Origin of the sequence: Cognatundibacterium crateris, assembly GCF_010078235.1 — a bacterium.
In the GTDB taxonomy this organism is placed as follows: Bacteria; Pseudomonadota; Gammaproteobacteria; order Burkholderiales; family Burkholderiaceae_D; genus Undibacterium; species Undibacterium crateris.
In genome coordinates, this window is the sequence record NZ_JAABOS010000012.1 from 1 (window position 1) to 57671 (window position 57671).

General features: G+C 51.9%; 46 protein-coding genes, 1 pseudogene and 1 riboswitch (1 of these 48 running past the window's edge). Of the genes and pseudogenes, 28 read left to right on the forward strand and 19 right to left on the reverse strand.

Features of this window, described 5'->3' with window-relative positions:
- The 9 genes and pseudogenes from EYB48_RS17455 to EYB48_RS17495 all read left to right on the forward strand — a co-directional run.
- A pseudogene (locus tag EYB48_RS17455) lies at window positions 1-532 on the forward strand (IS6 family transposase); the annotation flags it as partial.
- A gap of 250 nt (window positions 533-782) precedes the next feature.
- Window positions 783-2069, forward strand: coding sequence for a Glu/Leu/Phe/Val family dehydrogenase (locus EYB48_RS17460; protein WP_162021673.1), 1287 nt, complete (start codon window positions 783-785; stop codon window positions 2067-2069).
- A gap of 383 nt (window positions 2070-2452) precedes the next feature.
- Window positions 2453-3346, forward strand: a complete 894-nt coding sequence (locus EYB48_RS17465) for an amino acid ABC transporter substrate-binding protein (RefSeq protein ID WP_202927825.1) — start codon at window positions 2453-2455, stop codon at window positions 3344-3346.
- A gap of 158 nt (window positions 3347-3504) precedes the next feature.
- Window positions 3505-4455 carry a transporter substrate-binding domain-containing protein gene (locus tag EYB48_RS17470; protein WP_162021674.1) on the forward strand — a complete coding sequence of 317 codons (951 nt, stop codon included), beginning with the start codon at window positions 3505-3507 and terminating at the stop codon, window positions 4453-4455.
- A gap of 146 nt (window positions 4456-4601) precedes the next feature.
- Window positions 4602-5342: an amino acid ABC transporter permease gene (locus EYB48_RS17475; RefSeq protein ID WP_162021675.1), complete on the forward strand. Its 741-nt coding sequence runs from the start codon at window positions 4602-4604 to the stop codon at window positions 5340-5342.
- A 14-nt stretch (window positions 5343-5356) separates the two neighbouring features.
- Entirely contained in the window at window positions 5357-6046 is a 690-nt protein-coding gene (locus EYB48_RS17480) for an amino acid ABC transporter permease (RefSeq protein WP_162021676.1), read from the forward strand.
- Between the two features lie 90 nt (window positions 6047-6136).
- Window positions 6137-6865 (forward strand): amino acid ABC transporter ATP-binding protein, encoded by a 729-nt coding sequence (locus EYB48_RS17485; protein WP_162021677.1) that lies wholly within the window; start codon window positions 6137-6139, stop codon window positions 6863-6865.
- Between the two features lie 135 nt (window positions 6866-7000).
- Window positions 7001-8050 (forward strand): dihydroorotase, encoded by a 1050-nt coding sequence (gene pyrC, locus EYB48_RS17490; protein WP_162021678.1) that lies wholly within the window; start codon window positions 7001-7003, stop codon window positions 8048-8050.
- Window positions 8050-8859, forward strand: coding sequence for a DUF3025 domain-containing protein (locus EYB48_RS17495; RefSeq protein WP_162021679.1), 810 nt, complete (start codon window positions 8050-8052; stop codon window positions 8857-8859). The genes pyrC and EYB48_RS17495 overlap by 1 nt, the downstream gene beginning before the upstream one ends.
- An 85-nt stretch (window positions 8860-8944) precedes the next feature.
- Here the strand turns inward: EYB48_RS17495 and EYB48_RS17500 are convergent, their stop codons facing one another.
- From EYB48_RS17500 to EYB48_RS17520, 5 genes are all read right to left on the reverse strand, one after another.
- Window positions 8945-10624 (reverse strand): methyl-accepting chemotaxis protein, encoded by a 1680-nt coding sequence (locus EYB48_RS17500; protein ID WP_162021680.1) that lies wholly within the window; start codon window positions 10622-10624, stop codon window positions 8945-8947.
- A 213-nt stretch (window positions 10625-10837) separates the two neighbouring features.
- Window positions 10838-11083: a YdcH family protein gene (locus EYB48_RS17505; protein ID WP_162021681.1), complete on the reverse strand. Its 246-nt coding sequence runs from the start codon at window positions 11081-11083 to the stop codon at window positions 10838-10840.
- A 180-nt stretch (window positions 11084-11263) separates the two neighbouring features.
- Entirely contained in the window at window positions 11264-12817 is a 1554-nt protein-coding gene (locus EYB48_RS19465; protein WP_162021682.1) for a methyl-accepting chemotaxis protein, read from the reverse strand.
- 332 nt (window positions 12818-13149) lie between these two features.
- Window positions 13150-13593, reverse strand: coding sequence for a DUF2147 domain-containing protein (locus EYB48_RS17515; protein ID WP_162021683.1), 444 nt, complete (start codon window positions 13591-13593; stop codon window positions 13150-13152).
- Window positions 13594-13895: 302 nt separating this feature from the next.
- Entirely contained in the window at window positions 13896-16721 is a 2826-nt protein-coding gene (locus EYB48_RS17520; protein ID WP_162021684.1) for a valine--tRNA ligase, read from the reverse strand.
- Window positions 16722-17153: 432 nt separating this feature from the next.
- On the opposite strand from EYB48_RS17520, the gene EYB48_RS17525 reads away from it, so the two are divergent.
- The 6 genes from EYB48_RS17525 (at window position 17154) to thiE (ending at window position 24812) form a co-directional block, all read left to right on the forward strand.
- Complete coding sequence (locus EYB48_RS17525; protein ID WP_162021685.1) at window positions 17154-19271, forward strand: tetratricopeptide repeat-containing diguanylate cyclase; 2118 nt, start codon at window positions 17154-17156, stop codon at window positions 19269-19271.
- 32 nt (window positions 19272-19303) lie between these two features.
- A riboswitch (TPP riboswitch) is annotated at window positions 19304-19415 on the forward strand.
- Window positions 19416-19496: 81 nt separating this feature from the next.
- Entirely contained in the window at window positions 19497-21410 is a 1914-nt protein-coding gene (gene thiC / locus EYB48_RS17530) for a phosphomethylpyrimidine synthase ThiC (protein ID WP_162021686.1), read from the forward strand.
- 11 nt (window positions 21411-21421) lie between these two features.
- Window positions 21422-21622, forward strand: coding sequence for a sulfur carrier protein ThiS (gene thiS, locus EYB48_RS17535; RefSeq protein ID WP_162021687.1), 201 nt, complete (start codon window positions 21422-21424; stop codon window positions 21620-21622).
- A 954-nt stretch (window positions 21623-22576) separates the two neighbouring features.
- Window positions 22577-23371, forward strand: a complete 795-nt coding sequence (locus tag EYB48_RS17540) for a thiazole synthase (RefSeq protein ID WP_162021688.1) — start codon at window positions 22577-22579, stop codon at window positions 23369-23371.
- Window positions 23371-24171, forward strand: coding sequence for a bifunctional hydroxymethylpyrimidine kinase/phosphomethylpyrimidine kinase (gene thiD, locus EYB48_RS17545; protein WP_162021689.1), 801 nt, complete (start codon window positions 23371-23373; stop codon window positions 24169-24171). Before EYB48_RS17540 ends, thiD begins: the two co-directional genes overlap by 1 nt.
- A gap of 11 nt (window positions 24172-24182) precedes the next feature.
- Window positions 24183-24812, forward strand: coding sequence for a thiamine phosphate synthase (gene thiE, locus EYB48_RS17550; protein WP_162021690.1), 630 nt, complete (start codon window positions 24183-24185; stop codon window positions 24810-24812).
- A 29-nt stretch (window positions 24813-24841) separates the two neighbouring features.
- On the opposite strand, the gene EYB48_RS17555 is transcribed toward thiE, so the two are convergent.
- Window positions 24842-25531: a hypothetical protein gene (locus EYB48_RS17555; RefSeq protein WP_235935244.1), complete on the reverse strand. Its 690-nt coding sequence runs from the start codon at window positions 25529-25531 to the stop codon at window positions 24842-24844.
- A gap of 210 nt (window positions 25532-25741) precedes the next feature.
- On the opposite strand from EYB48_RS17555, the gene EYB48_RS17560 reads away from it, so the two are divergent.
- A complete protein-coding gene (locus EYB48_RS17560) occupies window positions 25742-28027 on the forward strand; it encodes a UvrD-helicase domain-containing protein (protein ID WP_162021692.1) in 2286 nt (761 codons plus the stop codon).
- A gap of 53 nt (window positions 28028-28080) precedes the next feature.
- Window positions 28081-29358 carry a putative Na+/H+ antiporter gene (locus tag EYB48_RS17565; protein ID WP_162021693.1) on the forward strand — a complete coding sequence of 426 codons (1278 nt, stop codon included), beginning with the start codon at window positions 28081-28083 and terminating at the stop codon, window positions 29356-29358.
- Here EYB48_RS17565 and EYB48_RS17570 read toward each other — a convergent pair.
- Window positions 29327-30982, reverse strand: coding sequence for a methyl-accepting chemotaxis protein (locus EYB48_RS17570; RefSeq protein WP_162021694.1), 1656 nt, complete (start codon window positions 30980-30982; stop codon window positions 29327-29329). The two genes, EYB48_RS17565 and EYB48_RS17570, sit on opposite strands and share 32 nt — an antisense overlap.
- 477 nt (window positions 30983-31459) lie before the next feature.
- Window positions 31460-32092: a 2-polyprenyl-3-methyl-6-methoxy-1,4-benzoquinone monooxygenase gene (gene coq7, locus EYB48_RS17575; protein WP_162021695.1), complete on the reverse strand. Its 633-nt coding sequence runs from the start codon at window positions 32090-32092 to the stop codon at window positions 31460-31462.
- A gap of 376 nt (window positions 32093-32468) precedes the next feature.
- On the opposite strand from coq7, the gene EYB48_RS17580 reads away from it, so the two are divergent.
- Window positions 32469-33617 (forward strand): porin, encoded by a 1149-nt coding sequence (locus tag EYB48_RS17580; protein ID WP_162021696.1) that lies wholly within the window; start codon window positions 32469-32471, stop codon window positions 33615-33617.
- Window positions 33618-33922: 305 nt separating this feature from the next.
- Window positions 33923-34966 carry a porin gene (locus EYB48_RS17585; protein WP_162021697.1) on the forward strand — a complete coding sequence of 348 codons (1044 nt, stop codon included), beginning with the start codon at window positions 33923-33925 and terminating at the stop codon, window positions 34964-34966.
- 257 nt (window positions 34967-35223) lie between these two features.
- On the opposite strand, the gene ruvB is transcribed toward EYB48_RS17585, so the two are convergent.
- From ruvB to dusB, 6 genes are all read right to left on the reverse strand, one after another.
- Window positions 35224-36264, reverse strand: a complete 1041-nt coding sequence (gene ruvB, locus EYB48_RS17590) for a Holliday junction branch migration DNA helicase RuvB (RefSeq protein ID WP_162021698.1) — start codon at window positions 36262-36264, stop codon at window positions 35224-35226.
- 37 nt (window positions 36265-36301) lie between these two features.
- Window positions 36302-36883: a Holliday junction branch migration protein RuvA gene (gene ruvA, locus EYB48_RS17595; protein WP_162021699.1), complete on the reverse strand. Its 582-nt coding sequence runs from the start codon at window positions 36881-36883 to the stop codon at window positions 36302-36304.
- Between the two features lie 243 nt (window positions 36884-37126).
- Entirely contained in the window at window positions 37127-37669 is a 543-nt protein-coding gene (ruvC, locus tag EYB48_RS17600; protein ID WP_162021700.1) for a crossover junction endodeoxyribonuclease RuvC, read from the reverse strand.
- Window positions 37670-37703: 34 nt separating this feature from the next.
- The gene (purH, locus tag EYB48_RS17605) at window positions 37704-39269 is read right to left on the reverse strand and encodes a bifunctional phosphoribosylaminoimidazolecarboxamide formyltransferase/IMP cyclohydrolase (RefSeq protein ID WP_162021701.1); all 1566 of its coding nucleotides are present in this window, start codon (window positions 39267-39269) and stop codon (window positions 37704-37706) included.
- Between the two features lie 47 nt (window positions 39270-39316).
- Entirely contained in the window at window positions 39317-39550 is a 234-nt protein-coding gene (locus EYB48_RS17610; RefSeq protein ID WP_162021702.1) for a helix-turn-helix domain-containing protein, read from the reverse strand.
- A 128-nt stretch (window positions 39551-39678) separates the two neighbouring features.
- Window positions 39679-40689: a tRNA dihydrouridine synthase DusB gene (gene dusB / locus EYB48_RS17615; RefSeq protein ID WP_162021703.1), complete on the reverse strand. Its 1011-nt coding sequence runs from the start codon at window positions 40687-40689 to the stop codon at window positions 39679-39681.
- A gap of 337 nt (window positions 40690-41026) precedes the next feature.
- On the opposite strand from dusB, the gene EYB48_RS17620 reads away from it, so the two are divergent.
- A complete protein-coding gene (locus EYB48_RS17620; RefSeq protein ID WP_162021704.1) occupies window positions 41027-42349 on the forward strand; it encodes an NAD(P)/FAD-dependent oxidoreductase in 1323 nt (440 codons plus the stop codon).
- Between the two features lie 79 nt (window positions 42350-42428).
- On the opposite strand, the gene EYB48_RS17625 is transcribed toward EYB48_RS17620, so the two are convergent.
- Genes EYB48_RS17625 through tyrS form a run of 3 tightly spaced genes read right to left on the reverse strand, consistent with a single transcriptional unit; the run spans window position 42429 to window position 44818 of the window.
- Window positions 42429-43085, reverse strand: a complete 657-nt coding sequence (locus EYB48_RS17625; RefSeq protein ID WP_162021705.1) for a histidine phosphatase family protein — start codon at window positions 43083-43085, stop codon at window positions 42429-42431.
- Window positions 43086-43088: 3 nt separating this feature from the next.
- On the reverse strand, window positions 43089-43559 hold the full coding sequence (gene dtd / locus EYB48_RS17630; RefSeq protein WP_162021706.1) for a D-aminoacyl-tRNA deacylase: 471 nt from the start codon (window positions 43557-43559) through the stop codon (window positions 43089-43091).
- Entirely contained in the window at window positions 43556-44818 is a 1263-nt protein-coding gene (gene tyrS / locus EYB48_RS17635; RefSeq protein ID WP_162021707.1) for a tyrosine--tRNA ligase, read from the reverse strand. The genes dtd and tyrS overlap by 4 nt, the downstream gene beginning before the upstream one ends.
- 244 nt (window positions 44819-45062) lie before the next feature.
- Between tyrS and EYB48_RS17640 the strand changes: the two genes are divergently transcribed.
- The 5 genes from EYB48_RS17640 to EYB48_RS17660 all read left to right on the forward strand — a co-directional run bounded on the left by EYB48_RS17640 (window position 45063) and on the right by EYB48_RS17660 (window position 52126).
- On the forward strand, window positions 45063-46430 hold the full coding sequence (locus tag EYB48_RS17640; RefSeq protein ID WP_162021708.1) for a M23 family metallopeptidase: 1368 nt from the start codon (window positions 45063-45065) through the stop codon (window positions 46428-46430).
- A gap of 129 nt (window positions 46431-46559) precedes the next feature.
- Window positions 46560-47690 carry an anhydro-N-acetylmuramic acid kinase gene (locus EYB48_RS17645; RefSeq protein WP_235935245.1) on the forward strand — a complete coding sequence of 377 codons (1131 nt, stop codon included), beginning with the start codon at window positions 46560-46562 and terminating at the stop codon, window positions 47688-47690.
- 76 nt (window positions 47691-47766) lie between these two features.
- A complete protein-coding gene (locus tag EYB48_RS17650; protein WP_162021709.1) occupies window positions 47767-48429 on the forward strand; it encodes a DsbA family protein in 663 nt (220 codons plus the stop codon).
- Window positions 48426-49340 carry an aldo/keto reductase gene (locus EYB48_RS17655; protein ID WP_162021710.1) on the forward strand — a complete coding sequence of 305 codons (915 nt, stop codon included), beginning with the start codon at window positions 48426-48428 and terminating at the stop codon, window positions 49338-49340. Before EYB48_RS17650 ends, EYB48_RS17655 begins: the two co-directional genes overlap by 4 nt.
- A 392-nt stretch (window positions 49341-49732) precedes the next feature.
- The gene (locus EYB48_RS17660) at window positions 49733-52126 is read left to right on the forward strand and encodes a putative bifunctional diguanylate cyclase/phosphodiesterase (RefSeq protein WP_328823479.1); all 2394 of its coding nucleotides are present in this window, start codon (window positions 49733-49735) and stop codon (window positions 52124-52126) included.
- On the opposite strand, the gene EYB48_RS17665 is transcribed toward EYB48_RS17660, so the two are convergent.
- Window positions 52089-52976: a LysR substrate-binding domain-containing protein gene (locus EYB48_RS17665; RefSeq protein WP_162021712.1), complete on the reverse strand. Its 888-nt coding sequence runs from the start codon at window positions 52974-52976 to the stop codon at window positions 52089-52091. The genes EYB48_RS17660 and EYB48_RS17665 overlap by 38 nt on opposite strands.
- Window positions 52977-53222: 246 nt before the next feature.
- On the opposite strand from EYB48_RS17665, the gene EYB48_RS17670 reads away from it, so the two are divergent.
- Window positions 53223-53774, forward strand: coding sequence for a cob(I)yrinic acid a,c-diamide adenosyltransferase (locus EYB48_RS17670; RefSeq protein ID WP_162021713.1), 552 nt, complete (start codon window positions 53223-53225; stop codon window positions 53772-53774).
- Between the two features lie 55 nt (window positions 53775-53829).
- Here the strand turns inward: EYB48_RS17670 and EYB48_RS17675 are convergent, their stop codons facing one another.
- Window positions 53830-54330 (reverse strand): DciA family protein, encoded by a 501-nt coding sequence (locus EYB48_RS17675; RefSeq protein ID WP_162021714.1) that lies wholly within the window; start codon window positions 54328-54330, stop codon window positions 53830-53832.
- 61 nt (window positions 54331-54391) lie between these two features.
- Between EYB48_RS17675 and EYB48_RS17680 the strand changes: the two genes are divergently transcribed.
- Together EYB48_RS17680 and secA are read left to right on the forward strand one after the other, a co-directional pair.
- Window positions 54392-55348, forward strand: a complete 957-nt coding sequence (locus EYB48_RS17680) for a M23 family metallopeptidase (protein WP_162021715.1) — start codon at window positions 54392-54394, stop codon at window positions 55346-55348.
- Between the two features lie 170 nt (window positions 55349-55518).
- Window positions 55519-57671, forward strand: partial view of a preprotein translocase subunit SecA gene (gene secA, locus EYB48_RS17685; RefSeq protein ID WP_162021716.1) — the 5' portion only. It continues 604 nt past the right edge of the window; 2153 of the gene's 2757 nt are visible here — the first part of the coding sequence; it begins with the start codon at window positions 55519-55521; its stop codon lies beyond the right edge, outside the window.

Here is a 57671-nt window from a genome sequence, read left to right on the forward strand (position 1 = left end):
CAGCCTATGCGCTGAGTTTGCGCAACCTAGAGGAAATGATGGGTGAACGTGGTGTACAGGTTGATCATGCTAGGTGCATCGTTGGGCGCTGAAGATATAGCGGGTTTTGGCCAGAGTGTTTCGCCGTCGCAAGCATCCAGTTGGTCGGAACTGGCGGATGGACGAAACCTACATTCAAGTCGGTGGGCAATGGAAGTACCTGTTCGCGCTGTTGACCGGCTTGCACGACATGCCGGAGAAGATTACCATCGACAAGAGCGGCGCCAATACCGCAGCGGTGCGCAGCATGATCGCCGACAGCGGCCTGGAAATCACGTAACGCCAATCGAAATATTTGAACAATCTTGTGGAACAAGACCACCGAGCCATCAAGCGCCGAACGCGACCCTTGCTGGGATTCAAAAAATTTCATTGTGCCACCAAACTCATCGCCGGCATTGAAACGATGCGCATGATCAAAAAGGGACAGTTCAATTGTCCCGATGGTCAATTTGCATCTGCTGCAGATCAATTCTACTCTTTAGCTCTCTGATTTTTCCACTACGTCGCTGCTTCAACTAGACTTTAGTTCCTTATCGCAACAGAACCAAACTAAGTGCCATCTGGCTGTCCTGAGCAGTCCAATCAAGGGTTATGCATTTCGCGCATAGATTAATGCAAACAAAGCATTGGCTGATCTGCGTGGGATAAGACTACTATGCGTCACCTTTTTGGTGCGAATTCAATATTTTCGCACCAAAACAATACACATAATTAGTCTAACCCTTGCAGGAGGCCTCATCATGTCCAGCCAACACCAGATTCCGTCTTACCTGACTCCGGCCGAAACCGGCCCTTGGTCTGTCTACCTTGAACAAATCGATCGCGTTACCCCTTACCTGGGCAGCTTGTCTCGCTGGGTGGAAACGCTGAAGCGTCCTAAGCGTATTCTGGTGGTTGATGTTCCTATCGAACGTGATGATGGCACGATTGCCCATTTCGAAGGCTATCGCGTACAGCACAACACTTCCCGTGGTCCGGGCAAGGGTGGTGTGCGTTTCCATCAGGATGTGACTTTGTCTGAAGTGATGGCATTGTCTGCCTGGATGACGATCAAAAACTCGGCAGTGAACGTTCCTTACGGTGGCGCTAAAGGCGGTATCCGTGTTGATCCTAAGACCTTGTCCAAAGGCGAACTGATGCGTATGACACGTCGTTATACGTCTGAAATCGGCATCATCATTGGCCCGGACAAAGATATTCCTGCACCAGACGTTAACACTAACGAACAAACCATGGCATGGATGATGGATACCTATTCCATGAACGAAGGCCGTACTTCTACCGGCGTCGTGACTGGCAAGCCTATCACTTTGGGCGGTAGTCTGGGTCGTCGCGAAGCGACTGGCCGTGGCGTCTTCGTGGTTGGTTGTGAAGCTGCTGCAAAACGTGGCCTGCAAATCGCTGGTGCCAAAATTGCGGTACAGGGCTTTGGTAACGTCGGTGGTATCGCTGCACGTCTGTTTGCAGAAGCTGGTTCCAAAGTGGTGGCAGTGCAGGATCACGGCGGCACGATTTTCCACTCTAACGGCCTGAATGTACCTAAGCTGTTAGCTCACGTTGAAAAGCATGGCAGCGTTGCTGGCTTTGAAGATATCGAAGCAGTACTGCCTAACCACGAATTTTGGGAAGTGAACTGCGACATCCTGATTCCGGCTGCATTGGAACAGCAAATCACATTGCTCAACGCCGATAAGATCAAAGCAAAGATCATTCTGGAAGGCGCGAATGGTCCGACCACACCGGAAGCAGATGATATCCTGCGCGAAAAAGGCGTGCTGGTGGTACCGGACGTGATCGCGAATGCAGGTGGTGTGACTGTTTCCTATTTCGAATGGGTACAGGATTTCTCCAGCTACTTCTGGACTGAAGACGAAATCAACAACAAACTGACACGCATTATGAAAGACGCGTTCAATTCAGTCTGGGAAGTGACTGAAGATAAGAATGTTTCCCTGCGTACTGCAGCCTTCATCATTGCATGTACCCGTGTACTGCAGGCGCGTGAAGTGCGTGGCTTGTATCCATAATCCGGCTTTGCCGTATTGTTTCTGATACGGCAGCTTGTTTAAAAGCGCCCATGATCTAAGCTGACATTTTGTCAGTCGGATCATGGGCGCTTTGTTTTTTACTGCCTGCGTTAAGCAAGTGCTTTTCTCGTTTTGCCTCTGTGCACCAGTCTGGAGCTGGCTAAGGTGGTCCGGACACACTTACAGGTAATTTGCTTGGCGTACAAATAAAATGCATTAAAGAAATTATCACAATTTTTGTCGGATAATTACTATTTTGACTTTTTAGTAATGCTTAATTATTAGATTTAGCCAAACAATATTTTGGAAATATCTGCGTTTTTTGTTGGATTTTGTTGCCGTTTGTCATTACCATCCTGAGCAATTCAATATTAGGAGGTGTTATGCGTCAATTCAACATCGGCTGGCAGCGCTGCTTGCTCGCGATATTCGCAGCCTGGGTGGCCTTGCCTGCTGCGGCCAATACGATGGCTCATATTAAGGAAACACAAACAATTACGATCGCTCACAGAGAAAGCTCAGTGCCATTTTCCTTCGTCAATGAAGGTAAGCCTGTTGGCTATTCCGTGGATTTGTGCATGAAAATCGTCGATGCGATCAAAAAAGAATTAAAGCTGCCTCAGCTTAAAGTGAATACTTTGCTGGTCAATACCAGCACCCGGATTGCTGCCATTGCTGAAGGCAAGGCAGATCTGGAATGCGGCTCCACCACCAATAATGCTGAGCGCAGAAAACAAGTCGCTTTCACCATCCCTCACTTTTTTGCGACCACACGTATGGTGGTGCGCAGCGATTCCGGTATCAAAAACTGGACTGACCTGAAAGATAAAAAAGTGGTCACCACCAAGGGAACCACTACGGTCAAACTGCTCAATGACCGCGACAAGGCGCGCAATCTGAACATACGCCTGCTGGAAGGCGCAGACCATGCCGAGTCTTTCAATATGGTGGAGAATTTCCAGGCCGATGCTTTCGCGATGGATGACGTGTTGTTGTATGGATTGCGCGCCAAAGCCAAAGATCCGGAAAAATTCTCGGTGGTTGGTGAAGCCTTATCGACCGAGCCTTACGCCATCATGTTCCGCAAAGATGACCAGGCATTCAAGGAATTTGTCGATAAAGAAGTCTCTAAGCTGATGAATGAAGGTGAAGTCACACGCTTGTATGAAAAATGGTTTAAAAAGCCTATTCCACCCAAGGCCACGAACTTAGCGATGCCGATGGGATTCTTATTACGTGACACTATTCGCTTTCCCACGGATAAAGTAGCGGACTAAGATCGCTTAACTTGTCACTGTTTTACCGGAAGTCGTAAAAATATCGGATAATTTACGTATATTTACGTATGAAATGATGCGACAAACAAGATCAGTTAAGCTTGGCTTTTGTTAAACTCGTTTGTATGAACTTTTTCGGTTTACTTATAGGAGACGGTATGAAATTGTTGAAAGTTTTAGCGGTGATGATCAGCGCTGGTGCAATTGCAGGTGTAGCTCAGGCAGAAGAAACTGGCACACTGAAGAAAATTAAAGATACAGCGACGATCACGCTGGGTGTACGCGACTCTTCGATTCCGTTTTCCTATCTGGATGACAAACAATCGTATCAGGGTTATTCCATCGACCTGTGTATGAAGATCGTCAGTTCCGTACAAAAGCAATTGGGCTTGCCGGAATTGAAGGTCAAGATGAATCCGGTTACATCGGCGACACGTATTCCGCTGATGGCCAACGGCACTATCGATCTGGAATGCGGTTCGACCACAAACAATGTTGAACGCCAGAAGCAAGTATCGTTTGCACCAACCACTTTCGTTACTGCCAATCGTATTCTGTCCAAGAAAACAGCTGGCATCAAAACTCTGGCTGACCTCAAAGGCAAGGCTGTGGTGTCCACTTCCGGTACTGCCAATCTGAAACAACTGACTACATTGAATGCAGATCAGAATCTGGGCATCAATATTCTGCCAGCCAAAGATCATGCTGAGGCTTTCCTGATGGTGGAAACCGGACGTGCTGTGGCATGGGTCATGGACGACATCCTGTTGATTTCTCAGGCGGCTAACTCCAAGTCGCCAGCCGACTACGAAATCAGCAAAGAAGCGCTGTCGGTCGAGCCTTACGGCATCATGCTGCGCAAAGATGACGCAGCGTTCAAGAAAGCTGTCGATACAGCGATCAGCACAGTACTGACTTCGGGTGATATCAATCGCATCTACCATAAATGGTTCCTGCAACCGATTCCACCAAAAGGCATCTCGCTGAACTTGCCTATGTCTGATCAGTTGAAAGCTGTGGTCGCCAAGCCGACTGACTCCGGTGAGCCTTCTGCTTACGCAGCGGTACCGGAAGCACAAAAAGCTGTTCTGAAAAAAGTAAAAAAATAACAGAAGCCGCAAAGTGTTAACAAGCGGGGGGCGAAGCTCGCCTCCCGTTTTATTTGGGATGCGCAATTTGTGCGTCCCAGGCAGCGTGCGGCCTGAATCTACAGGCATCGCAGGTCTGCTGTGGTCGTGTACAGGAGGGATAGACAATGAATTACAACTGGAACTGGAACATCTATTGGGAAGATGCGCCAGATGGGATGGGCACCTACTTTGACTCGCTGATCGCAGGTCTGAAGTGGACACTGGCAACTGCCGGTACGGCCTGGGTATTAGCCTTGGTGATCGGTTTGCTGATCGGTACCCTGCGCACTGCGCCCAATAAATGGGTAGTCAGGGCAGCCAACGCCTATGTCGAGTTATTTCGCAATATCCCGCTGATCGTACAAATGTTTTTGTGGTATTTCGTATTCCCTGAATGTCTGCCGGTAGACATGGGAAATGCGCTTAAGCAGTTGCCGAATGCACCGTTTGTGACCGCAGTCCTGAGTCTGGGATTCTTTACTTCTGCGCGTGTCGCGGTACAGGTTTCCACCGGTATTCAGGCATTGCCGCGCGGTCAGCGTATGGCGGGCGTAGCACTCGGCCTCACGCTGCCGCAGACTTATCGCTATGTGCTGCTGCCTATGGCTTTCCGTATCATTATTCCTTCCCTGACCAATGAAGTTGCCGCGATTATCAAGAACAGTTCCGTAGCTTTATCCATCGGTCTAATCGAGCTGACCGCGAGTGCGCGCTCCATGCAGGAAATGTCCTTCCAGACTTTTGAGGCATTTGGCGCCGCCACGATAATTTATCTGGTGGTGTCGGTGATCGCGATTCTGTTGTCGAATCTGTTGGAAAAAACTTTGCGTGTGCCGGGCTTTATTGCTGCTGGCAGTGCGAAGTAAGCGGGGAGAAAAGAATGGGAAATTTTGATTTTGACGTGATTCAGCGCTCCTGGGTCTATTTGTTCCAGACCGGCATGGTGTTCACGCTCAAGCTGACTTTGCTGGCGATGACAGGTGGTATCGTGTTTGGTACGCTGCTGGCCATGATGCGCTTGTCCAGCAATAAGCTGGTGTATTTGCTGGCCTCCGGTTATGTGAATATCATGCGCTCGATTCCGCTGGTACTGGTGATTTTCTGGTTTTACTTCCTGGTGCCCTATATCGGTGCCTGGATTACAGGCTCGAATGAACCGGTACAGGTGGGCGCATTTGCTTCCTGCCTGATTACCTTTGTCATGTTTGAGGCTGCGTATTACTGCGAAATCATGCGTTCCGGCATACAGTCGATTCCGCGTGGTCAGATCTGGGCCGGTTATGCGATGGGGATGAACTACTGGCAGACTATGGCGCACATCGTGCTGCCTCAGGCCTTCCGCAATATGATACCGGTGTTGCTGACCCAGACTATCGTGCTGTTTCAGGACGTGTCACTGGTATCGATATTGTCGATTGCCGACTTCTTTGGTTCTGCTGCCAAAGTGGCGCAACGCGATGGACGTCTGGTCGAAATGTACAGCTTTGCTGCCGTGGTGTATTTCATCATGTGCCTGAGCTTATCGACCGCAGTCAAGAAGCTGCAACAGAAAGTCGCGATCATCCGCTAAGCTCAATCAGTACACAACGCTATACAGCGGGGTTTTCTCGGCATACGCCTGGCAGGAAACCCGCTTTTCAGAACAGAATTGGAGAATCACATGATTAAGATTAACAATGTCAGCAAATGGTATGGTCAGTTTCAGGTATTGACCGACTGCACGACCGAAGTTAAAAAAGGTGAGGTAGTGGTGGTCTGCGGTCCTTCCGGCTCCGGCAAATCCACGCTGATCAAAACCGTCAATGGTCTGGAGCCTTTCCAGAAAGGCGAAATCACAGTCGACGGCATATCGGTCGGCGATCCGAAAACCAATTTGTCCAAGCTGCGCGCGCGCATAGGCATGGTGTTCCAGAACTTCGAATTATTCCCGCATCTGTCGATACGTCAGAATCTGACGCTGGGTCAGGTCAAGGTACTCGGTCGCTCAGAAGAAGAAGCGACTGAGCGTGGTTTGAAGTATCTGGACCGGGTCGGTCTGCTCGCGCATAAAGACAAATTCCCAGGTCAGTTATCCGGTGGTCAGCAACAGCGCGTCGCGATTGCACGTGCTCTGTCTATGGACCCGATCGCCATGTTATTCGATGAGCCGACTTCGGCGCTTGATCCGGAAATGATTAACGAAGTGCTCGATGTGATGGTAGGCCTGGCACAGGAAGGCATGACCATGATGGTGGTGACGCATGAAATGGGCTTCGCACGTAAAGTCGCCAACCGCATCGTGTTCATGGATAAGGGCCTGATCGTGGAAGATTGCGCCAGAGATGAATTCTTTAATAATGCGCGTTCAGACCGCGCGCGTGATTTCCTGGCAAAGATCATTTCCCACTGATCCCGCTCTGGCAGTTTCAGCATGCCTCATGAACAACCCGTACCACGCTGTGGTGCGGGTTTTTTTATCTTTATCGCCCCGCAAGGTAAAATGCAGCCTGCAACGTATTTGACCTGAATTCAGAAAGCCGACCTCATGACTTCCACGCCATCCTCCCTGACCATTACCCGCCCTGATGACTGGCATTTGCATTTGCGCGATGGCGCTGCATTAGCCAGTGTTTTGCCGCATACCGCCGCACAGTTTGGCCGTGCCATCGTGATGCCTAACCTGAAACCCCCGGTCACCACAACGGCACAGGCGCTGGCCTATCGCGAGCGTATCCTGGCGGCCTTGCCAGCCGGGATGAAGTTTGAGCCGCTGATGACGCTGTACCTGACGGATAACACGGCACCTGATGAAATTCGTCGTGCCAAAGACAGCGGGCTGGTGCATGCAGTCAAGCTGTATCCGGCCGGAGCAACCACCAATTCCGATGCCGGTGTGACCGATTTGAAGAAATGTTATGCAGCGCTGGAAGCCATGCAGGAAGTTGGCATGCCTTTCCTGGTGCATGGTGAGGTGACCAATCCTGAGATAGATTTATTCGATCGTGAAGCGGTGTTTATCGAACGTGTGATGCAACCGCTGCGTAGCGATATGCCTGAGCTGAAAGTGGTGTTTGAACACATCACCACCAGCGATGCGGCTGCCTATGTGGCAGAAGCTTCCGGCCCTATCGCGGCCACCATCACTGCGCATCATTTGCTGTATAACCGAAATGAAATTTTCAAGGGTGGCATACGTCCGCATTACTACTGCCTGCCTGTACTGAAACGCGAAACCCATCGTCAGGCCTTATTGAAAGCCGCGACTTCCGGCAGCCCACGCTTCTTCCTTGGCACCGACTCTGCGCCACATCCTAAAGGCTTGAAAGAACACGCCTGTGGTTGCGCCGGTTGTTATACCGCTTTGCATGCAATGGAACTATACACAGAAGCCTTCGATCAGGCTGGTGCGCTCGATCAGCTGGAGGCGTTTGCCAGCTTCAATGGTCCGGATTTCTATCAACTGCCACGTAATTCAGACAGCATCACGCTGGTGCGTGAGGATTGGACGATACCCGCCGAACTGCCATTCTCAGAAACCGTGATTGTGCCGCTCAACAGTGGGGAAACCATACATTGGAAAATGCAGGCAGCCTAATGTCTGCAGAGCGTTTTTTTGATGGCATAGACTGGTCCTGTGCCTGGTTCTCTTCAGTCAGGCCAGTGGCAGTTGAATTACTGGCCGCAGCTGACTGGCGTAGTTGGCTGAATCAACAGGCACAGCAGCTCGCCTTGCGTAATCATCGCGGTTTGCCCTTGCAATTCATCCCGCAGGAAGACTTGCCGGATGGCGTCGCGTATGAAGCGCATATCAGTGCCAGCGGCTGTGTTCCCACGCGCGAGAATCTGCATGATTTTTTCAACGCCCTGGTCTGGCTGCGTTTCCCGCTGATTAAACGTCAGCTCAATGCGCTTCAGGCAGCGCAAATTGCGCAACTGGGCATAGGCAAGTCACGTGGCCCGGCACGTGATGCAGCGACGATCTTTGATGAAAATGCAGCTTTGCTGGTGGTGGCAGAGGATGCGCGCGGCGATCATCTGACGGAAGCATTACGCCAGCATGAGTGGCAGCAGGCGTTCATCACGCAACGTGAAGCATACGGTCAGTTTGCCGAAGTGTGGAGCTTTGGCCATGCCTTGATGGAAAAGCTGGTTGCCCCGTATAAGGCGATTACCGCGCATAGCTGGGTAGTGCGGGTCAGCCCGGCGTTTTTTACGGCGAACGCCGATGAAAAGTGTCGTTGGCTCGATAGCCAGGTCGCCGCACAACTGGCGCAGCACAGCCTGACTACCGCGGATTACACCCCTTTACCGGTGCTGGGAATACCGGGCTGGTGGCCAGAGCAGGATCTGGCGTTTTACCAGGATACCCAGGTATTCCGTCCGGCCCGGCAAGCCAGGCACTGAGCTGAGTCTGGCGCAGTTGGCGTCGTCCACAGCTGCCATCAAGACCGCTATTGCTAAGCAAGGATAGCGGTTTTATCTTGCACGATCAGGCATCAAAGCGGGAGTTGGCGATTTTTTTGTGTGCTGTAACACTCTGTACAGACATTTCATATTCCGTAGTCTGTGGGACTACTTTTTTAAACTGAGTGCTGTGTGCAGTTAAAGGTTTTTCGTAATCCAGTTTGAATACGCTGACCATCTGTGCCAGATGCTGCGCCTGATCTTGTAAGGATACCGAAGCGGTCGCTGCCTCTTCCACTAATGCTGCATTTTGCTGTGTCGTATCATCCATTTGATTGATGGCCTGATTGACCTGGGCTATGCCCTGGCTTTGTTCCTGGCTGGCGCTGGTAATGTCATGCATGATGCTGGCTACCTGCTCGACACTTTGCACGATATCCTGCATGGTGGTACCGGCTTGTTCGACCAGCTTGCTACCAGCCTGCACCTGATTCACAGAGTCACCGATCAGGACTTTGATTTCTTTCGCAGCAGCGGCACTGCGTTGCGCCAGATTGCGCACTTCGGTCGCCACCACCGCAAAACCACGACCCTGATCACCGGCGCGCGCAGCTTCGACCGCGGCATTCAGCGCCAGAATATTGGTCTGGAAAGCGATGCCGTCAATCACGCCTATGATTTCTGTGATCTTATGCGCAGAGTTGTTGATGCCGTGCATAGTGTTGACTACCTGGCTGACGACTTCGCCTCCTTTGGCTGCGATATCGGAAGCTGATGCAGCCAGCTGATTGGCCTGCCGCGCGTTATCGGCATTTTGACGTACCGTTGAATTCAGCTGCTCCATCGACGCGGCGGTTTGCTCCAGCGCACTGGCCTGTGCTTCGGTACGTCCGGATAAATCGAGATTACCGGCGGCAATCTGATCCGAGGCGCTGGCGATGGTTTCTGTACCGGCTCTTACCTGACTGACGATATTGGCCAGGCCATCGCGCATGGTTTTCATGGCATACAGCAGACTGCTTTGATCGCGTGGCTGTAACACAACCTCCGTCGCGAGATCGCCTTGCGCAATGCGTCGCGCAATGGCGGAAGCATAGGCCGGTTCACCGCCGAGTTCGCGCAGGATACTGCGTGCCACCAACCAGGTGCTCAACAGGCCGCACAAAAATGCGAGCAGGCTTAAGCTGCTGAGTATCGTTTTTGTGCTCTGATAATTTGCTTCGATCTTCTTCGCCAGCCGGTTTAACTCTTCACGCTGCTCTTCTTGTAATTCCTGTATCAGGCCTTGATAGCGTTTTGCCGCTGGCATGAAGGTCGTTGTAATCAACTGGTTCGCCATTGCGGTATCGCCACGCTCTTTGGCTGCCAGGATTTCTTCCCGCGCATTGGTATAGATTTTCCGTTCTGCCGTGATATCCGCAAACAGTTTCTTTTCTTCGTCTGTGCTGAGCAGGCTTTCTATTTTGCTTTGCATATCGCTCGCGCCCTTCATGGTCGCTGCGGCGTCTTCAGAAAAAAATTCCCGTAATGAGCTGTCACTGCTTTTAGCGATCGCTGCGGTTCTGCGTACGCCGACCTGGATGTAACGATACCAGTCAGAAATCATGCGTTCTTTTGCCAAAGGATGTTCCATCATTTGACGGGTTTCGTCTGCGGTCTGGTGCAGGCGCCATTGGGCGAGTGCGGTGGCGAGAAAAGAGAAGATCAGGATGCTGGCAAAGCACAGCGCGAGCCGGGTAGCGATTTTGAGTTGAGGGAGATTCATGGTGACGTTCGATAGACAAGGAAAACAGTGTGGAACTATGTGACAGACGAAATCCGGCCTGCCCGCTTACCGGGGGCAATAAGAAAAGTCAGAGCTGATTGCTGGCCGCTGCTGCTGCTCGAGCCGATTATGTGCCTGGTGGCGTTTCAGCAGAGATGCCTGTGAAGGCAGAGAACATTGGGCAGAGCGCGCACCTCTGCCCGAATGTGAAGATTAGTTTGCCGCCGATTTCAGCAATTGAAACAGCTGGTCTTTCAGACTGATACGAACTTTTTTCAAGTCTTCCAACGCAACATCGGCCAGATGTTCGACGCCGTTTTCTGCACGGATGACTGCCTTGTCTGTGTCCTCATATTCGGTGAACAGTTTGGCGAAATGCGCATTGTTCATTTTCAGATGATGAATAGTATCTTTGTATTCCGGAAAATCAGCAGCTAATGGATGATGGTCAACTTGCATTTTGGCTCCTTAGGGGATGCAGGACAATTCCTGTTGACTCCATCGTATATTTTTAGCACTCGTTGTTAGTGATATACATCAAGCCAGAATGACATTTTATTCAGATTTCAGCTATCTGCATTCTGTCTGAAACGCGCTTCAGGCAGCCTGGCCCGGCGCGGGTCAGCGTTGAAGTGGGCATCAGGGTAAACGGAATACGCTGACCGCCTGGGCTAATACCAGTGCCTGTTCTTCCATGCTTTCCGCGGCGGCGGCGGCTTGCTCTACCAGCGCCGCATTTTGCTGTGTCATTTCATCCATTTCGGTGATCGCGAGGTTGACCTGTTCTATGCCTGCGCTTTGCTCGGTGCTGGCGGCACTGATCTCACTCATGATGTCGGCCACATGCTGCACGCTGCTGACGATATCTTGCATAGTCTTACCCGCATCATCCACCAACAGGCTGCCACGTTCTACATTGCCAACGGAGTCATCGATCAATTGTTTAATTTCTTTGGCGGCACCCGCGCTGCGCTGTGCCAGACTGCGTACTTCGGCGGCGACGACGGCAAAGCCACGACCCTGTTCACCGGCGCGCGCTGCCTCGACCGCTGCATTCAGCGCCAGAATATTGGTTTGAAAAGCGATGCCATCGATAACACTGATGATATCGACAATTTTCTGTGAACTGCTCTTAATCTGGCCCATGGTGTCAACTACCTGACCAACTACACTGCCGCCTTTCGTGGCGACCTGGCTGGCTGATAAAACTAATTGATTGGCCTGCCGTGCATTGTCCGCGTTCTGTCTGACCGTGCTGGTCAGCTCTTCCATAGAGCTTGCGGTTTCTTCCAGTGAGCCAGCCTGGTTTTCGGTGCGGGACGACAGATCGGCATTACCAGTCGCGATTTCCTGTGAGGCTGTCGTGATGGTGGATGCGCTTTCCTTAATCCTGGCGATGGTCTGCACGAAGTTATCCTGCATCTGTCGCAAAGAGCCGAGCAATTCCCCCAGCTCGTCCTGCGTCCTGACCTCTATTCTCGCAGTCAGATTATTGTTGGCGATTGCATCGGCAATATGAACCGCAGCTTTGAGCGGCGAAACGATACTGCGTGCAATCAGCCATCCGGCCAGTGCACCCGAGATCAAGGTCAGCACGCCGATGATGAGCAAACTGATCACAGAGCTGCGGTAATTCGCCAGTGATTGCTCGTAGGTAGAGCGCATCGCATCATGCTGTAATTTGGCCAGCTCAGTCAGCTCAGCCATCCATTTTTCATGCGGCACCAGGAACTCGGTTTGCAATAAGCCTGAGGCATCGAAATAATTGCCTTCAGCAACGAAGGTCTGGATTTTTTTGATAATCGCGAGTACTGCTTGTTTTTGTACGATGGCTGCTTGCAAACGTGTCAGGTCATTCGGATCGGACAACAGTTTTTTTGCCACGGCTTCAGATTCTTCAAAGCTGCTGAGGGCACTGATCAGGCGCTTGGTCTCTTTTTCTGCTTCACTCTGATCGCGTGGTGCCGTCATTTTGCGCAGGGTCAGGGTAAGGGCCCGTCCTTGCTCGCGCATTTCCGTTGCGGCATCCAGACTCGCCACTTTAGTTTGAAAAATATAATCTGTGCTGCGTTGCAACTGACTGAGTTTAAATAAGCCCAGACCCAGTATGCCGCTGGTCAACAGCAACACTATGCCAAAGCCCAGCGTGAGTCGTAAACGGATGGTGATACGGGTCAGAATAGTCTTCAGCATGTGATCAGTCCAGGTGAGGGCCAGCTAGATATCGGGATTTCTACTGCGTAACATGTTAATGCAGGGCATGAAAATTGTTCTACGTATTTTCCGATGTGTTACTTACTATGCACAGAATTCTTTAAGAGCAAGATAGCTGTTATTGATTTATGGAAAACTTGATGCCATGAAATAACAATAGAGCGGGAATAGAATTTTTCAAGCCGGGTGACATAGTTTCACCGTTCAGGCTGAGGGCGCAGCAGCCTGATGCAGCTTACAGGCATGCGAAGTTGCAAAAAATAACGGAAGCGTCTGCTTCCGTTATTGTGTGTATAAATCCAGTTTGGTGATTACTGTTCACGTATCCAGACCTGGGAGCGCCCCAGAAAAGGTGTGCCTATATAGCCGCGCACATTGAGCTTTTTATTGTTATCGGTCAGGTGCATTTTGCTGCTGTACACCTTGCCATTGGCAGGATCGATAATTTTTCCGCCATTGTATTCATCACTGTCTTTTTTCAGGCCGTACAGGATAGTCATCCCTATCACAGGCTGATCTTTGTTCGCGCCTTCGCATTTATCGCATTTCGGGTTTTTGTCTGCACCATCATCGAGAAATAACTTTTCGATTTTGCCCTGCAATTCGCCATTGCTCTCAGTAATCCGTATCAGGGCCTTAGGCTTGCCGGTTTTATCATCAATATTCTTCCAGAGTCCTACCGGTGTTTCATCGGCATAGGCAAAAGGCATAGCCGCGAGTGAGAACAGTACTGCCAAAAGGCTGATTTTTTTCATGATGTCTCCTGAGTCTGTTTGTAAGGAAGTGCAATGGATTTTAGCGCTGTCGCTGCGATACAGGTGAATGATTGTACGTGTTGGTCCTGGTATTTTGTTTAAGTTTTATAGAGTGCAGCCTTTAGAATTGGTATGCAGGTGAACAGCATGGATGAGCAATGTTTTGCAAAGAGTAGCCTATGCTGGCGTTGTTTCCTTAGCTCAATTTCCTTAGTTTGACTTATTTTTTGAATGCAATAAAAAACCGGAGCCACATAGCAATGGACTCCGGTTGAATCATAGACTGATCAGTCGTACTGGATTCAGGCGGCTGGTAACTTAGCTGCCTGTTCGCGCAGTTTATTCAGCGTCGCAGAGAAATTCGCCATTCTTTCTTTTTCCTGAGCGACCACCGCTGCCGGTGCGCGCGCGACAAAGCTTTCATTGCTCAGCTTGGCTTCAGCTTTTGCAATTTCTGTTTCCAGACGCGTGATTTCTTTGCTCAGACGTTCACGTTCGGCGGCAACATCGATCTCCACTTTCAACATGAGTTTCGATTCACCGACGATAGAAACTGGTGCAGGAGAGTCAGGTAAAGCATCCACCACCTGGACTTCAGACAGCTTGGCCAGTGCTTGCAGATAAGGCGCGAATGACTGCAGTCTGGCCTTGTCTTCCGCATTGGCAGCCTGCATTAACAAAGGAACGCGCAATGCGGGCGACAACTGCATTTCTCCACGCAGATTACGGCAGGCGTCGGTCATTGCTTTGAGTGCCGTCATCCAGCCTTCGGCTTCTTCATTCACATTGGCTGCAACTGCCAGCGGATACGGCTGCAGCATGATGGAATCACCAGCTGGATTGAGTTGCTTGCCTGCCAGCGGTGCCACGGTTTGCCATAACTGTTCGGTCACAAAAGGAATCACCGGATGCGCCAGACGCAGGGTCACTTCCAGTACGCGCAATAATGTGCGACGGGTTGCGCGCTGTTGTGCTTCCGTACCTTGCTGTACCTGGACCTTAGCGACTTCCAGATACCAGTCGCAATATTCGTCCCAGACAAATTTATAAATCGCAGATGCAATGTTATCGAAGCGGAAGTCACTGAAGCCCTTTTCGATTTCCATCTCAGCGCGTTGCAGCGTCGAGATGATCCATTTGTCCGCTTGCGAGTAATCCAGATCTGCATCTGTGACATCCGGACCGAAGCCACAGTCCTTACCTTCGGTATTCATCAATACGAAGCGAGTCGCATTCCACAGCTTATTGCAGAAGTTGCGATAACCTTCGCAGCGACCCAGATCAAAATTGATATTGCGACCCAGCGATGCATAGCTGGCCATAGTGAAACGCAAGGCATCGGTACCATAGGCCGGGATGCCATCGGCGAATTCTTTGCGGGTGGCTTTTTCAATCGCCGTTGCCTGCTTAGGATTCATCAGGCCGACTGTGCGTTTCGCTACCAGATCATCGATCTTAATGCCATCGATCAGATCAATCGGGTCTAGCGTGTTGCCTTTGGATTTAGACATTTTCTGGCCGCTGGAATCTCTGACCAGACCATGTACATACACGGTGTTAAACGGCACTTTTCCAGTGAAATGCACGGTCATCATGACCATACGTGCGACCCAGAAGAAAATAATGTCGAAGCCGGTAACCAGCACAGAAGACGGCAGGAAATGGCGTATATCCGGTGTCTCTTCCGGCCAGCCCATAGTGGAGAAGGGCACCAGCGCTGACGAGAACCAGGTATCGAGCACATCATCATCGCGTTTCAGGGCACCGTGGTAACCCGCTGCCTGTGCTTTAGCCTGCGCGTCCGCTTCATTGCGCGCCACGAAGACTTGTCCATCATCGCCATACCAGGCTGGAATCTGATGGCCCCACCACAACTGACGTGAAATACACCAGTCCTGAATATTGTTGAGCCACTGGTTATAGGTGTTGCTCCAGTTTTCAGGAACGAACTTAATTTCACCGGAAGCGACTTTTTCAAGCGCGACTTCAGCGATGGATTTGCCTGGGAAGTGAGTGCCTTCTGGTGCCGGTTTGCTCATCGCCATGAACCACTGATCGGTCAGCATAGGTTCGATGACGACATTGGTACGGTCACCACGTGGCACCATTAATTTGTGCGGTTTAACCGATTCCAGCAAGCCCTGCGCATCGAGGTCAGCAACGATTTGCTTACGTGCTTCAAAGCGATCCAGACCACGGTATTTTTCCGGTGCATTGTCGTTAATTTTTGCATCCAGCGTCAGGATGCTGATCTTCTCCAGGTCGTGACGCTGACCAACAGCGTAATCATTGAAGTCATGCGCAGGCGTGATCTTCACACAGCCAGTACCGAATTCTTTATCGACATAGCTGTCGGCAATCACAGGGATTTCACGCTCAGTCAAAGGCAGTTTGAGTAACTTGCCGACCAGTGCGCTATAGCGATCATCGGTAGGGTCAACCGCGACGGCCACGTCACCCAGCAAGGTTTCCGGACGCGTAGTAGCAACGGTCAGATGACCCGAACCATCCGCAAACGGATAGCGGATATGCCACATAGAACCGTCTTCTTCTTCCGATACCACTTCCAGATCAGAAACCGCAGTACCCAGTACCGGATCCCAGTTGACCAGGCGTTTACCGCGATAAATCAGTCCTTGTTCCACCAGACGTACAAATACTTCAGTCACTGACTTGGAGCGCTCAGCATCCATCGTAAAGTATTCACGATCCCAATCAGCCGATGCCCCCATGCGGCGCATCTGACCGGTGATGGTGGAGCCGGATTTCTCTTTCCATTCCCAGACTTTTTCCAGGAATTTTTCACGACCCAGATCATGGCGTGAGATTTTTTGCGCATCGAGCTGACGTTCAACCACGATTTGTGTCGCAATACCTGCATGGTCGGTACCTGGTACCCAGGCTGTGTTATAGCCACGCATACGGTAGTAGCGGGTCAGGCCATCCATGATGGTCTGATTAAAAGCATGGCCCATATGCAGCGTGCCGGTCACATTCGGCGGGGGCAATTGTATAGAGAATGAAGGTTTGCCATCGTCCATGCTGGCCGCGAAATAACCGCGTTGCTCCCATTCGGCGCGCCAATGTTGTTCGATTTCTGCGGGTTCGAAAGACTTCGCTAATTCCATGATGATCTGTTGGTTGAGTGCTAAACGTTTGATTATAAATGAGAGTGGTGCTGCTGACGTGGACTTGGCGCTGCTTTTTAAGGAGGGTCATGCTGTGTTCAGTTGGATTACTTTGAACCTGGCCATGCAAGGATGGTTTTTACATAGGATTTACGGCCGTTTAACATGATTTAATGATGTTTTTTTGCAAGTGTCTGTAAATGCACTATAAAGTATAAGTACAAAGTTTCGTTGCTTGATTGCAATTTTGTCCATAATTTGCGGTCAGTCGGTCAGCGAAAAGAAGCAGATCGATGTGCCACGCTCTGATGACTCAACGAAGTGCGTAGCTACTTCAGGGTGTGATGTTCAAAACGGCTTGTGTTACGAGTGAGCATGATGCGGCGGGAACGGATTTGCGTATCCTACACTTAACTAAAATTGTCATTTTTCATGCATAGATCCACACCCAGCCTCTGCCGCATACTTTTCTCCCTGTGCCTGTTGATAGCGCTATTGGGAGGCAAAGCTGCCTATGCGGATGAGAACCGGGAGTTGCAAGCAGTATTCGATATCTTTACGCTGGCTGATTCAGACAATGCTGAGGCGTTGAAACAGCTGGAGCAACTCTATAGCACTCAGAATGCGGAAACCAGCACCAAGGTCAGGTTGACCACGCTCAGAGCGCTGTATCATCTGAACGCGGAACTTAGCAATATCAATGTGGCGAAGGGCTATCTGGCCGCAATGCGCAAACTCGCCTTGGAAGCCGGTGACAAGGACGCCTTGTTGATGGCTGACGTTATCCTGGCCTTCCACCAGCATCTGGCAACGAAACCTGAGCAAGCCCTGGTGCAGCTGAACCAGTTATTGGCAAACCTGCATACGGATGTCAGCGCCGACGCCAGGTTCAGACTTTACGGCGCACTTGGCTACATCAACTATGCCCTTGGTCATCACGAGACTTCACTGCGTTTTTATCTCGATGTGTTGAGGCTGACCGATCAGCTTCCGTTTCGCCGCGAGCAGAACCGGATATTTATACTCGAGTGTTTAGCTCAGTTGTACATTGCCATGAAAGATCCGGAAAAAACGCTGGCGATTGTGCATGAAGCTCTGGCGTTAACTCCCTATTCCAGAGCACCAAAAAATTACGCATCTCTGTTGAATAATGAGGGCATAGCATTGAAAATGTTGGGGCGCGAGGATCAGGCACTTGATGCCCACCAACGTGCCTTGAAAATCGCTCGCGATAGTCGTCTGACAGAAGTGGAAATTAACTGTTTGTTGTATATCACGACTTATTACCTGAAGCATCATCAATATAAGCAGGCGGAAACCACGGCCCGTCAGGCACTGCAGCGATCCGAACAATTTGAGGAAATTGCCTATATCAGAACTTCCAAAGCCAGTATTGGTTTCGCCCTGCTTGGACAAGGGAAAATCACGCAGGGCGTTGATTTGGTCAATGAAGTCATTAGGATAGCAACTGAGGCTGGTGAGAAGAGCGATGTGGAAGAGTTATTGTCTCAATTCGCAGCAGTCTACGAGCATGTTGGCATGTACAAAGAAGCTTTGGCTTCAGTACGTAAACAGCAGGAAATCAATGCTGAATTATTTCGTTCCGACCGTAGTAAAGCGGTTGCCGCCATACAGGAACAGTTTGAGGCTGAGCAGAAGAAAAAACAGATCGCATTGCTGGAGCGCGACAATGCCTTAAAAGACGCGGCTTTACAAAATCAGCAACTGCGGCAGCGGGTGACGATGTTAATTTTGATCGTGATTGTGGTCGCAGGGGTGTTTATTTTTGCCTTGTATCGCCGCGTCCGCCAGACAAACCAGAAACTGCGAACAGCAAATTCTCAACTGGAGTTTCACGCCGTGCGCGATCCGCTGACTGGCTTATATAACCGCCGCTCATTTGTCGAGATGATGAAGAGCCGCCAGGATCACGTGAAACTGGATCGTCGGGCCGTCGATATTGATAGCCCGGATTGCCTGGTTCTGCTTGATATTGATCACTTTAAGCAAATCAACGATACGCTTGGACATGCGGCCGGTGATGTGGTGCTGATTGAAGTTGCCAAGCGTCTGCGCGCTGTGGTGCGCGACAGCGATATGGTATTGCGTTGGGGAGGGGAAGAGTTCCTGGTGTTTTCACCCAAATCGCAACATGCCCAGGTGGTCGCGCTGGTTGAACGGGTGTTGTATGCGATAGGGGAAAAAAAAATTCATGCAGGTGGCTGTGATATTCAGGTGACTGTCTCCGCAGGTTTTATCGCTCTCCCGTTTTCCGGTGTGAGTGAAAGTCAATTGAATTGGGAAAAGGTCTTGCAAATTGCCGATATGGCGCTGTATCTGGGTAAAGTGCATGGCAGGAATCGCGCCTATGGCGTGTCGGAACTGCTGGTCGCGCCTGATCTGGCGCTGCCGATACTGGAGCAGGATTTGGCCGCTGCGATTGATGCGGATATGGTCAGTCTCACTGAGGTTGAGGGGCCGCCGCGCTTCGGTCAGACAATGTTCGATAAACATACAAAAAAGGAACAAAACGAATTATTAGCGCTATAATGCGCCCGCTGTCACGAACGAAGTCGTGCCAACACAAATGCTAGGGGTCCTGTTATCTGCGTATAAATTTGCAGACAACGGGTGAGAAATACCCTCGAACCTGATCTGGATAATGCCAGCGAAGGGAAGCTGCTAGAGCGTGCACAAACGGTAGGTTTGCTGTGGTTCTATACCAACTCCTTTGCTGGCTCCAAGCCATAAGTAAAGTGCAAAGGAGCCACCCACATGAATGCCAATCCAAAATTTCTGTCCGCGACTGCGACAGTGGATGAAGCTGCAATTCAAGCCTTACCCAATTCCCGTAAAGTCTATGTTCAGGGCAGCCGCCCGGACATTCGTGTGCCTATGCGCGAAATATCGCAATCTGACACGCCGGCCATGTTTGGCTCAGAAAAAAATCCGCCAGTGTACGTCTACGATACCTCAGGTCCTTACACGGATCCGGAGGCGAAGATTGATATCCGTTCCGGCCTGGCCTCAGTACGTGGCGCCTGGATCGCAGAGCGTGCAGATACTGAGGAGCTGTCAGGTCCCAGCTCTGAATATGGCATCGCACGACTGCATGACCCGGCACTGGAAGAATTGCGCTTTAATCTGAAGCGTCAGCCCCGGCGTGCGCTGGCCGGACGCAATGTGACCCAGATGCATTATGCACGTCAGGGCATCATCACGCCGGAAATGGAATTTGTCGCGATCCGTGAAAATCTGCGTCGTCAGGAGTATCTTGAGAATCTGCAATCCTCCGGCCCTATGGGTAAAAAGCTGGCCGACATGATGGGCCGTCAGCATCCTGGCCAGTCCTTCGGTGCCTCCATTCCGACGATGATTACCCCCGAATTTGTGAGGGATGAAATCGCGCGCGGCCGTGCCATTATTCCTGCCAATATCAATCATCCTGAATCCGAGCCTATGATCATAGGCCGTAATTTCCTGGTCAAAATCAATGCCAATATTGGTAACTCGGCAGTGACTTCCTCGATAGGCGAAGAAGTCGAAAAAATGACCTGGGCGATACGCTGGGGTGGTGACAACGTGATGGACTTATCCACCGGTAAGCACATCCATGAAACACGTGAATGGATCATCCGTAACTCGCCAGTACCTATCGGCACCGTGCCAATTTATCAGGCACTGGAAAAAGTTAACGGCAAAGCCGAAGACCTGACCTGGGAGATTTTCCGCGATACCCTGATCGAGCAGGCGGAGCAGGGCGTGGATTACTTCACTATCCATGCAGGGGTACGCTTGCAATATGTGCCGCTGACCGCCAAGCGTCTGACCGGCATTGTGTCGCGCGGTGGCTCCATCATGGCGAAATGGTGTCTGGCGCATCATAAAGAGAGCTTCCTGTACGAACATTTCGAAGATATTTGCGAAATCATGAAGGCCTATGACGTGTCCTTCAGTCTGGGTGATGGCCTGCGTCCGGGCTCTATTTATGATGCGAATGATGAAGCGCAGTTAGGTGAATTGCGTACGCTGGGCGAACTCACCCAGATCGCGTGGAAGCATGACGTGCAGGTTATGATAGAAGGTCCCGGACATGTGCCTATGCAGCTGATCAAAGAAAATATGGATCTCCAGCTCGAGCAATGCCACGAGGCGCCGTTCTACACGTTGGGGCCGCTGACTACCGATATCGCCCCTGGCTATGATCACATCACGTCCGGCATAGGTGCTGCGCAAATTGGCTGGTATGGCACTGCCATGCTGTGCTATGTGACGCCAAAAGAGCATCTGGGCTTACCCAATAAAGTCGACGTCAAGGATGGCATCATCACCTACAAAATCGCAGCCCATGCCGCCGATTTGGCTAAAGGCCATCCGGGTGCGCAAATCCGCGACAATGCCTTGTCCAAAGCGCGTTTCGAATTCCGCTGGGAAGACCAGTTTAATCTCGGCCTCGACCCGGATAAAGCACGCGAATTCCATGATGAGACTTTGCCTAAAGATTCCGCCAAAGTGGCGCATTTCTGTTCCATGTGCGGCCCGCATTTCTGTTCCATGAAAATCACCCAGGAAGTGCGTGATTTCGCGCAGAGTCAGGGCATTTCTGAAATTCAGGCCTTGAAGCAGGGTATGGAAGTCAAGGCAGTGGAATTCGTTAAATCCGGTGCTGAAATCTATAAGAAGCAGTAAGGAGCACAACGATGGAAATTCAGTTAAACGGTACTGCCCATCACTTACCGGATGCGCAGTTATTGTCCGAGCTGATCGCCAGTATGCAACTGACGCAGCAAGCGATAGCGGTCGCCGTCAACCGCCAGATTGTTCCACGTCCGGCCTGGGTCACACGCACGTTGAAGGCGGCGGATCAGGTCGACATCGTGCGCGCAATCGGTGGCGGTTGAGGGCTTGTTTGATTACTGAAAATCTTAAACCTTAAAAGCCTTGAAACCATTCAACACAGAGGCACAGAGACACAGAGGAAAAGAGAAAAGCATAAAACCTGAAAACCTCTCAACACAGAGACACGGAGACACAGAGGAAAAGAGAGAAATACTCGAAAGCGAAATTCTCCTCTGTGCTTACTCTGAGCCTCTGTGTGTCTGTGGTGTGGTTTTTGAGTGTGTTGTGATTGGGTGGCCGGAGTCAGTTTGGAAAACCTGAAAACCTCTCAACACAGAGACACGGAGACACAGAGGAAAAGAGAGAAAAAGCTCGAAAGTGAAATTTCCTCTGTGCTTACTCTGAGCCTCTGTGTCTCGGTGGTGTGGTTTTTGAGTGTGCTGTGATTAGGTAGGCGGAGTCAGTTTGGGAAAACTGAAAACCTCTCAATACAGAGACACGGAGACAAAGAGTAAAAGAGAGAAATACTCAAAAGCGAATTTTTCCTCTGTGCTTACTCTGAACCTCTGTGTCTCGGTGGTGTGGTTTTTGAGTGTGTTGTGATTGGGTGGCCGGAGTCAGTTTGGAAAACCTGAAAACCTTTCAACACAGAGACACAGAGACACGGAGACAAAGAGGGAAATAGAGAAAAAGCTCGAAAGCGAAATTCTCCTCTGTGCTTACTCTGAGCCTCTGTGTCTCGGTGGTGTGGTTTTTGAGTGTGCTGTGATTAGGTAGGCGGAGTCAGTTTGGGAAAACTGAAAACCTTCAATACAGAGACACGGAGACACAGAGGAAGTGAGAAAGGCAGAAGTAAGAAATCCACGGTACCTCTGTGTTTTCTCTGAGTCTCTGAGTCTCTGTGGTATAGCTTTTGGTTTAAACAGCTTTTGATTTAAGTCGTTTTTAGTGCTGTTTAACTTGGATAAGCCAGAAATGCTCTGCGCCTGATGGGGCGGATATAAAAAGGAATTGAAATGCAAAATCAGAAAGACAGCGGTTTGACGATCGCTGGTACAACTTATCGTTCGCGCTTATTGGTTGGTAGTGGGAAGTATAAAGACCTGGAGCAAACCAGACTGGCGACTGAGGCCAGTGGTGCTGACATTATTACGGTTGCGATACGGCGTGTGAATATTGGGCAGGACCCGAATGCGCCTAGTCTGCTGGATGTAGTGCCACCGAGTCGTTACACCATATTGCCGAATTCTGCCGGCTGCTATAACGCAGAAGATGCGGTCTACACACTGCAGCTGGGACGTGAACTGCTTGGCGGGCACAAGCTGTGCAAGCTGGAGGTGTTGGGCGATGAGAGAACTCTGTTTCCGAATATGCCGGAAACTTTGAAAGCAGCAAAAATCCTGGTGCAGGATGGCTTCGATGTGATGGTGTACTGCAGCGATGATCCTATCCAGGCGAAGATGTTGGAGGATATAGGCTGTGTCGCTGTGATGCCGCTGGCGTCATTGATAGGGTCCGGCATGGGCATACTCAACCCCTGGAATTTATCGCTGATCATCGAGCAATCCAGCGTACCTGTGCTGGTCGATGCCGGTGTCGGTACCGCATCGGATGCGGCGATTGCGATGGAGCTGGGTTGTGATGGCGTGTTGATGAATTCCGCTATCGCTGCTGCGCAAGATCCTGTCCGTATGGCCAGCGCAATGGGACTGGCAGTACAAGCCGGGCGTGAGGCATATCTGGCAGGACGTATGCCACGTAAATTTGCTGCTTCGCCATCTTCTCCGATGAGCGGACGCGTGGTGACCTGATGGCTGTCCAGCGACCACTGGTACTGGTGCTGGCTGGCCATGATCCCTGCGGTGGTGCAGGGATACAGGCCGATATCGAAGCGATTGCAGCCCAGGGTGCGCATGCCATGCCTATTATCACTGCACTGACTGTGCAGGATCATGAACGGGTCTATAGCGTGCACCCGGTAGCAAGCGATATCGTGCTGGCGCAGTTGCAGACTTTATTGCAGGCCTATCGCTTTGATGCGGTGAAACTGGGCATTATCGGCAGTCGTGTATTGGCAGACGCATTAGCAGAAGAATTGGCACAGTTGCGACATGAACAGCCTGACTTGCCAGTGGTACTGGACCCGGTATTAGGGAGTGGCCAAGGTGATGCATTGAGCAAGGATGATGCGGTGTTGACGCTGCAAACGCTAATGCAGCGAGCGACCCTGATCACGCCCAATTTGCCTGAGTTGGCACGTTTGTCTGGTACCACCACAGCTGATTGGCAAGCGCAACTGGCGGCATGGATGCCCACTCACTCAGCTGAGGTCTTGCTCAAGGGCGGACACGGCACTGACCGCCTGATACACAACTACTGGATACAGCGCGGTGGCAGCCTGGCGCGCGAATGGCAGTGGGAAAGGCTGGTGGGCGAATTTCATGGCAGCGGTTGCACGCTGGCGGCTGCGATTGCGGCACAACTCGCGCATGGTAAAACGCTGGAAGTTGCACTTGATCAGGCACAAAGCTATACCCAGCGCAGTCTGCAGCAAGCGTTTGCTGTCGGTGCCGGGCAACGCATACCACATCGTATTTTTATTGATAGTTGAATGAGAGTTTCATGATTCAGGAATCACAAGCAGGCCTGCGTGGCCTCTACCTCGTTACCCCGGACTGGGATGACACCCGGCAGTTAATCAGCGTCACTGAGCAAGCCTTGCTAGGCGGCGCGGCGCTGGTGCAATACCGGCATAAAACGGCAAATCCCGTACTCAGAATGCAGCAGGCCAGCGAATTGCTGCAATTGTGCCGTTCGTATGCAGTCCCCTTCATCGTGAATGACCATCTGGAACTGTGTCAGGCGATTGATGCCGATGGCCTGCATGTCGGCGGTACCGATATGCAGGTGCAGGCTGCACGTCAGGCATTGGGGCCAGAAAAAATTCTCGGGGCTTCCTGCTATGGCGATTTGGAGCGCGCGCAGCGGGCGGCAGAAGCGGGTGCCAGCTATGTGGCTTTTGGTGGCTTTTATCCATCCCGCATAAAAAAATATGAAGTCTCGACCGCGGCCGACATCGTCAGCGACGCCGCCGGGCTGGATTTGCCGCGCGTTGTAATCGGTGGCATGACGCTGGAAAACTGCAAGCCGCTGGTTGCGCGCGGCGCGGAAATGGTGGCGGTGATCAGCAGTGTGTATTTTGAGCGCGATCCGCAAGCTGCGGCGCGCGCTTTTGCTGATTTGTTTGTATGAGCAGATGGAACTGTTTGTGACAGGCGCCTTTATTTTTCCACGCTTTTTTCGACAGGATCTGCTTTTTCTTCTCCGGATTTTTCTGCTTCAGGTTTCGGATCCAGAGTTGAAACATCCAGTCGCGCCAGCGTGGTGATGATGCCCGCACTCAAGGCGTCACCTTCAAGCCGCTCACATCCTTTCGGGCGTGGGCGCGCATTGGCAGGGCAGAACCAGACGCTTTGCTTACCTTCTTCCGGGTAATAGAAAATCAGCATATCCGAGGCATCACGGATATTCATGGCCTTATCGAGTAACTCAGACGGGAACTTGCCACCGCTGGTTTTCAATAAATACTCACGCAATCTGGGCACGCCATCAACCGCGATTTCCTTGGTTTCTTTATTGTGAGGCGCATGGAAACCCAGTATCGTTTTTTTGTAATTTTTTTCTTCAATAATCTGACGCTGTTCACCCGCCATAAACATGATGGCGCAGGATGAGACACAAAATCCTTTGACTGAGGTATTCAGATGATTTTTTCGTATCAGATCTGCAATGCCATAGGCAGAGCGTAAGTCGCCGCCTGGGCTTTCCGCCAGTACCACGTGTTTGACCGGTGCCCGTGATATCTCTTGACGAAATGGTGCCAGATCTTCGGGGAGCACCTTGCCATACAGGATAATATTGGTATCCAGCCTGAGGATGGTCATTGCGTATGCATGGTTAGCAGACAACATGGCTGCACTGCTCAACAAAATGGTAGAAAGCAAACGGCGCATAGTAAAAATCCGGTGAGATAAGGGCGGGCGCTCATTATGCAGTTTTCCGCGCGCGATAACAAACACTCAACAGGCAGATCAGTAGTCCGGTATCTGCTATGTCAGATTCGCGTGCTAATTCAGCTGTGTATATGTCCAGTATCTGCGTTCTGAACGTATAATCGGGGTATGCAAAATTTACTCCATAATCTGAATCCTGAGCAGCTTGCGGCTGTGACTCTGCCGGCACAGTCGGCACTTATTCTTGCGGGTGCCGGCTCCGGTAAGACCCGTGTCCTGACCACACGTATTGCCTGGCTGATCCAGACCGGACAGATTTCGCCTGGCGGCATACTGGCCGTGACTTTCACGAACAAGGCAGCGAAAGAAATGCAAACGCGTTTGTCGGCCATGTTGCCGATCAATACGCGCGGTATGTGGATAGGCACTTTCCACGGCTTGTGTAACCGCTTATTGCGCGCGCACCACCGCGACGCCGGGCTGCCACAGACCTTTCAGATACTCGATTCGGGTGATCAGTTGTCGTTTATTAAGCGCTTACTGAAAGCGAATAATATCGATGATGAGAAATTCCCTCCTAAGACGCTGATGTACTTTATCAACAGCGCCAAAGATCAGGGTTTGCGTGCGGCCCAGGTAGACGCCAGCGATGATTTCAATCGTAAGATGGTTGCGCTGTATGATTTGTATGACGCGCAATGTCAGCGTGAAGGCGTGGTCGATTTTGCTGAGCTGCTGTTACGCACTTACGAACTGCTGAGTCGCAATCAGCCGCTACGTGAGCATTATCAGGAGCGCTTCCGCCACATACTGGTCGACGAATTTCAGGATACCAATGATCTGCAGTATAAATGGCTGAAACTGATGGCCGGCGCTGGTAACCGACGTCCGAATGCAGTGTTTGCTGTGGGCGATGATGATCAGAGTATTTATGCTTTCCGTGGCGCGAACGTGGGCAATATGACGGCGTTTGAGCGTGAATTTGAAGTACAAAATCTGATTAAGCTGGAACAAAATTACCGTTCGCATGGTCATATTCTGGATAGTGCCAATATCCTGATCGCCAATAACAGCAAACGTCTGGGCAAAAATCTGCGTACTGATGCCGGACATGGCGAACCGGTGCGCGTGATGGAAGCCAGCAGCGATATCCAGGAAGCCAACTGGATCATCGATGAAGCGAAGAATCTGATCCGTGAAGGTTCAGCGCGCAGCGAAATCGCCATCCTGTATCGCTCCAATGCGCAATCCCGTGTGATTGAGCATGCCTTATTTACGGCGAATATTCCCTATCGCGTCTATGGCGGCCAGCGCTTCTTTGAACGCGCTGAAATCAAGCATGCGATTGCCTATCTGCAGTTGATGGATAACCCGCATAATGATTCGGCTTTTTTGCGGGTAGTGAATTTCCCTACCCGTGGCATCGGCGCCCGCTCCATAGAGCAATTGCAGGATGCGGCCAGACTGCACAATATCTCGCTGTACGCAGCGGTACCGCATGTGGCTGGCAAGGCCGGATCGGCACTGGCTAATTTTGTGCGTCTGATTGAGGGCGCGCGCTTCGAAACGCAGAATCTGCCTTTGCCGGAAATGGTCAGGGTGGTGTTAGATATGAGCCAGTTGCTGGTGCATTATCAGACCGAAAAAGAGGGCGCGGATCGCATAGAAAACTTAGAGCAGCTGGTGAATGCGGCAGTTTTGTTTGTGTCGGAAGAGGGCTTCAATAAAGAGGCGCCTGCGTTTACTGGTCCGGCTGTCAGGCAGCCGGTCTTGCTCAACAATGGCGCTAACGATGTCATTATCGATGCTGATGCCGCTTTACCTACAGTGATGTCACCGCTGTCTGCATTTTTGTCGCATGCCTCGCTGGAAGCCGGTGATAATCAGGCGCAGGCTGGGCAGGATGCCATGCAGCTGATGACGGTGCATTCGGCCAAAGGTCTGGAGTTTGATGCAGTCTTTATCACCGGGCTGGAAGAGGGCTTGTTCCCGCATGAGAACAGCGCGCAGGAAGAGGCTGGGCTGGAAGAGGAGCGACGCCTGATGTACGTGGCGATCACGCGCGCGCGCAAACGTCTGTACCTGAGTTTTTCACAGACCCGCATGTTGCATGGCCAAACCCGCTACAACATGCGTTCGCGCTTCTTTGATGAATTGCCGGATGAGTCGCTCAAGTGGTTGTCACCCAAGGTGCAACCCAGCTGGTTCGGGCAAAAAAAATCTGCCTGGGATGAAGCGCCCATGGCTGACGTGAATCAGATTGCACAGAATTTCAGCCAGACGTCTGCGCAGCAGAGCTGGCGGGTTGGGCAGAATGTTGAACATGCCAAGTTTGGCGAAGGCGTGATCGTAAATATTGAAGGCAGCGGCATGAATGCGCGTGCCCATATCAATTTTGGCAAATTCGGGATGAAGTTGCTGGACCTGAGTATCGCCAAGCTGGAAAAAATCTGAAGGCCACAGGGCGCAAGCGCTGTGTGCCATCTTAAACTGCATAAGGAGTAAGGATGAACACAGAGTTAATGCTGCAGTATTGTGCGGCCGGTATTTTTGCACTGGCCGTATTACATACTTTTTCCACCAAATATTTCCTGCATCTGGCGCACCAGAGTAAGCACCATGCCGGGCTCTGGCATTTGCTGGGTGAGGTCGAAGTCGTGTTTGGTTTTTGGGCCTGTGTGCTGGTATTGCTGATCTCTGCCATGGTGGATCAGAAGGAAGCAATCCATTATCTGGAAGCGCAGAATTTCACCGAGCCCTTATTTGTGTTCGTGATCCTGGTGATTGCAGGTACCCGTCCGGTACTGTGGTTTGTACAGAACGTGGTTTCGCGCATAGCGCGTGTATTGCCACTCAATACCCAGCTCGCTTCTTATTTTCTGTGCCTGTCGCTGGTACCTTTGTTCGGCTCATTTATCACCGAACCGGCCGCAATGACGCTGGCGGCACTGATGTTACGTGATCGTTTTTTCTCTAAAGCGATACCGGAAAAAATGAAGTACATGACACTCGGTGTCTTGTTTGTGAATGTGTCGATAGGCGGCGTACTGACTTCATTTGCAGCACCACCGGTGCTGATGGTGGCGGAAAAATGGGGCTGGGATATCGCCTTCATGATGCAGAATTTTGGCTGGCGCGCAGCGATTGCAGTGCTCGTAAATGCTTTGTGGCTGACTGTGTTTTTCCGTCGTGAGCTGTGTGCTTTAGATCAGGATGCTGGTACGGACAGCAATACGCAGAGCGCGACGGCGACGATACCTTTGAGTGTGGTAGCGATCCATTTTCTGTTCCTGGCAGCGACCGTCTGGTTTGCCCATTATCCGGTGGTGTTTCTGGGCTTGTTCTTGTTTTTCCTGGGCTTTACCGAAGCTTATCAGCAATTCCAGGACCGGCTGATGCTGCGTGAAGGTTTGTTGGTCGCATTCTTCCTGGCCGGTCTGGTGGTGTTGGGCGGTAAACAGGAATGGTGGTTGCAGCCGATCCTGGCCGGGATGAATACGACAGTATTGTTTTTCGGCGCAACCGGTCTGACTGCGATCACCGATAATGCGGCGCTGACTTATCTGGGTTCATTAGTCAGTGGCTTATCGGACAGTGCAAAGTATGCGCTGGTGGCCGGCGCGGTGACCGGCGGTGGCTTAACTGTGATTGCCAATGCGCCCAATCCGGCCGGCTATGCCATCCTGAAAGACTACTTTCATGAGAAGGCAATCAGCCCGGGCGGTTTGTTTTTGTCAGCGCTGATACCGACGGCTATCGCAGCTGTTTGTTTCCGCTTCTTTTGACCGGCGATGGCTGCCTTGTCGCAGCCTGTCTCGGTACTGATGCTGACTGTGCAGAATTGCCTGCACGGCTCAGCGTGAAGACACTGATGGCTTGCTGCAAACGCAGCGTCTGATCAGCTAAATTCCCCGCCGAGGCGGCCGCTTCTTCCACCATGGCCGCATTTTGCTGCGTCATTTCATCCATGTGCGCTACCGCGCTGTTCATTTGCTCCACACCTTCCTTTTGCTCGCGGCTGGCGATCGTGATTTCGTGGATAACTGCGCTTACATGCTGTACTGACTGAACTAAGTTTTGCATGGTGGCCGAGGTGTCCTGAACTAATTGATTACCTTGTTCGACTTTATTGACCGAATCATCAATCAAGACCTTGATTTCCTTGGCTGCACTGGCTGAACGCTGTGCCAGACTCCTGACTTCGCTGGCGACAACCGCAAAACCACGCCCTTGTTCTCCGGCACGCGCTGCTTCAACTGCCGCATTCAGCGCCAGAATATTGGTCTGGAAAGCGATGCCGTCGATCAGGCTGATGATGCTTTCTATCTTATGCGCTGAGGAGCTGATTTCCTGCATAGTACTGCCGACCCGGCTCACCATAGCGCCACCCTGATGAGCGACTGCTGACGCAGTGTCCGCCAGCGTATTGGCTTGCGCTGCATGGTCGGAATTCTGACGTACTGTCTCCGCGAATTGCTCCATGCTGGAGGCGGTTTGCTCCAGGCTGGACGCCTGCGATTCAGTACGCCCCGATAAATCCATGTTGGCATCTGCGATTTCCCGCGTACCGCTGGAGATGGCTTTGGCATTCAGGTGTACATCATTGATGACGGACACCAGATTGATATTCATCTGCCGCAGTGCCTGCAATAGCTGACCCATTTCGGTGTCATCACCGCGCGGTATGTCGCGCGTCAGATCGCCACCTGCGATGGCTCTGGCCGCACTGACAGCAATACCAACCGGATTGAGTAATTTGACATGGATCACAGTCCATTGATATATCACCAATGCCGCACAGGCGATCAGGCTTGCGACGTTTGCCAGGCTTGCGCCGTGTTCGGCGATATGCAGCCCACCCCAGATCAGCAGCGAAAGCAAAGTCAGGCTCATGCCCATTGCGAGTCTTGGCTTGGCAGCGAGCCGTAAGCGGCGCGCGATGCGTCCAGTCACCGTATTGGATAACAAGCGGCCTTCGCGTAGTAACAGACCCGTTTCACGACCAGCACGCATGCTTTGGTATAACTGGCTGGCTGCTTCGATTTCCTTACGTTCGGGCTTAGTCCTGACCGACATATAGCCAACCACCACACCATTTTCGATTAAAGGCGTGACATTTGCGTTGACCCAGTAATGATCCCCGTTTTTACAGCGGTTTTTGACCAGCCCAGTCCACGGAATACCACGCTTAACGGTATCCCATAAATCAGCGAAGGCTTCCGCTGGCATATCAGGGTGACGCACGATATTATGCGGCGCACCAATCAGCTCGTTTTCGTCGAAGCCACTGAGCTCCACGAAATACGGATTGCAATAGGTAATTTTTCCTTTCAGGTCAGTTTTGGAAACGATGGAATGCCCATCTTTCATCAAAATTTCACGACCTGTAACAGGCAGATTGCTGCGCATAATATCTCCGCTTAAGGCGCAGAAGCGAGCAATCGCCCGCGCCAGGTATGTTTCAGCATAGAACATGAAAGCTCAGCCAGCACAGGAAATATGGTTTCCTGAGCCTGAGCATTAGTTAGTGAAGCAAGAATGCTGAAAAGAAGCGGGATTAGAGCACAAAATCAGAAAAAGTTCCTGATGGAAACTATTTTTGCCGATAGGACTGACGAAAAATTGTCCCGGCAAGGCTAAAACCCCTTTGGTGCTATAGGAAACATCGCTGGTAAGCGATGTCCGTTATACCAGCAGGCAACATGTTGCCTGATACCCTGGCTACACCTTGCCGACGCAGGCAGTACGCCTAGTACAAGGTGTGCAACTTAGCGCCATAACGCCGCTGGGGCGGTTTTGCGTAAGTCCTGACTGAATTGACTGGATGCGCACTAGTTCAGATGTGGTATGCCGTACTGGTNCTGAATTGACTGGATGCGCACTAGTTCAGATGTGGTATGCCGTACTGGTCATGATTTTGGCCATCGCCTTCATTCCTATACGTACTGGCAGCGGTATGCCCGTTGCGCCCAACTGTTGCGCCGCGGCGCCGTGGGCGATTTCATCAATGCGCATCTGATCGACGATGGCACGTGAGCGCAAATCGGCAACGGGTAATTCCCTGAGATGCCCCTCCAGGTGCGCTTCTACCTGGCGTTCCGTCTCCACCACAAAGCCCAGGCTGGCCGCATCACCACACTTAGCTGCAATCACGCCGCAGGTGTAGGCTCCGGCATACCATAGAGGATTGAGCAGGCTGGGCCTGGAGTTAAGTTCTTTCAGACGGCGTGCGGTCCAGGCAAGATGATCTTCTTCCTCTATACAAGAGTGTGCCAGCTGGCGCGCTACTTCCGGTGCATGCGAAAAGGCAGCTTGTGCATCGTACAGCGCCTGGGCACAGATTTCACCCACGTGATTGACCCGCATTAAACCGGCACTGTGCTTTTTCTCTGCTTCGCTGAGTACTGCCTCCGCCATGCCCGCATCCGGATCAGGGCGCGAACTTCTGGTTTGGGCAGAAACAGTGCGTAAAGCCCGGTCTAAGCCTATGATCAGGCGGTCGGTGGATAGAAATGGCATATGGCAGTCCTTGCAGAAAATTTTTGCCTTATTGTAATCCAAGCCCGGCTGGCACCACACTTGCCAACTGCTTTTCCCACGCATACTTGATATGCCTTAAATGCTTGTTTAAATTGAAATTATTGATGGGTTTTCTGAATAAAACGCTGAAAAAAAACAGATTTCCCAACAAATTGTTGTCTGCTAACCACATAAAATTTGTATAAATACGGTCGTTCGCAAATTCTCTTTGCTCAAATGCATGGCCTTTGGTTCAATGGAGTTCAACTTCAAGCAGCAATATTCCGAAGTGTTTGCACTATCCCCCGGACAAAATAGCCAAGATCAGAGCTATGTCTACAAGCCCGACCGACAATTTTATTTGGAGACTTTGACAATGAAAAAATCTGTACTCGCATTAGCTGTTCTCGGTATGTTTGCCTCTGCGGCGCAAGCCCAGTCCTCAGTCACTTTGTACGGCATTGTCGATGCATCGATGGTGTATACAACCAGTCAGGTTGGCGGAAAGAAATTTTCCATGGAGCCGGGACAATTGCAGGTTTCTCGCTGGGGTATCAAAGGTTCAGAAGATCTCGGTGGTGGCTTGAAGGCAAACTTCAATCTGGAAGGCACACTGTTCAATGACACAGGTGCAGCTGGTGCGGGATTTGGTTCCAGTAGTCCTGCTCAAAGTTTTACCCAGGCAGGTAACAATACGTCTTTGTTTGACCGTTTGTCCTGGGTAGGCATATCGGGCGATTTTGGTTCGGTCACGATGGGCCGCAATAATATTCTGGGTGTGGACTCGGTTGGCTTGGCTGATCCGCTGAGTCTGGCACATGCTGCAACCAATCCGAACGTGATGCTGAGCGGTTTAAATGCTGCGCCATTCTTCGGTGGTTTCGGTGCTAACCAGGGTGGTACAGGTTTGCGCCAGAATAATTCTGTGAAGTATGTTTCTCCGATTATGTCTGGCTTTGGTGGTGCGTTGATGTATGGCTTCGGCGAAAAAGCTGGCGATAACAGTGCAAGCTCCTATGCGGGTATTTCTGGTTTCTTTACAGACGGTACGAATGGTGCTGCGATCTCGTATGCAAAAATGAAGGATACGACGAATACTGCTTCATTGACAGGCTTCGCTGCCGGCGCGAAATATAAAGTGCATCCGACCACCATGTTGCGCGCTACTTATGCGCAGACTAAGATCGACGGAAACATTGCAATTGCTCCAACAGGCAATGCAAACAACCGCAAGATCGCTGTAATTGGCTTGGGTGCTGATTATTCTGTTTCTGAACAGATCACGCTGACAGGCGCTTATTACAATACTAAACGCTCGGGTGACTTCGAAGGTAAAGCAGACCAATACATAGGAATGGTGAAGTATGCATTTAGCAAACGCACGGTAGGCTATGCATCCGTCACGTATGCAAAAGCCGGTTCTGCAGCTTTCCAGGATACTTCATTGGCACTTGGTATCATTGGTGTCGGTTCTGGCAGCGCCCGTGCCGGACGTACAGCGGTGGGTGTTTTGCACTCATTCTGATTCAACATCAGCCTGACAAAAGCCGCGTTTCGCGGCTTTTTCTTTTTTCTCAAGGAATGCTTGTTGAGTTGGAAAATGCTGTGTTTTATGCAATTGTCGTTGTCAATTTGAGACAATTTCTTGCTTAATTTGGCTAAAAGTAGTGATTCTGCTTGTGGCTTATAAGCAAAATTTGGTCAAATACGTAAAACAGTTTTCAGAATTAGCAGTTTTTAGGCAGCTGTGTCGCATACTCGTTTTACTTAGTTGGCTGCGATGCACTTGCAAAATTAGGTTTATCTCAAAATCCTTTGGAGAAAAAAGAAATGAAAAAATCCTTGATCGCTCTGGCCGTTCTGGCTGCTGCAGCAGGTTCCGCACAAGCTCAATCTTCCGTTACAGTGTACGGTGTTCTGGATATGGCTTTCCAGGCAGAAAACAATGGCCAGTTTTCTAAAGGCAAAGGCAACATCTTCTCTTTGGACAGCGGCGTACAATCCGGTTCCCGTCTGGGCTTCAAAGGCTCTGAAGATCTGGGCAATGGTTTGAAAGCTAACTTCAAACTGGAAATGGGCGTTCAAGCTGACACAGGCGCATCTGCTCAAGGTGGTCTGGCATTCGGCCGTGCAGCATGGGTAGGTCTGTCCGGTGATTTCGGTGCAGTTCAAGTTGGTCGTCAAAACAAGCCAGTATTTGATGTGGTTGATTCTATCGATCCATTCAGCACAGGCATCATCGGTGGTTCCGCAACTGACAGCACCAGCGCAACTGGTCTGGGCAATCTGATGTTCGCAACTAACCCACGTTCTAACAACACCATCAACTACACGACTAACAACCTGAGTGGTTTCACTGGTTCCCTGGCTTACACTGCTGGTGAGCAAGCTGGTGATATCGGTAAAGGCCGTGGTATCGGTGTATCCGGTTCTTATGCTGCTGGCCCATTGCTGGTAGCTGGTGCTTACCATACAGAAAACAATGTAGCGGTTGTCACAAATGCGACTAAAACAGCGTTCGTTGGCGCAACATACGACTTCGGCGTTGCAAAAGGTGCGTTGTCTGTTGGTAAAGTTAAAACTGACGACAACAGCGTTGCATACAAACTGTGGAGCGTTGGTGTAACAGTTCCAGTTAGTGCAGCTGGTGCAGTGATCTCTTCCCTGACTATGGTTAAAAATGACGTAGTTAGCAGCGATAACGGTTCTAACCAGTTCGCTCTGGGTTACACTCACTCCCTGTCCAAGCGTACTAACCTGTACACATCCGTTTCTCGTCTGAAAAACGATGCTAAGGTTAATGCTGGTGGCATCGCTTCCGGTATCGGCGCTACAGAACGTATGTTCAACGTTGGTATCCGTCACGCATTCTAATCATCGGCAAGCTTAGGCTTGCTGTTGAGAAGATCAAAAACAAAAAGCACCTTCGGGTGCTTTTTGTTTTATCGTTTGTGAAACTTAAATCTGCGTGTGAGTGTGGATTTCAGTGTCGCAAATAGCCTGGCATGCACCGACGCTCAGGAAAAAGTGTGGATCCGGTGCAGACAGCGGTGCAGATCAGATGTGCCCACAGCAAAACCAGGTCAGTGCTCAAGCGACCGGCCTGTTGGTTCACACAGATGCGATACGAATTAAGATGCTGGCATCGCCACGCCAAAATGCTGGTAAGCCAGTGCAGTCGCTATGCGTCCGCGTGGTGTGCGCTGCAGATAGCCTTGTTGGATCAGATAAGGTTCCAGTACATCTTCTATGGTGTCGCGTTCTTCACCGATCGCAGCTGCCACGTTATCAAGCCCGACCGGGCCGCCGCCAAATTTGAATAAGATTGCTTCCAGCAGCTTTCTGTCCATCAGATCAAAACCAGCCTGATCCACGTCCAGCATACGCAATGCCGCGTCAGCAATGGCTTTGGTGATTTCACCATTACCTTTGACTTCAGCATAATCCCTGACCCGGCGCAGCAAGCGGTTGGCGATACGGGGTGTACCACGTGCGCGGTTAGCGATTTCACGCGCGCCGTCTTCCTGTATCGGTGCATTCAGCAGAGCGGCTGAGCGCGTCACGATGCGCGTCAATTCATCCGCTGTATAAAATTCCAGTCGCGCCACGATGCCGAAACGGTCACGCAGCGGGTTGGTCAGCATGCCGGCGCGGGTGGTCGCACCGACCAGCGTGAACGGTTGCAGATCCAGCTTCACGGAACGTGCGGCCGGTCCTTCGCCGATCATAATGTCGATCTGGTAATCCTCCAGCGCCGGATACAAAATCTCTTCCACTACCGGTGACAGCCGGTGTATCTCATCGATGAACAACACATCATTGGCTTCCAGATTGGTCAGCAGCGCCGCCAGATCTCCGGCGCGCTCCAGCACCGGTCCTGAAGTCTGGCGCAGATTGACGCCCATTTCACGCGCAATGATGTGGGCCAGTGTGGTTTTACCCAGACCCGGCGGGCCAAACAATAAGGTGTGATCGAGTGCTTCCTGACGCTGGCGTGCAGCCGTAATGAAAATCTCGAGCTGACCGCGGATTTTTTCCTGCCCTACATATTCATCGAGCTGCTTAGGGCGTAAGGCGCGTTCTATCGCTTCTTCCTGTTGCGAAACAGGGGTGGCAGCGATCAGGCGCGGCTCAGAAAAATCGATAGACAGATTATCAGTTTGTATACTCATGGCAGACTTCCGTTCAGGCGTAGTTCAGATGGTTGGCTCAGGCTTTGGATAAAGCTTTTAAGGCCAGCTTAATGCCTTCCGAGACGCCACTGTCTTTCGGTACCGCTTTGAGTGCAATGCGTGCTTCTTTGTCTGAGTAGCCGAGTGCCAGCAGTGCATTCAGAATGTCCGCACTGTGATCGCCACCAGGGCTGGCTTCAGCGGCGGAGAACAGGTCAGCACCCAGTTTGCCTTTCAATTCCAGCAGCAAGCGCTCAGCGGTTTTCTTGCCTATGCCCGGAACGCGTGTGAGGCGGCCCGCTTCCTGCATGCTGACAGCCTGTGCCAGATCTGCGACCGACATGCCGGACAGGATAGATAAGGCAGTGCGTGCGCCGACACCGGAAATTTTGATTAACTGGCGGAAGGTGGCGCGTTCTTCGGCGCTGCCGAAACCAAACAGCACATGCGCATCTTCCCGTATCGCCAGGTGCGTCAGCAGTACCACTTTCTCACCCAAAGGTGGCAAATGGTAGAAGGTGCTCATCGGTACATCGACTTCATAGCCGACGCCCTGACAATCTATCAGTAGCTGAGGGGGATTTTTTTCGATCAGGGTACCTGCGATGCGACCTATCATGCCGAACTTTCATACTGTATGAATAAGCAGTGATAGTAAACGATTCTGTCTAGCTTGAGGAGGGTGCAGGCAGCATTTTCCATCGCACGGCAGCTTTCATCGCAGCAGTGCAGTCAGATACAACGGAAAAAGCTGCCTGGTATTGATAGTCCGCACGGAATAAGGCTGTCAGACCATTTTTGCCTTGGTAAGGCGCATGAATACTCAGTCTGTGCTTTCAGAGCACAAAGCTTTATCAGCCTGTCAGCCTATCAGACGTCCAGCTTTCACGCGCAGACCGCGTTTCGCCAGCTCAGGCGCGATCGCGCCCAGTGTGGCTAAGGCATCGCCGCTATGGGCGTGGCAAATCGCGACGCCCAGTGCATCGGCGGCATCCGTGCTCGGTGTGCCGGACAGCATCAGCAGCCTTTGCACCATATCCTGCACCTGCTCTTTGCTGGCACGCCCCTGGCCCACTACGCCTTGCTTCACCTGTAAGGCAGTGTATTCAGCCACTGCCAGATCGGCCGCCACCAGCGCGCAGATCGCAGCGCCACGTGCCTGACCCAGCAAGAGTGTGGATTGTGGATTGACGTTGACGAAGACCTTTTCTATTGCCGCACAATCGGGCTGATAGGTGCGCACGATTTCGGAAACGCCGGAGAGGATAGTCTTGAGCCGTTCCGGCAAAGAGCCTTCAACGGTTTTGATGGTGCCGGAAGCGATATACGTCAGCTTCTGCCCCTGTTTGTGGATGACCCCGAAACCTGTGGTACGCAGGCCGGGGTCTATGCCTAATATTTTCATGCTGGCCTTGCCCTGCGAAGAGCAAGGCATACTGTTAATGACGGAAATGACGCGTGCCAGTATAGACCATCACGACGCCGCGTTCATCTGCTGCATCGATGACTTCCTGATCGCGCATAGAGCCGCCCGGATGGATCACGCAAGTTGCACCGGCATCCACCACCACATCCAGGCCATCACGGAAGGGGAAGAAGGCGTCTGACGCGACAGCGGAACCGCTTAAAGTCAGACCGGCATTTTGTGCCTTAATCGAGGCGATGCGGGCAGAATCAATACGGCTCATCTGACCGGCGCCGACACCCAGCGTCATGCCATTGCCACAGAAGACGATGGCATTCGATTTGACGAATTTAGCGACGCGCCAGGCGAACATCATGTCTGCCATTTGCTGCGGTGTAGGCTGCAGTTTAGAGACCACGCGCAGTTCTTCCTGCAAGACGTTTTTCGCATCCGGTGCCTGTACCAGCAGACCACCGCCTACGCGTTTCAGGTCGTACTGATTGACGCCGCCGCCCAAAGGAATTTCCAGCAGACGCACGTTTTGTTTGGCTGCGAAAATCGCTTTTGCTTCTGCGGTGAAGGAAGGGGCGATCAGTACTTCAACAAATTGTTTAGCGACGGCTTCTGCAGCTTTACCGTCAAGTTCGCTGTTGAATGCAATGATGCCGCCAAATGCCGAAGTCGGGTCAGTCTGCAAAGCTTTGCTATACGCTTCCAGTGCATCGGCACCGAGTGCGACGCCGCATGGATTCGCATGCTTAACGATGACGCAGGCTGTGCCCTGGAAGGATTTGACGCATTCCCAGGCCGCATCTGCATCGGCGATATTGTTGTATGACAGTTCCTTGCCTTGCAACTGGGTGTAGTTGGCCAGCGCGCCATCCACTGCTTTCAGATCGCGGTAGAAAGAGGCGGACTGATGCGGGTTTTCACCGTAGCGCATTTCCTGGACTTTTTCGAAATGCAGATTCAGGGTTTGCGGATAGGCACTGCGTGTCGCATGGGCCTTGTCTTCTGCCAGACTGGTCAGGTAATTGGTGATGGCACCGTCGTATTGCGCGGTATGGGCGAATACTTTTTTAGCCAGTGTGAAGTTGGTGTCATAGCTGACTACATTCGCATTGGCCTTCATTTCAGCCAGCACGATGCTGTAATCACTCGGGTCTACGATCACAGTCACGTCTTTGTGATTCTTGGCCGAAGAGCGCAGCATGGTCGGGCCACCGATATCAATGTTCTCAATCGCGTCTTCCAGCGAGCATTCTGCCTTAGCGACAGTTTGCTGGAATGGATACAGATTCACCACCACCATGTCTATGGTCGGGATGCCATGCTGTTCCAGCGCTGCCACGTGTTCAGGCAGATCGCGTCTGGCCAGGATGCCGCCATGTACTTTCGGATGCAGGGTCTTCACACGGCCATCCAGCATTTCCGGAAAGCCGGTGTAGTCTGCGACTTCAGTGACAGCCAGGCCATTATCGGCCAGCAGTTTGGCGGTACCGCCAGTCGACAGCAGTCTGACACCGAGTGCTGACAATTCACGTGCAAAATCGAGCACACCGGTCTTGTCGGAGACGGATATGAGGGCTTGTTTGATCATGATAAGTTTTGAGAGTGAGGAAATCGGTGTCAGCCTGCTGAGCTATCCTAGAGCAAACCGTGTTGCTGCAGTTTTTTACGCAGGGTATTACGGTTGATGCCTAACATATCAGCGGCCTGGGACTGGTTGCTGGACGCGCGGGACATCACCATTTCTAACATGGGTTTTTCTACGGCCAGTACCACCATGTCATAGATATTGGAGGCAGGTTGTTCGCCCAGATCACGGAAATACTTTTCCAGATTTTTGTGAACGGCGTCTTGGATACTATCTTTGCTCATGCTGTTTTTATTCAGTTCGTTCAGTGTGTTTATGCAGGGCGGCGTTTTGTGGCTGCGGGTAGCAGCAAAAAACGCAAATGGGTGTTGCTCGTTGCTACTTAATGCTAACGAATGCTACCTAATGCTGATTAAGCCGCCAGTTTTTCTTCAAAGGGGCGGTATTGTAACCGTTCCCCCGCCATGCAATCAAAAAAATGACCAACGGCTGCGAGTTGCTCGTCACAGTCGGTGAGCAGATTCATTTGCTGCCGGAATTCCTCGCCGCCGACCAGATCCTGTACATACCAGCCTATATGCTTACGTGCGGTTCTGACGCCCAGATAGTCGCCGTAAAATGCATAATGCGCCTGCAGATGATGCAGCATCAGTTGCCTGACTTCGGCAATCATCGGTGGCGGCAGGTGCTCGCCAGTTTGTAGAAAATGCGCCACTTCGCGGAAGATCCAGGGGCGACCCTGTGCCGCACGGCCTATCATGATGGCATCGGCACCGGTGTATTCCAGCACAAAGCGTGCTTTCTCCGGTGTGGTGATATCGCCATTGGCCACCACCGGAATCCCGACCGTCGCCTTAACTTGTGCGATGGTGTCGTATTCCGCATCGCCTTTGTAAGCATCGGCCCGGGTTCTGCCATGCAGCGTCAGCATTTGTATACCTGCTGATTCCGCCATGCGTGCAATCGACAAGGCATTTTTATTGGCTCTGTCCCAGCCGGTACGGAATTTCAGCGTGACCGGTACATCGACTGCACTGACGACCGCATCGAGGATTTGCCCCACCAGGCTTTCATGCTGCAATAAGGCTGAGCCACACCAGGCATTACAGACCTTTTTGACCGGGCAACCCATATTGATGTCGATGATCTGTGCGCCTTTATCCACGTTGTAGCGGGCACAGTCGGCCAGCATTTGCGGATCAGCACCGGCGATCTGTACCGCCTTGGGCTCCATCTCACCTTCATGGTTCGTGCGACGGGTGGATTTCTCGGTTTCCCATAACTTAGGATTCGATGCCGCCATTTCTGATACGGCGTAACCGGCGCCCAGCTCTTTGCATAACTGGCGAAAAGGTCTGTCTGTCACGCCAGCCATAGGAGCAACAAATAAATTATTTCGCAGGAGATAAGGTCCGATTTGCACGATGAATCTGAGGGGAATTTTGAAGAAGCGCTATTCTACCTGAAAGCTGCCTAAATAATTAGCAAAAACAGCTTATGTGACCTGCTTTATTTATTGTGACAAATAATCATTTTTCATTGCCTTTTTTTAGGGCTTTTCTGCATCTGGCCCGGCACGGCGGCAATCATCAAAACTATGTATACTTTGTTCATGGATTTGCGCTGTCGGATTATTTAGTCTCCTCAAATTTCCTTAAGTCTTCTCCTGTGTGCAGTATGAATTCCTGAGCTGTCTGATGCCTGCTTACTCAAGGTGTTTGAAGTGATCTCAGGAATGAATATTGACATCAGGAGCTACTATGCACGCAACAGCATCTTTACCCAGAATTACCATCGTCGGTGGTGGGGCAGGAGGTTTGGAACTGGCAGTCCGTCTCGGTAAGCGTTTAGGTAAAAGCGGTAAGGCGCACATCACGCTGGTTGATGCCAGCCGCACCCATGTGTGGAAGCCCTTATTACATCAGGTGGCGGCCGGTACGCTGGACAGCCATGCTGATGAGCGTGAGTATTTTGCGCTGGCCAGAAGTAATCACTTTACTTTCCGCTTAGGACGCATGGATGGGCTGTCGCGTCAGAGCAAGGAAATTTTCCTGGCGCCAGTGCAGGACGAGCATGGTGAAGAGCTGCTGCCGCGGCAAGCGATCCCTTATGACACGCTGGTGATCGCACTCGGCAGCCAGACCAATGATTTTGGCACACCCGGCGTGCGTGAGCACTGCATCATGCTCGATTCGCTGCCCGCTGCACAGCGCTTTCATGAAAAACTGATTAATAGCTGTCTGCGTGCGCAGGCGACCTCCAGATCGGCCGGGGAGGGCCGCTTCAACGTGACTATCATCGGTGGTGGTGCGACCGGTGTTGAACTCGCGGCTGAGCTGCATATGACCACCAGTATTTTGTCCAGCTACGGACTACGCAATTTTCATCCCGAAAAAGAAATCAAGATCGCCATTGTCGATGCCGCGCCGCGTTTGCTGCAAATGCTGCCCGAACGTTTGTCAGATGCGGTTGCGCGTGAATTGCGCGGGATGGCGATAGAAATACACAGTAATGAACAAGTGCAGCAAGTGAGCAAAACCGGCGTGCACATGGTCAGTGGCAAAGTACTGCCCAGCAGTATCGTGGTGTGGGCGGCCGGCATTAAAGCGCCGGAGTTCCTGAAAGATCTGGATGGACTGGAGACGAATCGCCTGAATCAGCTGCTGGTGAATCCGCAATTACAAAGCAGTCGTGATCCGGCGATTTTTGCGATTGGCGATTGCTGCGCCTGTGCTCAGGGCGAGGGGCTGCCGAATGTGCCGCCACGTGCGCAGAGCGCGCATCAGCAAGCCAGTTTGCTCGCGCGTTCGCTGGAGCGTCAGCTGCAAGGCAAATCCTTACTCGATTTCCGGTATAAGGATCATGGCTCGCTGGTATCCTTAGGTAACTACAGTACGGTAGGCAGCCTGATGGGGGCCATCGCCAGTGGTTCGGTATTTATTGAAGGGACGCTGGCGAAGTGGATGTACTGGTCGCTGCATAAGCACCATCAGGTCGCGGTGAATGGCTTATTTCATACCTGGTTATCGACCTGGGCCGAAACCATAGACCGGGTCAGAAATCCACGTATCAAATTACATTAAGCGAATAGCGAATTGCGAATAGTGAATAACGCATAGAGGCGTGTCGCAGCAGGCTTTTCAGGCTGCTGCGACAGCTCTGTCAGGCTTGCGTCTGATTGATTTCATCCAGCGCATCAGCCGCATCCAGGTGAGCGATATCGCCCCACTGTAATAAGCTGATTTGACCGTCCTGGTAAACAAAGCGGTTGATGCTGGCGTTATAAATCGTGACTTCGCGTGGCGCATCCAGCGGCAGTTGTTTCGCGGCGCGATACGCACATTCCAATACGCCGCCATGCGCGACGATAGCGATTTTTCTGCCGTCGAACTGACGTGCATAATGCAGAATATGTTCCATCACGCGCTGATGAAAGCGGCGTATGGTTTCACCTGCATTCTCACCGGGCGGAAATTCCGCATCCGGATCATGTGCGCGCCAGGCCGCATGTTCTGTAGGATATTTATGCGGCAGTTCGCTATACAGCTCCCCTTCAAAACCGCCAAAGCAGCGTTCGCGCAAGCCAGGATCTGTACGTGTGCTCAGGCCTTGCAGGCGCGCGATCTCACCTGCGGTCTGCACGGCCCTTTGTAAGTCGCTGGAAATAATGGCATCCAGTTTTTCATTTTGTAAGGCAGCTGCCAATGCCTTAGCCTGACGCCGGCCTTCCGCATTGAGTGGAATATCCAGATGGCCTTGCAGGCGTTTCACCGCATTCCAGGCAGTTTCGCCATGGCGTATCAAAAGAATTTCTGTCATGGCTCAGGATGGTGTTGCGGTGTTAGCCGGTGCACGCTTGGTTTCCAGCCAGAAGGTGACTGGCCCGTCATTCGTGAGTGACACCTTCATGTCAGCGCCGAAGCGACCGGTTTGCACCTGTGCGTGCTGGCTGCGCGCCTGGTCCACGAAGTAATCAAACAATTCCTGTGCCACGGCAGGCGCGGCAGCAGGTGTGAAAGAGGGGCGGGTGCCGGACTGGGTATCGGCCGCCAGCGTGAACTGCGGCACCAGCAGCAAGCCGCCTTGGGTATCGCGGATACTCAGATTCATTTTGCCAGCCGCATCGCTGAACACCCGGTAACTCAGTAATTTAGTCAGCAAGGCATCGGCTTCTTTGCGTGTATCACCACGTTCGGCGCACAGCAACACCATCAGACCGGCATTGATGCTGCCCAGCGTGTGGCCATCGACCACCACGCTGGCATGACTGACTCTTTGTAACAGCGCGATCATGCGCTCAGTGTGACGCGCGCAAACTTACGCTTGCCAACTTGCAGCACAAAGGTACCGGCCTCAACTTTCAAGCCCTTGTCGCTGATCACGACGCTGTCTATGCGTACACCACCTTGCTCTACCATGCGCAGTGCTTCAGACGTGGATGCGCACAGATTTGCTTGTTTCAGCAACTGACCTATGCCGACCGGTGCGCCGCTCAGGCTGAGTTCAGGAATATCGTCCGGAATACCACCTTTGGAGCGGTTCACGAAATCTGCCAGCGCATCTTCACCGGCTTGCTTGCTGTGGAAGCGCGCCACGATTTCCTGTGCCAATGCGACTTTGATGTCGCGCGGATTCTGACCTTCCGCCACGGCTTTTTTGTAGCCTGCGATTTGCTCTATGGAGGTGAATGACAGCAGGTCATAGTACTTCCACATCATTTCATCGGAAATACTCATCACCTTGGCGAACATGGTGTTCGCAGGTTCGGTGATCGCAATGTAGTTATTTTTGGATTTGGACATTTTTTCAACGCCGTCCAGACCTTCCAGCAAAGGCATGGTCAGAATACATTGCGGCTCTTGTCCGTAATCTTTTTGCAGTTCGCGACCAACCAGCAAATTGAATTTCTGATCGGTACCACCGAGTTCCAGATCGGATTTCAGTGCGACCGAATCATAGCCCTGCATTAATGGGTACAGGAATTCATGCACAGAAATCGGCGTACCTGCCTTAAAGCGCTTAGTAAAATCGTCGCGCTCCATCATGCGTGCCACGGTGTATTTGGACGACAGTTGTATCATGCCGCGCGCACCGAGCGGATCGCACCATTCGGAGTTGTAACGGATTTCGGTTTTGGACGCATCCAGCACCAGGCTGGCTTGTTTAAAGTAAGTCTGCGCATTGTCCTCGATTTGCTCGCGGGTCAGCGGCGGACGGGTGGCATTGCGTCCGGACGGATCACCGATCATGGAGGTGAAGTCACCGATCAGGAAAATCACGGTGTGCCCCAGATCTTGCAATTGACGCATCTTATTCAGCACCACCGTGTGGCCCAGATGCAGGTCAGGAGCGGTTGGGTCCAGACCGAGTTTAATTCTTAAAGGGACGCCGCTTTGTTCGCTGCGCGCCAGTTTCTGCGCGAATTCGGATTCGATGAGTAATTCATCCACACCGCGCTTGGTCACAGCCAGCGCGTGCTGGACCGCATCGGACAAAGGCAGAAGCTGATTAGGTGTGCTTGGGACTGGAGTTGGATTAGCTGTAGAAGTCATAATTAATTTACATCAAATTTTTTGTAACACCGCTGGTCATGGCTGCGCTTCTGAATCCATAATCAGCTTTTTGTCAAATTCTGGGTGGGGATAAACTCGGTATTTTGCCGTATTTTGTGCAGACTATTGATTTATAATCCCGTCTTTACTTTGTCAGCCGCACGCATTATTTTGCAATTTTTGCAAAGTCGACGGCGGCAACGACCTCGAATTTTCTATAAAACAGTCAATTTTAACTTATTGCATGCGTCCTACAGATAAATTACTTCGTGTGGCTACTGGCAGCAGACTGTTGTTCGGTTCGTCCCGTGTTTCCCGTGTTGTGAGCGTCACCGCTTTTTTCTTTGCCGTATGTGCCGTAGGTGCAACCGCAGTTGCGCCGCTGGCGCCGGATGCAGCAGATCTTCCGGTTAAAAAAATTACCCAGGTTTTAGCTTTACCATCACTCGATGAGCAAATCGCAGCGATTGCTGCTGTTGAACATCAGTATGTGCGTGAAGATATCGTGCGACGTGGCGATACCCTCAGTGGCCTGTTGTTACGCCTGGGAGTGGATGATCAGGAAGCGGACAAGTTTATCAAATCCGATCCAGTCGCCCGTACCCTGTTGCAGTTACGCGCAGATAAAACCATACGTGTTAAAACCAATGAAGATGGCGACCTTGAATGGTTGCAAACCACGGTGTCTGATGGCCCGGATAAACCGGCGCGCAACCTGGAAGTCAAGCGTAATGCGGACGGACACTTTAGCGCCAGCGACAACACAGCCCAGCTCGAACGCCGGATTGAAATGGCATCCGGTAATATCCGTTCCTCGCTGTTTGCAGCGACCGATGAAGCGCATATTTCTGATGCGATTTCTTCCCAGATCGTCAGTATGTTTGAGACTAATATTGATTTCCGTCGCCTGCAGCGCGGTGATCAGTTCAACGTGGTCTATGAAAGCTTCTGGCAAAACGGACAATTGATACGCACCGGCCGCGTATTGGCGGGTGAATTCAAAAATGCCGGTAAGACTTTTCAATCGGTATGGTTTGATGAAGCGGGTGGGCAGGGCGGCTATTACACCTTTGACGGCAAGTCACTCAAAAAAGCCTTCCTGAAATCGCCTTTAGAATTTACCCGTGTCTCTTCCGGTTTCTCTATGCGGGTTCATCCTATTTCCGGTCAGTGGAAACAGCATAAAGGTGTGGATTTCGCTGCGGTCAGCGGCACACCTATCCGTGCTACCGCTGATGGCGTGATCGATTCGGTTGGCCCTAGCGGTGGTTACGGTAATTTAGTGGTGGTGCGCCATCATTCGAATTACACCACGGCCTATGCCCATATGAGCCGTTTTGCTGCGGGTATCCGTAAAGGCAGCCGTGTGAGTCAGGGTGAAGTAATCGGTTATGTCGGCTCGACTGGCTGGTCGACCGGGCCACATCTGCATTATGAATTCCGCGTCAATAACGAGCCACGCGATCCTATGTCCGTGATCGTGCCGGATGCGCCGCCACTGGCTGGTGCAGATATGCCGCGCTTTAAAACCGTCGCCGGTGATATGCAGCATCGCTTTAACTTGCTGCGCCCCGAGCGTATGGCTGAAACCATGAAACTGGCTTCGCGCTGATCTGCGCAATGCAATATCACATCAGGCCGGACCGCGAGGTTCGGCCTTTTTTTTAATGCTGAGGTGTGTCAGCTTGCCTGCTTTTACAGTCAGGGTGAACGCGCCAGCCAGTGTAGTTTTTGAGGACTTATGCATCCTTTACCTCCCATGAATCAGGATATCTATATAGGGCTGATGTCAGGCACCAGCCTGGATGGCGTCGATGGCGTGATGGTGCAATTTGCGCCGGATGGCGCGACGATGCAGATACTGGCTACTGCTTATCAGCCATTTGACGCAGGCTTGCAGCAGGCCGCCATGCAATTGCAGCAGCCCGGCGAGAATGAAATCGAGCGCGAAGCCGCACTGGCACAGCGTCTGGCGCAAGTTTATGCGGCCTGCGTGGCCGATTTGTGCAGACTGGCTCCGGATCAGACCGTACAGGCGATAGGCGTGCATGGACAAACGATACGACACCGGCCTGAACTGGGCTGGACCCGTCAGACCAATCATCCGGCCTTGCTGGCCGAACTTAGCGGGCTGGACGTGATTGCCGATTTCCGCAGTCGCGATCTGGCTGCAGGCGGGCAGGGCGCACCCTTGGTACCCGCTTTTCATCAGGCGATATTCGGTTCATCGGCGCACCAGCGCGTGGTGGTGAATATCGGTGGCATCAGTAATATCAGTATCCTGAGTCCCGACGGGGCGGTGAGTGGCTTTGATACCGGTCCCGGCAATGTGCTGATGGACGGCTGGATACGGCAACATCTGGGACATGGCTATGATGCGGATGGCACCTGGGCCGCCAGCGGTCAGGTGAGCCAGGCTTTGCTTGATCGTTTGCTGCTAGAGCCCTATCTGCAACTGCCTGCGCCTAAGAGCACCGGGCGCGACTTGTTTCATGCCGACTGGTTGCGCCTGCAATTGCGTGATTTTACCGACTTGGCTCCGGCTGATGTGCAGGCTACCCTGTGTGCCTACACTGCACAGACTATCATCATGGCCAGCCTCGCACATAGCCCGGCCTGCGATGCGCTGTATGTCTGCGGCGGTGGTGCTTATAACCACCATTTGATGCAGCAAATGCGCCATTATCTGACGCTGTGTGGCAGCAATGCACAAGTGCATAGCACCGCAGCGCTGGGTGTGGCACCCGAGTGCGTGGAGGCACTCGCATTTGCCTGGCTGGCACGCCAGTTCTGCCTGCGCCTGTCTGGTAATCTGCCAGCGGTGACCGGTGCCCGGGGCTTGCGCATACTGGGTGCGCTGTACCCTGCCTGAGCAGGCTGAGGCTGCATCCTTTACAATCGCCAGCTTAGTGAATTCACAGCACACATATTGAAAGACAAGACAAAACATGACACAAGAACCCTTGCAACTACTTTATATCGCCGACCCTATGTGTTCCTGGTGTTATGGCTTCGGTCCGGAACTGGAGCAAGTGCTGAATGCATTGCCCGAGGCTGAACTGGACATCATGACCGGCGGTTTGCGTGCCTATGAAAAAGAAGTGTTGAGTGCAGAAAAACGCAGCACCATCATGGAGCACTGGCGTCAGGTCGCGCTGGTGAGTGGTTTGCCGTTTTCTGATCAGGCCATGGCACAAACTGATTTTGTGTATGACACCGAGCCTGCCTGTCGCGCGGTGGTGACGGCCAAGCTGGTTGCCGATCATTTGAGTGGCCGCCAGTTGTTGCAAGTGTTCAGGGCGATTCAGCACGCGTTTTATGCCGAAGGCCGTGACGTGACACAGGATCAGGTATTGAGCGAAATCTGCGTGCACAGCATCAATCAGCTCGACCAGGGCGCTGACTATGATCAGCCAAGCTTTGCCGAAACCCTGGCATCGCCGGTGGCGATGGCAACAGTACAGGAAGAATTCCGTCAATGTCAGCAATGGGGCGTGCGTGGTTTTCCGGCTTTGCTGATGGTGCATGATGAGGCTTTACATATGCTGACCTCGGGCTATACCCAGGCTGAGCAAATTCTGCAAACGATAGCGCAGGTGAGACAGTCATGAGCCAGCGCGCGCCGCAAGCAGAGATCGCGCCGCAAGGCCCGGCTTTTTCGCGCATCATCCTTGGCTTGTGGCGGCTGGCGGAATGGCAGATGACGCCGGCTCAGCGTGTCCGCTTCCTGCAGCAGGCGCTGGAACTGGGCATCAATACTATCGATCAGGCAGATATTTACGGCGACTATCAGAGCGAGCTTTTATTAGGCGAAGCGCTGAACGCCGCTCCGGAACTGAAATCCGCCTTCCGCTTTGTGAGTAAATGCGGCATCTGCCTGCCATCACGTCTTCGCCCGGCGCATAGGGTGCATCATTACGATACCAGCCGTGCGCACATTATCGCTTCGGCCGAAAACAGCCTGCAGGCAATGGGCATAGAACAGCTCGATCTGTTACTGATACATCGTCCCGATCCCTTGATGGATGCGGATGAAATCGCCGGGGCCTTCCTTCATTTACAGCAAAGCGGCAAGGTGCGTCATTTCGGCGTCTCCAATTTCACCACTGCGCAGTTTGACTTACTCGCAGCACGTTTTCCGCTGGTGACGAATCAGCTGGAATTGTCGATATTGCAGCAGCAGGCGCTGCATGATGGCACGCTGGATCAGTGCCAGCGTTTGCGCATCTCTCCGATGATCTGGTCCGCTCTGGGTGGTGGTGCGCTGTTTCAGCAGCCAGCGCCAACCGCGCAGATTGCCCGGGTACAAAGCGAGCTGCAACGCCAGTCTGCAGCCTCAGGGCTGCCAGCCAGTACCATCGCATTGAGCTGGGTGCTGCAGCATCCGTCGAAACCCTTGGTACTGACCGGCTCCGGCCGGGTACCGGCCTTACAACAGGCGGTACAGGCCTGTGCTCATACGCTGAGCAGGTCAGACTGGTTTGCACTGTGGACGGCAGCGGCCGGTCATGCTTTGCCCTGAAGCTGCGCAGCTACGCAAGAGTTGAAAAAACAGATGAAAAAAACAGCTGACAAAATCTAAAAATTTTCCCTGTTTAAATTGATATTGTTGGTATAACATTAGCAAGACAAGTGTTCATGTTTGCTGATGCATAGCCATATCTATGGTCTGGTTTTGCCTTATTTTGACCTTATTTTGACCTTTTTTGGGGCTGACCACGGTCTGAACTCGACCAGATTACTACCTGTCATTGCTGGCTAAATCGTCATTGCCAGGCATGACGGGGATGGTCGCCCGAGATACGGACAAACCGGTGCTGCCCGCAGCTTCAATCTGGCATCAGGCAACAAGATGTATGCGCAGTTCGCCAATTTCCATCGCCTGGCAAGCAAGGATCAGAGAAGGACAGAGTTGTGACTGTTTTTCAATACTGTTATCGTCGCTTTCTATCTTTCGGGCTTGCGAGCTCGGGGACGCGCGCATGGCGTGACCAGATGCTGTCCGCTATTTTGTTTGTCGGCCTGGTGTTAGGTGGCATCGCAGCCTTACCCAGTATTGCCTTGGCCATTAGTGAAGGTTTGTGGTCTATCGTCGCGATCGACTTGCTGGCGCTGGGTTGGGTGGCGACACTGATCTTTCTGCCCAAGCTGAGTTTCAAGGCGCGCGCCTTACATTTTCTGGCCCTGATCTATTTGCTGGGCATCTGGTTTTTGCTCAAGGTTGGGGTCACTGGCCTGATTTATCTGCTGGCTTTTCCTGTCATTTGCTCGTTTTTATTTCCCTTGCGCGAAGCGGTGTATGCCTTGCTGCTGGCCTCCTCTTCTTTGCTGCTGGTCGGTTACTTCGGTGATGCGAATTTACAGTTGCTGGGTTTCGAAATCAATGCGCTGCTGCGCTGGATGATCATTACGATCAACTTTTCGTTTATCAGCGCACTCATGACAGTCACTTGTAATGTGCTGATACACAGGCTGGAATTTGCGCTGGAGGCACAACAGAAAGTGAGTGCGAGTTTGCAGCAGGAGCAGGAATCGCTGCGTGCTGCCAACGAAGAGTTGCGCCTGACCGTTGCTGCCGTTGCGCGTTTAAACGATATCGTGATGATACTGGCTGATACTGAAGCACCGGATGCGAGTCATTACCTGCGTATCGTGCTGGTCAACGATGCGTTTGAGCGCCATACCGGCTATGACAGTCTGGAAGTATTAGGAAAAAAACCTGACTTTCTGGCTGGGCCAAACACCCAGGCAGAAGAGCTGGAACGCATACGCTATGCGGTGCGCAGCCTCGAAGCTGTGCATGTTGAGGCGATTATTTACAGCAAAGGCGGCAGTGAGTTCTGGCTCGAAGCGGACATCATTCCGCTGGCAAATGACGAGGGAGCATATACCCATTGGGTGGTGACGGGGCGCGATATCAGTGAGCGTAAAAAATCAGAAGAGCATATCCAGCGACTGGCTTATTTTGATGTGCTGACAGGATTGCCCAACCGCCGCTTACTGCATGACCGCCTGCATTCACTGCTACAGGCGGCCCATCGCAGCGGCATGATCAGTGCGGTACTGTATATCGATCTGGATAACTTTAAACTGATCAATGATGCGCGTGGTCATGTGGTGGGTGACGCCTTGCTGCAACAAGTCACGCAACGCCTGTTACATACCTTACGTGAAGTCGATACCGTGGCCCGCATTAGCGGCGATGAATTCGTGGTGGTGTTGGCGAATCTCAGCGATGACGTGCGCACTGGCGCGCACATGGCATTGAATGTGGCTGAGAAAATCCGGCTGGCCATGATGCAGTTGTTTGAAGTCGATGGCTTGCAGTACAGTTCTACCTGCAGTACCGGTGTGACCTTGCTGCCGCGTGAAAATCAGACTGCAGATGATATTTTGCGCGAAGCCGATACCGCGATGTACCGTGCAAAATCCGGTGGCCGTAACCAGGTGGTTTTTTTCGAAACCGGGATGCAGTCGGAAATCGAATTACGCCTGACCATGGAACGCGAACTCAGTCAGGCCATGGATGGCGGGCAGTTGCAGATGTATATACAGTCTCAGGTTGACCGCTTAGGCAAGCCGGTCGGTGGTGAATTACTGATGCGCTGGCATCATCCTCAGCGTGGACCGATTTCACCCGCAATTTTCATCCCGGTAGCAGAAGAATCTGGCATGATCATCCGGCTGGGTGACTGGGTATTGCGTCAGGGTTGCCTGGCGCTGAATCAGTTAGCCGACGCGGGATTTATCCTGTCGCTGTCTGTGAATGTGAGCCCCAAACAATTCCGTCAGCCGGATTTTGTTGACAAAGTCCGTGCGGTGCTGACGCAGACCCAGGCTGATCCGCGCCATCTGATTTTTGAAGTCACCGAAGGCTTATTGATCGATAACCTGCATGACACCATAGCGCGTATGTTGGAACTAACCACGCTGGGCATACGTTTTTCGATTGATGATTTCGGTACCGGCTATTCGAGTTTTTCGTATCTGAAAAAACTGCCTTTATACGAATTAAAAATTGATAAGAGCTTTGTGCAGGATACACCGGGAGATAAAAATGATACGGCTATCGTGCAGTCTATGCTGTCTATGGCCGAGCATCTGGGTTTGCGGGTGGTGGCCGAAGGTGTGGAAACCAGAGACCAGGCCGATTTCCTGATTGCCAATGGCTGCAGCTGTATGCAAGGTTATTTATTTGGCCGGCCTATGCCACTCGATGCCTGGATAGATTTGCAGCGTACAGTGACGCTGCAGCCAGCCAAGTCTGCGATCAGCGCGCCTGAAAAGTCGTTAGCATCCACTGAATAAACAGTTCCACTTCAGGACGCAGACTGGGTTGCGCTTCATGCACCAGATAATAGGCATGTGGTGGTGATGCCAGTTGGGTATCAAACAGTCTGACCACGTCGCCGCTCTCTATCATCTCTTGCGCAAAATGCTGGCGTGTCAGACCGACGCCATGACCATGTTTGACCGCTTCCAGCAATAATCCCAGATCATCCACCCGCAAACCATGCGTTGGCTCGGCCCAATCCAGTCCTGCCACTTCAAACCAGGGTTGCCAGGGTTCGAGTGCCGAGCGCAATAAGCGCGCATGCTTGAGGTCGGCTGGTGTACGCAGTGGTGGAATGGTTTTCAGATAGGCCGGGCTGGCGACGGTAAAGCTGGGTTCGACAAACAGTTTTTTGGTCACCAGATTCGGATACTCACCGGCACCGAAGCGGATTTCCACATCGCTCTCAGACAAGCTGAGGTCATATAGCGGTACAAACAAATAGACTTCGACTTCGATGTCCGGATACTGGCTGGAAAATTCCGCCAGTCTGGGCATGAACATATAGCGTGCAAAGGTGGGGGGCACCGTGACCTTGATGCGTTGCTGATGCTGGGCCGCTTTATGCGGCAGCGGGAATTCTGACAGGGTGCGTAAGGCGGCGCGTACCACATCCAGATAACGCCGCCCAAACTCAGTCAGTGTCACACTGCGACCCTCGCGCACAAACACGCGTTCGCATAGGTGCTCTTCCAATAAACGGATGCGGTGAGATAAAGCGGAGGGCGTAATGCACAATTCTTCAGCGGCGACCGCAAATGAACCAAAGCGGGCGGCAGCTTCGAAGGCTGACAATGCATGTACGGGCGGTAATCGTGTTGCCATTCTGTATCCTCAATATCCCAGGTAGCTCACTCGCGAAAAATGAACTTCTGTAACTGCTAAATCTACTGAATTTGCTGAATCTGCATTCGCTTTGCTAACTGATGTGCTGCAAGCAGAGGTCGGCACTAAAAATTTGCCCTGGCATACAGGGCGCGGCAAAAGCCATATCGTGCGGAGGGTCTATTATGATGCGTTATTCTGTTTTTTGGCTTATCCTCTGCGACTTCTTACCAAATATTATTCGATATGGGCAACCGACTTTCAAAAATTGCGACGCGTACCGGCGATGCGGGAACTACTGGCCTCGGCGATGGAACCCGGGTCGATAAGGATGCGCTGCGTGTGCATGCCATGGGGGACGTGGATGAACTGAATTCGCAAATCGGCGTGTTGCTGTGCGAAGATATTCCAGAGACGATGAAGCATGAGCTGTTTTCTATCCAGCACGATCTGTTTGATATGGGCGGCGAACTCTGCATACCCGGTTACACCATGATCACCGATGCGCAGGTCGCCAGACTGGATGCTTTGCTGGAAAAGTACAATGCCGATCTGCCGCCGCTGAAGGATTTTATTTTACCCGGCGGTTCGCGCGCTGCTGCAATCGCGCATGTATGCCGTACCGTGTGTCGTCGTGCTGAGCGTGCGATAGTCAGTGTCGGTAAGGCCGAGATACTGAATGATCATCCACGTCAGTACATGAACCGTTTATCGGACTTGTTATTCGTGTTGTCACGTGTACTGAATCGCTATGCGGGCGGCAGCGACGTGTTGTGGGAAAAAGAACGCGAGCGTTGATTGCGCAGACTGGCTGTATGTCACTGCAGCATGCAGCCCGTCTTTGTTTACGGTATTACTTGTTTTGATGGCGCGCGATCATGCGCGCTAACGCGGCATGTAAATCGGTATTGTGCTTGTTCTTTTCCAGCGATTGCTCGAGCTCCGTCAATGCGTGCAGCGCGTGGTTGGATAAACTGATCTGCTTGACCGGTGCCGGTTTGTCGATCACGCGTTTCACTTGTACTTTGATACGGATTGCGTTAACCTGCCAGCCTCGTTCTTGTAGGCAAGTTTGCAATTTCGTGCCTGATTGCTTGAGTTTGGTGGCGAGCGCCGCATTGGGTGCTGCCAGTGTCAGAACGTCATCCTGCAATTGCAAGACCTCGCAACTGTCGAACATGCGTGGCAGAATGTGCTGGCAATCCTGTTTCAGGCGCAGATTACGCTGTATTGTCGGTAACAACATCGCCATCTTGTCGTTCAGACGCAAATAGTCTGCGGCACCGCTGACTTTCTGTTGAGGCCGGCCCCGATGGATAAAAATACGCGCTGGATTTTTCGTTGGTGTTGACATGCGCGACACCATAACACAAAGCGCCTGACCATTCAGTACCTGATTTCTGAGGACCGTATTGATGCAAATAATATTAATGCATTCGCGCTTCACTCAGGCCAAGTCGGTCACCCTGAGTTCACATCATCTGATACTCGCCGTACTTGGCTTTTTGCTTATTACCTGTGTGTGTGGCGCCCTGATGGCGGCGCTGACTTTGCGTCTGGCCAGTGCTGATGTGCCGCTGCTGCGCAATCTGTTACCAGCCAGCGTGAGTCTGGCACATGACCCGGACGCAAAAGAGCGCTATCTGAAAGAAAACCTGGCCGCCATGGCTGCACGACTGGGGGAAATGCAGGCGCAACTGGTGCGTCTGGATGCACTCGGCGAGCGGGTGCAAGGTCTGGCTGGCGTCAAACCGGAAGAATTCAACTTCAAAGAAGCGCCTGGCCGTGGTGGTCCTGAGATACTGAAATCGCCTTCTGCAGAGCTGGATATGAAGGAATTGCAGGCTGCGCTGGATACCCTGGCAACCGATATAGAACACCGTTCAGATTATATGAACGTGGTGGAAACCAAGCTGATGGCCTTCAAAATTCAGTCTAAGTTATTACCGACTATCCAGCCGGTTAACGTGGCCTATAACGCCTCCGGTTTTGGCTGGCGCATGGACCCGTTTACCGGTCGCAGCGCTTTTCATGAAGGGATAGATTTCTCCGCACCGACCGGTACGCCGATTATGGCCGCCGCCGGCGGGGTGGTGATCGCGGCTGAATACCATCCGCAGTTCGGTAATATGCTGGAAATTGATCATGGTGGTGAACTGATCACCCGTTATGCGCATACCTCAAAAATCTATGTCAAACTCGGTGACATCGTGAAGCGTGGTCAGCATGTGGCCGATATCGGCTCGACCGGCCGCTCAACCGGCGCCCATCTGCACTTTGAAGTCAGGGTGAAAGATGTGCCGCAAAACCCGCATAAATTCCTGTCGGCGGGCGCAAATCAGGCAAATCTGGCGAAACTCGATCAGAAATAAGCTTGTTTTTGTGTATTTAGTCACCAACTCCGGATATGTGGCAGAGTTTTGATCAGTGTTTACTGGTCAAGGTGGTGTCACATGGTAAAATCGTGAGTTATCCATATTGTTGCTGTGCAAGCAATTTTTTTGCCGCGGCGTTTTTCAGAATTTAACTTTCCGTTCATAGCATGTCATTCCTGACCAAGATATTCGGCAGCCGTAATCAACGGCTTTTGAAGCAATACCAAAAGACGGTGCGTGAGATCAACGCATTGGAACCTCAGCTGGAAACTCTGTCGGACGAGGCCTTGCAGGCCAAGACTGCTGAATTCAAAGCACGCGTTGCAAAGGGCGAGACTTTAGACAGTTTGCTGGTTGAAGCATTTGCAGTCTGTCGTGAAGCCAGTAAGCGCGTATTGAAAATGCGCCACTTCGATGTGCAGCTGATTGGCGGTATGACTCTGCATTACGGCAAAATTGCTGAAATGGGTACCGGTGAAGGTAAAACCCTGATGGCGACCTTGCCGATTTACCTCAATGCCTTGTCTGGTAAAGGCGTGCATGTGGTGACGGTGAATGATTATCTGGCACAGCGCGATGCGGAATCCATGGGTAAGCTGTATGGCTGGCTGGGTCTGACTACCGGTACCAATCTGGCGCAGCTGGATCACGATGCCAAGCAAAATGCGTATGGTTCCGATATTACCTACGGTACCAATAACGAATTCGGTTTCGACTACCTGCGTGACAACATGGTGTTTGAAGCCAAAGACCGCGTGCAGCGCAGCCTGAACTTTGCAGTGGTTGATGAAGTTGACTCCATCCTTATTGATGAAGCGCGTACGCCGCTGATCATCTCGGGTCAGGCTGAAAACCATACCGAACTGTATTACCAGATGAATGAAGTGCCTAAGCTGCTGACTTTGCAGGTAGGCGAAGAGACTCCTGACGGTAAAGGCGTGGTAGAGGTACCTGGCGATTACACCAAGGATGAAAAAACGCATCAGGTCTTGCTGACCGAAGCCGGTCACGAAAAAGCAGAAAAAATTCTGACCCAGATGGGTCTGCTGCCAGAAGGCGCATCGCTGTATGATCCGGCGCATATCACCCTGATTCACCATCTGTACGCCGCTTTGCGCGCACAGGCACTGTATTTCAAAGACCAGCACTATGTGGTGCAGGATGGAGAAATCGTGATTGTGGATGAATTCACCGGCCGTATGATGACAGGGCGCCGCTGGTCGGATGGCCTGCATCAGGCGGTTGAAGCGAAAGAGGGCGTGCGTATCCAGAACGAGAACCAGACGCTGGCCTCGATCACCTTCCAGAACTACTTCCGTATGTACGGCAAGCTGTCCGGTATGACCGGTACTGCCGATACCGAAGCGTATGAATTCCAGGAAATCTATGGTCTTGAAACTGTAGTGATCCCGCCTAACCGTCCATCCCAGCGTAAAGACCGCCAGGATCAGGTCTATAAAACCTCGGAAGAAAAATACGGTGCGATGCTGAATGATATTCAGGATTGCTATACCCGTGGTCAGCCAGTATTGGTGGGTACCACATCGATCGAAAATTCCGAATTATTGTCCGGTATCCTGACTAAGGCTAAGCTGCCGCACAACGTACTGAACGCCAAGCAGCATGCACGCGAAGCGGAAATCGTGGCACAGGCAGGTCGTCCACAGGCCATCACCATCGCCACCAATATGGCGGGTCGTGGTACCGATATCGTACTGGGTGGTAATGTCGGCAAGCAGGTGCAGATGATAGAGGCGAATGCCGCTTTGTCTGATGCTGAAAAACAGACCCAGTCTGATAAGCTGCGCAATGAATGGCAGTCGCTGCATGACCAGGTGGTGGCAGCCGGTGGCTTGCACATTATTGGCACTGAACGCCATGAATCGCGCCGCGTCGATAACCAGTTGCGCGGCCGTTCCGGCCGTCAGGGTGATCCAGGTTCCAGCCGTTTCTATCTCTCGCTGGATGATCAGTTGCTGCGCATTTTTGCGGGTGACCGGGTCAGGGCGATCATGGACCGCCTGAACATGCCGCAAGGGGAACCGATCGAAGCCGGTATGGTGACCCGTTCTATCGAATCAGCGCAACGTAAAGTAGAAGCACGTAACTTCGACATCCGTAAGCAATTGCTGGAATACGATGACGTCGCCAATGATCAGCGTAAAGTCATTTACCAGCAGCGTAATGAATTACTCGAAGCGCATGACATGACAGAGATGATGACTTCGCTGCGTCATGGCATGTTCCACGATGTCGTGCGTACTTATGTGCCGGAAGAATCGGTGGAAGAACAATGGGATATCGCTGGTTTGGAATCCGT

Bases quoted from the DNA above. Each gene is read 5' to 3' on its own strand.
- EYB48_RS17460 (WP_162021673.1), top strand. From the start codon at position 783: ATGTCCAGCCAACACCAGATTCCGTCTTACCTGACTCCGGCCGAAACC.
- EYB48_RS17465 (WP_202927825.1), top strand. From the start codon at position 2,453: ATGCGTCAATTCAACATCGGCTGGCAGCGCTGCTTGCTCGCGATATTC.
- EYB48_RS17470 (WP_162021674.1), top strand. From the start codon at position 3,505: ATGAAATTGTTGAAAGTTTTAGCGGTGATGATCAGCGCTGGTGCAATT.
- EYB48_RS17475 (WP_162021675.1), top strand. From the start codon at position 4,602: ATGAATTACAACTGGAACTGGAACATCTATTGGGAAGATGCGCCAGAT.
- EYB48_RS17480 (WP_162021676.1), top strand. From the start codon at position 5,357: ATGGGAAATTTTGATTTTGACGTGATTCAGCGCTCCTGGGTCTATTTG.
- EYB48_RS17485 (WP_162021677.1), top strand. From the start codon at position 6,137: ATGATTAAGATTAACAATGTCAGCAAATGGTATGGTCAGTTTCAGGTA.
- pyrC (WP_162021678.1), top strand. From the start codon at position 7,001: ATGACTTCCACGCCATCCTCCCTGACCATTACCCGCCCTGATGACTGG.
- EYB48_RS17495 (WP_162021679.1), top strand. From the start codon at position 8,050: ATGTCTGCAGAGCGTTTTTTTGATGGCATAGACTGGTCCTGTGCCTGG.
- EYB48_RS17500 (WP_162021680.1), bottom strand. From the start codon at position 10,624: ATGAATCTCCCTCAACTCAAAATCGCTACCCGGCTCGCGCTGTGCTTT.
- EYB48_RS17505 (WP_162021681.1), bottom strand. From the start codon at position 11,083: ATGCAAGTTGACCATCATCCATTAGCTGCTGATTTTCCGGAATACAAA.
- EYB48_RS19465 (WP_162021682.1), bottom strand. From the start codon at position 12,817: ATGCTGAAGACTATTCTGACCCGTATCACCATCCGTTTACGACTCACG.
- EYB48_RS17515 (WP_162021683.1), bottom strand. From the start codon at position 13,593: ATGAAAAAAATCAGCCTTTTGGCAGTACTGTTCTCACTCGCGGCTATG.
- EYB48_RS17520 (WP_162021684.1), bottom strand. From the start codon at position 16,721: ATGGAATTAGCGAAGTCTTTCGAACCCGCAGAAATCGAACAACATTGG.
- EYB48_RS17525 (WP_162021685.1), top strand. From the start codon at position 17,154: ATGCATAGATCCACACCCAGCCTCTGCCGCATACTTTTCTCCCTGTGC.
- thiC (WP_162021686.1), top strand. From the start codon at position 19,497: ATGAATGCCAATCCAAAATTTCTGTCCGCGACTGCGACAGTGGATGAA.
- thiS (WP_162021687.1), top strand. From the start codon at position 21,422: ATGGAAATTCAGTTAAACGGTACTGCCCATCACTTACCGGATGCGCAG.
- EYB48_RS17540 (WP_162021688.1), top strand. From the start codon at position 22,577: ATGCAAAATCAGAAAGACAGCGGTTTGACGATCGCTGGTACAACTTAT.
- thiD (WP_162021689.1), top strand. From the start codon at position 23,371: ATGGCTGTCCAGCGACCACTGGTACTGGTGCTGGCTGGCCATGATCCC.
- thiE (WP_162021690.1), top strand. From the start codon at position 24,183: ATGATTCAGGAATCACAAGCAGGCCTGCGTGGCCTCTACCTCGTTACC.
- EYB48_RS17555 (WP_235935244.1), bottom strand. From the start codon at position 25,531: ATGTTGTCTGCTAACCATGCATACGCAATGACCATCCTCAGGCTGGAT.
- EYB48_RS17560 (WP_162021692.1), top strand. From the start codon at position 25,742: ATGCAAAATTTACTCCATAATCTGAATCCTGAGCAGCTTGCGGCTGTG.
- EYB48_RS17565 (WP_162021693.1), top strand. From the start codon at position 28,081: ATGAACACAGAGTTAATGCTGCAGTATTGTGCGGCCGGTATTTTTGCA.
- EYB48_RS17570 (WP_162021694.1), bottom strand. From the start codon at position 30,982: ATGCGCAGCAATCTGCCTGTTACAGGTCGTGAAATTTTGATGAAAGAT.
- coq7 (WP_162021695.1), bottom strand. From the start codon at position 32,092: ATGCCATTTCTATCCACCGACCGCCTGATCATAGGCTTAGACCGGGCT.
- EYB48_RS17580 (WP_162021696.1), top strand. From the start codon at position 32,469: ATGAAAAAATCTGTACTCGCATTAGCTGTTCTCGGTATGTTTGCCTCT.
- EYB48_RS17585 (WP_162021697.1), top strand. From the start codon at position 33,923: ATGAAAAAATCCTTGATCGCTCTGGCCGTTCTGGCTGCTGCAGCAGGT.
- ruvB (WP_162021698.1), bottom strand. From the start codon at position 36,264: ATGAGTATACAAACTGATAATCTGTCTATCGATTTTTCTGAGCCGCGC.
- ruvA (WP_162021699.1), bottom strand. From the start codon at position 36,883: ATGATAGGTCGCATCGCAGGTACCCTGATCGAAAAAAATCCCCCTCAG.
- ruvC (WP_162021700.1), bottom strand. From the start codon at position 37,669: ATGAAAATATTAGGCATAGACCCCGGCCTGCGTACCACAGGTTTCGGG.
- purH (WP_162021701.1), bottom strand. From the start codon at position 39,269: ATGATCAAACAAGCCCTCATATCCGTCTCCGACAAGACCGGTGTGCTC.
- EYB48_RS17610 (WP_162021702.1), bottom strand. From the start codon at position 39,550: ATGAGCAAAGATAGTATCCAAGACGCCGTTCACAAAAATCTGGAAAAG.
- EYB48_RS17620 (WP_162021704.1), top strand. From the start codon at position 41,027: ATGCACGCAACAGCATCTTTACCCAGAATTACCATCGTCGGTGGTGGG.
- EYB48_RS17625 (WP_162021705.1), bottom strand. From the start codon at position 43,085: ATGACAGAAATTCTTTTGATACGCCATGGCGAAACTGCCTGGAATGCG.
- dtd (WP_162021706.1), bottom strand. From the start codon at position 43,559: ATGATCGCGCTGTTACAAAGAGTCAGTCATGCCAGCGTGGTGGTCGAT.
- tyrS (WP_162021707.1), bottom strand. From the start codon at position 44,818: ATGACTTCTACAGCTAATCCAACTCCAGTCCCAAGCACACCTAATCAG.
- EYB48_RS17640 (WP_162021708.1), top strand. From the start codon at position 45,063: ATGCGTCCTACAGATAAATTACTTCGTGTGGCTACTGGCAGCAGACTG.
- EYB48_RS17645 (WP_235935245.1), top strand. From the start codon at position 46,560: ATGCATCCTTTACCTCCCATGAATCAGGATATCTATATAGGGCTGATG.
- EYB48_RS17650 (WP_162021709.1), top strand. From the start codon at position 47,767: ATGACACAAGAACCCTTGCAACTACTTTATATCGCCGACCCTATGTGT.
- EYB48_RS17655 (WP_162021710.1), top strand. From the start codon at position 48,426: ATGAGCCAGCGCGCGCCGCAAGCAGAGATCGCGCCGCAAGGCCCGGCT.
- EYB48_RS17665 (WP_162021712.1), bottom strand. From the start codon at position 52,976: ATGGCAACACGATTACCGCCCGTACATGCATTGTCAGCCTTCGAAGCT.
- EYB48_RS17670 (WP_162021713.1), top strand. From the start codon at position 53,223: ATGGGCAACCGACTTTCAAAAATTGCGACGCGTACCGGCGATGCGGGA.
- EYB48_RS17675 (WP_162021714.1), bottom strand. From the start codon at position 54,330: ATGTCAACACCAACGAAAAATCCAGCGCGTATTTTTATCCATCGGGGC.
- EYB48_RS17680 (WP_162021715.1), top strand. From the start codon at position 54,392: ATGCAAATAATATTAATGCATTCGCGCTTCACTCAGGCCAAGTCGGTC.